The following is a 57,671-nucleotide window of genomic DNA, read 5'->3' as shown; positions in this document are numbered from 1 at the left end:
GCCGCCCTACAGGGCGTTAATCCACCGTGCGATGTCGGCCAGCACACAGGGCGCTATGGTCTGATCTATATTGACGGCGTTGGATGGCAATCCTGACGGGTTGAACTGGAACGAGTGGCTCAGCCCGGGGTACACCTTGATAGTGGCATGTTGGTTGTGCGACAGGCCAGCCTTAAGAGCCGGGGTGTTGATGGCTGGCGGCACGTTGAGGTCTGCCTCGCCACCGAGGGCGAGCACTGGGCAGCGTGTGGCACGCACGTAGGGACGCATGTCGGTGTCTATAAATTGGCGCATCCACGGCGTGTTGGCCTGTCTCAGCAGCATGGACCGCACCTCACGCGTGTCGGCCACCACGTTGGCGGTCGCGCCCTGCGCCTTGCCGAGGCCATTAAGCTGCATCACCATCATGGTGTCTATCCTGCACGCCGGTCCGGCAAGGCTCACTATAAAATCGGGCAAGTGTTCGCTCGCCAGCATGAATGCCACCATGCCACCCTCACTGTGACCTACCACGCCAACCTTGGAAAACATGCGCGTGGCTTTGAGCCAAGCCAGTCCGCAGCGCGCGTCGGCGACGAAATCATGGGTTGTGGCGGTGGCAAAATTGCCCGTTGAGGCTGCCACGCCACGATCGTCATAGCGCAGCGTGGCTATGCCGTGACGCGCGAGATAGTCGGCCATGACAAAGAAGGGCTTGTGATAGAACAGCTCCTCGTCTCGGTTTTGCGGCCCACTGCCCGTCACCATAAGCGCCACGGGCACACGCCTACCCTGCTTGTAGCCCACGGGCAGCGTGAGGGTGCCGGCCAACAGCACACAGTCATTGTCGTTGCGGAAGGTCACTTGGCGTGTCTCGTAGGGATAGGGTGGCTGTGGTTGTTGTGGCCTGTTGTAAGTCACGGTGCCCGGTCGCAGGGTGAGCGGCGTGGCGAACATTCCTTGCTGGAAACGTCCCACAAGTGCGCCGGGTGTGGGCACGGCGGTGATGCGTAATGCCAAGCGGTCGAAAGCCACGTCGATGGAGTCTGCCCGGAGCGTGTTCACCTTGAGCGGCAACCGCTCCACGCCCTGCTCGGGCACGTCCATAGTGACAGTGTTTTGCGCCGTGCTCACACGCAGCACAATGGTGAGCCGCTGCGTACCGGCCTCAAGCGTGCCTTTCCAAGTGCCGTCGATGTCTTGGGCAGCGATGGGTTGGCACAGCATAAAGAATAAAAATAGAATAAGTTTCATAAAGACTACTGTTTTCAATGCACTATTCACCCTTAATTCCGCAACACTATTATAAATTAAACTTTTTAAGTACCTGAGCAACAAAAAGTTGCTCAGGATTTTTCCATGTCGAAGAATTCACTTATCTTAGTGTTGCAAAAAAAACAAGAGAATCCGACGATAGACATGGCGAAGATACAAATTAAATCTGAGAGACTCACTCCTTTTGGAGGAATTTGTTGATTTTATGATTCTTTTATTTGGCCGACTCGGAAGAATTGAGTAATTTTGAAGTGAGATTTGAGTAAAGTTGCAATAAGAATTGAGCAAAATCTACAATCGTTTTGAGTATGACTTATATACGAAAGCAATATCACACGCTCCGGGAGCGCATCCTTGAACCAAGGCACTTTATGCAGATATTGGCAGGGCCTAGACAGGTAGGAAAAACCACGCTTGTCGGCCAGGTTCTGGATGACATCTCCATTCCGTATACCTTAGAAGTTGCTGACGCTGTAGACCCTAAGGATAGTGACTGGATTCACCGCGTATGGGAGTCAGCCCGTGCTACGATGCAAATACGTAAAGAGCAGGAGCGCCTGCTGGTGATTGACGAGGTGCAGAAGATTGACAATTGGAGTGAAGTGGTGAAACGCGAATGGGATGAAGACTGTCGTCGACGCGTGAACCTGAAGGTAGTGCTGCTTGGTAGTAGTCGCCTTCTGCTGAAACGTGGAATGACAGAATCGTTGGCTGGCCGCTTTGAATTGATTCGACTTGGACACTGGAGCCTACAGGAGATGAGAGATGCCTTCGGCGTTACGCTTGACCAGTATATTTACTTTGGTGGCTATCCCGGACCTGCAGGCATGATTGATAACGAGAAGCGATGGCGTAAGTATATCAAGGACTCTCTGGTGGCTCCTGCCATTGAGAAGGATGTTATTATGACTTCAAACATCTACAAGCCAGCGTTGATGAAGCAACTTTTTGAGTTGGGATGTGGCTACTCTGCCGAAATTCTGTCGCTGACCAAGTTAATGGGGCAGTTGCAGGATGCCGGGAATGTGACCACGCTTGCAGCCTATCTGGATATTCTTGATGAGTGCGCCCTGTTGACAGGTCTGCAGAAATATGCTCGTGACGATGCACGTAAGCGTGGCTCTGTACCCAAATACCAAGTATATAATAATGCGCTGTTGACCGCCTATAAAGGCCATTCGTTCCTTGCCGACCGGACGGACACAAAGCTTTGGGGACGATGGGTGGAGAGTGCTATAGGAGCACACATCCTGAGTATGGCAGAGGAACTGGACTACAAGGTGTATTATTGGCGTGAGCCATCAAGAAGTAAATACGAGAGTGACAAAGAGGTTGACTTCATTATAGATAACGATGGTGAGTTGACAGCTATAGAGGTTAAAAGCGGTCATCGCGGAATGAATTCCGGATTGCCAGCTTTCGTAGAAGCATTCCATCCCCAACGGGCATTTGTAGTAGGTACGGGCGGTGTTTCTTTGGAAGATTTCCTAAGTTGTGATATTGAAAGTCTGCTTAATCAGGAATAATTGTAGCGGAAAAGTTCTATTTGTTTCTGTTGTAGCGAAAGTAACCATTTGAATAACAGTATTTTTGCTGGCAGAAAGTAATTTCGCTACATCGCTACATGATAATCTGGCATTCATATACTACCTTAATTCCGCAACACTATTATAACTTAAACTTTTTAAGTACCTGAGCAACAAAAAGTTGCTCAGGATTTTGCCATGTCAGGATTTTCACTTATGGCTGGTTCTATAAATTAGCTTTGTTAGATTTTGAGCTTATTTTTGAGGTCAAAATGCAAGAGAGTGAAGGAGTGTAGCGAGCTACACGACTGAGTGAACTTACATTTTGAACCAAAAAGAAGCCAAAAGATAACAAAACGTATTTCACAAACATTTAATGACTATATGCGGTGGTAATTTATAGAACCAGCCTTATCTTAGTGTTGCAAAAAAACAAGAGAATCCGACGATAGACATAGCGAAGATACAAATTAAATCTGAGAAACTCACTCCTTTTGGGGGATTATTATCAATCATGGAGCAATTTGACTCCACATTATCATCTGTAATGCCTCAAGTCACATTGTGGGGTAAGGGGATATTGTAGGCAGAAGTGGGTGCTTCAAGTTCAAATTATCTGCAAAATCAGTAATGAGAGGATGTGTACACGCAAGAAGGACGTTGAAAGGCTTAGTTGCGGATTTGAGGAAAGACTACTGTTTTCAATGCACTATTCACAATGTTCAACGCACAATGTTTTCAATGCACAATTGATGTGGCAGGGTATTTTTTATGAGGTTTAATTAGGTTTAATACGTTGAGAGAGCAACTGTTATTGTCGGTCGGAATGGAATGGAGGTCATTCAAAATAAAATGTGATAACGACCATCTTGCACTGCGCCTTGTTCACGGCCTTGGCGTATGGCAGCATGTTTTTGTCTTTGATGCGACTGGGGTAGTTGGGGTCTAAAGCGTTGGTCAGGCCGTACATGAATTTGATTTCAGGCCTGAGCTTGAAAAATGGCAAATAAAAATCGCACCCTACGCCCGCCTCAAGAAACAAGTCGTAACGTTTCAAGGCGATGTAATCGTTCTTGCTGTTGGTGAGATTGATGATGGGGTTAAGCCCGGCCATGATGTAAGGCCGGTGGTTGTTGCAGCGCTTTGCGCCAAAGATGATATCGGTGGCGCACCCCGCGTACACGGTCTTGAGATTTTGCCTGTGCTCGGTGAGTGTGTCGATGGCTCGTGGGTGCATGTTCTGGAACACGATGTGGCGATTACCAAAATAGAGGGTGGGCGCCACGCGCAACTGGAAATCGTCGCTAAGCCTGAACTCGCCGAGCACGCCCACGTGAAAGCCAAGGTCCCAGCGATCTTGGTCTGCGGTGATGGTGTGCTCGCTTGGCGAGCCATCATCATTAATGATGATTTGCGGACCGACATTGGTCAACTCGATATCTTGGGCATGCGGACCTACCAAAATGCCAAAATGGAAGGGCCTAAGGTCGGTGTAGGGACGGTTTTGGACTGTTCTGCGCTGCGCCGAAGCCACGTGGACAGTGGCCAAGACGACGAGAGAGATGATAAGCACTCTTTTCATGTTGATATAACGTGGCGGTGGGTTGAATATTGCTTTATAACGAAATCTGTGTTGATAAATATACATGAAACGACTTTCATGTCAATGGAAAAATAAATATTTCAAAAAAAAACATCATCATTTGTAGGTATTCTGAATATTTTATTTATCTTTGCACCATATTTCAAAGGGTGAACAATGTCACCCACATGCTTACATATTGTACAAAAACATTTTGAACCAATAAAACGAATTATTATGGCTTACGTAATTAGTGAAGACTGCATCGCATGCGGAACTTGCATCGATGAGTGCCCGGTAGAGGCTATTTCAGAAGGCGACATCTACAAAATTGACGCTGACGCATGCACAGAGTGTGGGTCTTGTGCCGCTGTTTGCCCACAAGAAGCTATCCACCTCGGTGAATAAACGCATTGTCTTTCCAAGAACATGGATTAAAGACAAACAATCATTCATTCTATTTTCATAATTTGAAGATTTTTGTCCCAAAGGTCGTTCCACGGCTTTTGGGATTTTTTTGCTCGGGCATTGGGAGAGCTTGCACACTGATGGCCAAGTTTTTTTTGTTTAGGTGCAAGGGCTCAATAAGAGAAATATAAAATGATGTAGGCTTGCGCCTGCTGGTTGACCGGGCGCTGGGCAAGATTGCCTTTCGACAGAAACGAACGTCGATGGGCATGGTTAACGTATTGTCTAATTGATTGCATAAAGATTAAATTGTAGGTGGTATCGGTATTTGTTTTAGCGACAATTTGTCCTATCAATAGGCAAATGGGCTTGTCCGGCGTGCGAACCTCTGTGCTGTTAATGCTATTTTCGGTGTTTTTAATTGTATGAGAGGACTTTCGTGTTTCTGGCAAAACATGGGTTTGAGCACTCAAGTCATGGTAAAAACTGATAGCGGGTATCGCGATTTGTCAACGCTAAGCATTGTTGTCGTTTGCGATTCGCCATAACTTTGCACCATCGAAATTTAATAGGACAAATGGAAATAATAGTTAATCTTTTCAGGGGATTTCCCGAGTTTTGGGGTGGCGGGGTCGCTCACTCCGTCATGATCTTGGCGCTTGTGATAACGGCAGGACTGTATTTGGGCAGAATAAAGGTAAAAGGGCTGTCGTTAGGATTGGCATGGATACTTTTTGTAGGACTTATTTTAGGGCACTTCAATTTCAATCTGGACGTGCACTTACTGCATTTTCTAAAGGAGTTTGGGTTGATACTTTTTGTCTATTCCATTGGTTTAGAGGTTGGACCGGGTTTCTTCTCATCGTTTACCAAGGGCAGCAAGACCCTCAACGTGCTTGTAACCATCGTGATAGCCATCAGTTTGGTGTCGGCGGTAGGTGTGTTTTATCTTTCGGACACGCCCCTCACGACGGTCGTGGGCATATTGTCGGGTGCCGTGACCAACACCCCCGGCTTGGGAACGGCGCAGCAGGCATACAGCGACCTGCGTGGTATTGACGCACCAACGATAGCTACCGGCTATGCCGTGGCATACCCCATGGGTGTACTGGGGGTGATATTGTCGTTTCTCATTCTCAAATGGGTGTTGCGAATTAACGTGAATGACGAGGAGAAAGCGGCCGAGGGTGGCATTGGCCATTTGGAAAACATCACGCTGAACACCTTTTCCATCAGGATGAGCAACGACACCATTAACGGCACGACGGTAAAGCACATACGCGAATTGCTCAAACGCGACTTTATGATCTCGCGCATATATCGCGCCAAAGACGGCCGCCACGACGAGGTGGTGGATAGCCGCACCGTGGTGCACGTGGGCGACACTCTGCTCATCGTGGCGCGACCAGCAGACCAAGAACCCATCTGCGCCCTGCTGGGAGAGTGCGTGGAGATGCACTGGGAGAAGTTTGGCAATGAGCTTGTGTCACGCCAGATACTCATCACCAAGACTGCCGTCAACGGCAAATCGATAGAGCAAATGAGGATAAGGAGCACCTTTGGCGTAAACATCACCCGGGTAAGCCGCTCTGGCGTGGACTTGGTGGCAACGCCTAAGCTCAGGCTACAGATGGGCGACCGTGTGACCGTGGTGGGCAAAGAGCTGGCCATCAGTCACGTAGGGAAGGTCTTTGGCAACAGCGAACGCCGGCTGAACGACCCCAACCTTATACCCATCTTTCTCGGTATCATGTTAGGATGTATTTTGGCCAACGTGCCATTCGTGTTGCCAGGCATCTCGGCCACCCTGCGATTGGGGCTTACGGGCGGCCCGCTCATCGTGGCGCTGCTCGTCGGGTATTTCGGGCCAAAGCACAATCTCGTCACTTACAACACGTTGAGCGCTAACCTCATGCTGCGACAATTTGGCCTGTGCATATTCTTGGCATGCGTGGGTTTAGGCACCGGAAGCCAGTTTGTGCAAACCGTGGCCACGCAGGCAGGCTTGACTTGGATAGGCTACGGTCTGATTATCACCATGATACCAATGCTCATAGGAGGACTGATAGGTCGCTATGTGTTTCACATCAACTATTTCACTTTGTTGGGCGTGCTCGCAGGTGCCAATACCAATCCGCCGGCATTGGCCTACGTAAACGACATGACGCAAAGCAACTCACCAGCCGTGGGCTACTCGGCGGTGTACCCTTTTGCCATGTTCATGCGCATCGTGACAATACAAATCATGATTTTCGTGTTAGGATAAAAGACTCTTTCAGGATAATATGAATAATGATTCGATGAATGTTTCCGATGTGGCTACACTGCATCGGAAACTTGATTTACTCTTGCAGACAGGCTGTTTCTTGATGGATTGCTCGGCAGACACCGTGATGATAGTGAGAAACATGAAGCGTGTGGCTGACCATTGGGAGCTGGACGAACGGTTGCTGAACGTTTACATCAACTATAACGTATTGATGCTCAACTACAGCAACAACGAGAAATCGTACACCAAGTTTCAAAAATGCGTCAAGCACGGCATTGACATGGATGCCGTGACACGCGTGAGCCATCTCACGTGGCGGGCCATCAAATACAACTATGACGTGGAGAAATATGCCGAAGAGCTGGACCGTATCAAGCGTATGCCACGCCATTACACGCCATGGCAGGTGGCCATCGCAGCTGGGTTTGCTTGCGGCGGCTTCTGCATCCAGTTCGGCTGCGACTGGCCGGCCTTCTTCTATGCGTCGCTGGCGGCCATCCTCGGTTTCAGGCTGCGTATGTTTCTCGGAGCCAAAGGGGCCAACAGCTATATCAGTATATGTACTGCCGCCTTCGTGTCAACGATATTGGCGTGGCTCAGCTCGTTTATATCTCTTTCGCCCACGTTGGCCCACGCCTTGCCATCGTGCGTCGTTTCGGACACGCCGTGGCACCCGCTGTTGGCCTGCGCGCTGTTCATCGTGCCAGGCGTGCCACTGATAAATTTTGTGAGCGACATGCTCAACGGGCACATACAGACGGGACTTATACGTGCGCTCAACACCCTGCTCATGGTTATCGCGATGGTGTTCGGCATCACGTTTGCCATAGATTTCTGTGGGATAGACAATTTCGTGCACGACCTCTCAATGGTGCCACACCATAACTATATAGAGTTTGCCGTCGCCGCGGCCATCTCGGCCATAGGCTTCTCCACCATCTTCAACACGCCACGCCAATTGCTGCCTGTAATCGCGGTGGGAGGCATCATCGCCGTGTGTTGCCGCAACTTTGTTAATTTGGGACCGAGCACCGGCAACACCGGGCTGGATCAAGGTATCGTCATTGGTTCGCTGGTGGGCTCTACGCTCATCAGTCTGGTTTGCGCCATGGCCACGCACTGGTTTCATACGCCCCACCAGTGTCTGTCCATACCCAGCGTCATACCGATGGTGCCGGGCGTGTTGATGTATCGCGCACTGTTCGCCTTTGTTGATATGCAGGGCGTTGTGGGAGAAGTGACGGTGGGAATGCACAATTTTATCATGGCATCGCTCATCATATTGGTTATCGCGGTGGGCGTGGCCGTGCCAAATATATTCGTTAGGCGCATGTGGCAAAATAAACGTAAAATGAGATATTACAACCTCTTGATGCAGCGAAGGCGAGAACAAGCGATTAAAATTCGTACACGCCAATAATAGTAAAGCTGGCCACAAGGCATACGTCTTTTGATGATTATGCTTATCTTTGCATTTGAAACAAGCAGAACACAATGGAAATAAGACAACTAAAATATTTTTTGAAAGTGGCCGAGACGCTCAATTTCTCGGAGGCAAGCCGGCGGCTCTACATATCGCAGAGCACGCTGTCGCAACAAATTAGCAACTTGGAGAACGAGGTGGGACTGCCCCTCTTTGAGCGTAACAGCCACGAGGTGCATCTCACCGAACCGGGACGCGAGCTGCTGCCCTACGCCCAGCGAGCCGTGGTGGCCGCCGACTCGTGCTTCGACCACATGGCTGATTTGAAACAAATGCTCACCGGTGAGCTGAACATCGGCGTGACATACTCTTTCAGTACCATCATGATGGACACCATGGTAGACTTCATGAAGATACACCCGGGTGTCAAGCTCAACATCTTCTACCAATCCATGGAAGAGTTGATGGATATGCTTAAGCGTAGGGAGGTGGATTTTGTGCTGGCCTTTTTGCCACTCAAATTTAACAAGGATATTGACAGCAGGGTCATCTTCAGCAACCGATTGGCCGCCGTCATGAACAGCAACCATGTATTGGCCAAGCAGCAAAGCGTCAAGATCGAAGAGTTGCAAAACCACGGATTGGTGCTCCCCGCACGTGGCTTGCTGGCTCGAAGGGCTTTTGATAAATTGTTGGCCGATAAAGATTTAGATTTGAAGATAAAGGTAGAGGTAAACAATGTGGACTTGATTTTCCAACTGTTGTACCGCACCAACTATGTGTCCATATTGGCCGAGTCTACCGTTTTGCACCACGAGAACGAGCTGAAAGCCATCCCCATAGACATGCCCGACAACCAAATAGAGGGCTGCATACACATGCTCAAAGATGCTTATCTCAAAAATGCGGCTCAAGAGTTTATCAAGATGCTGTGCAGCTCTGCCAGCATCTTCACAAATTTCGCGCTCAAAGATATTTTGCTGTAGGTTGCAAAGGACAAGGTTGCACTGCGCAAATGGCAAGAAAAATCCCCTATCACCATGCTGGTGATAGGGGATTTGGTATTTTTTTAACTGTAAATCGTGGTTGTCAGCGACGTGCCTGTACCAACGATTTACTTCATAGCTGCCACTTGCTTAGCCACTTCATTCTCAGGATCTATGCTGAGCAGCTTGTTGGCGTAACTCTTGGCCGTGGCCTTGTCTTGCTTGACATTGTAGTTGTAGACCAAAAGGTAGAGATAAGCCTGCTTCAACATTGATATCTCGCTACTGTTTTTCTCTGCCTTGCCCTCTAATGAGGTGGATAGAACCTCGTAATATGGCTTAGCCAATCCTTGTTTACTATCAGGATCTAAGTTGGCATTGATCTGGCCACGCATATAATTGGCGTAGTTCTTATAGTTGGGGAATTTCTCTATTATCTGCGCATACACAGCATCTGCCTTTTTAAATGCCTCGTTGGCACCGGCTTGGTCGCCTGCGTGTGTCTTCTTCGAGGCAATCTCAGTGTAAAGCGTGCCAAGATTGTCAAGGGTCTCCATAGTCGTCTCCACGCCGGCGATGGATTTCTCGTAATAGAGCACGGCGTTGTCGTAATCGCCTTTTTTGAGGTACACATCAGAGAGGTCCTTGTCAATAATGGCAATCTGTTTGTCGTTACCCTTGTTCAGCTCGATGGCCTGATCAAAAGCCTTGATGGCTTCATCCCAACGCTCTGCCATTTGCAATGCGGTGCCATAGTATATGTAATCCTCGCCGATGTAGTGCGCACTGTCGCTCTTGTTGAAGAGACAATCAGCGTAGTCGAGAGCCTGCTCTGTCTGCTTGAGGTCGGTATAGTTGTAGAAAGCGATACGATTCCATCCTGAGCGGCGTGGATCTCGGCTCAATCCAGTCTTGCAAATGTCTATGCTCTTGTCACGTTTGCCAAGAAGCCATGTTGTCATGGCATAGTAAGTGATGTCCTCGTCTTCCATCTTGCTCTTGTCTATCACCTTGTCATAGTAGGTCTCAGCTTTCTCATACTGCTGGGCTATGTAGAATATGCGACCGCACAGAGCATCAACGGGATAATCTGGACGCTGAGTACGCAGCTCCTCGAGATTGGCCACGGCTTCCTCGGGGCTTCTACCGCGCAAGATCATGGCATACTTGTAATAAGCCTCTGGATCTTTTGGGGCAAAATATTTGGCTTGTTGATAGTTTTCAGCTGCTGCGCCAGCATCATCTTTGGTTACGGCAATGTCGCCCTTGAGCAAGAAAGCTTTGGCATACTTGTGATCGCGGGCAAGCGCATAATCCGCAAAGCGATCTGCGTTGACAGTGTCCTTCTCGTTGAGAAAAATCTTGCCAATGGCCACAAGAACCTCAGGATTTTTTTTGTTCTCTTTGTACAACTTCTTTACATTATCTTTGTAATCAGGACCTTTTGCCTTGATTACTTGCGTGGCTTGTTGCACGATAGCTTTGTTGTCTTGTGCCATTGTTGGCACCACTGATGCGAACGCAAGCGCGCCTATCAATAAATATTTTGCTGCTTTCATAATTCTTTTAATCTAAATGTTAATGTTGCAAAGTTCTTTTATTGTATAAAACTGTTGTTATCTTGATTTTGTTGCCGCTATTCTGAAATATTAACATTTCTTACATTTATGTTACCCATGACGGGCAGCAGTCCGGTTTTCATAACTATGCGTTGTCCTTTTGGGCCTTCAATAAAATGTGCGAAACCCCAAGGCAAGCCTTGACGCGGGTCGTTGAGCAGTGCATAGATGGTTCTGATGAGTGGATATTCGCCGTTGTAAATGTAATATTGGTATGGCTTTCGGCCACTGGTGGGTGTGGCAGGATGCACATGGCTCACGCTCATCACACGAATGTTTTTGTTGAACGTAAGGTTGGTGGAGTCTCTTTTGTCGTTGAGCCAATTATTTCCAATGATACCAATGGCATTGGGGGTGTTCTCAACATATTTAATAACCTCTTCGGTTTTATTCACCGCAGCCACGTTAGGATTGGAGATGGGTTTGCCTCCAAGGATGGAATCTTCTACATAATGGACAGTGCTTGACTTGGCATTGTCAAACACCACGGTGATCGTACCACGTTTGGAACCCTTGTAAAGCTGTCCCCATGTGGTGATATGCCCGTTCATGATTTGCTCGATATCCTTCACAGAAATAAGGGTATCGGTGTTGTTTTTGTTAATAATAAAAGCCAAAGCGTCGTATGCCAATTTCAGAGACACTGGCTTAAAATTCTTGGCTTGCAGGTTTTTCAGCTCAGACGGTTTAAAGTCGCGAGCCGTAAAGGCCAACCATGTCTTGCCCTCAAGCAACTGATTGATAGCATCAGACTCGTTGGTGTATATCGGTTTGACCTTGGCCTGTGGATAATCGTGTTCGAAGACGAAACGCTCTTCTTCTATAATGGGACTAAAACTTTCATCAGAGACGAAACTTATCGTCCCTGATGAATATGTATCTGTTCGGCCGTCTTTTCCCTTCTTGTTGTTGCAAGAAGAGAGAAGACTGGCAGATAGTGTTAATCCTACGATGAGGTAAGATGTTATTTTTCTCATAAATTGTTATTACTGAAGCCTGAACTGCACAGGAACGTTGTACTTCACGCGCACGGCCGAGCCGTTCTGCTTGCCGGGAATCCACTTAGGCATGGACCTCACGACACGCTGTGCCTCGCGGTCTAACGACGGGTCGACAGATCTAACAATTTTCACATCTGTGATAGATCCATCACGCTCCACGACGAATGACACCGTAACGCGTCCTTGCACACCATTCTCTTGTGCCACAACGGGGTATTTGATGTTTTCGGAGAGATACTTCATCAAGGCGGCATCGCCACCGGGGAATTTAGGCATCTGCTCCACTACGTCGAACACCTTATTCTCAACTTCTGGTTTGTTAGGTTTAACTGGCTCGTCAGCCACGCGCTCTGTCACTTTGAGCACCTCGCCTTTCTCGCTGTTTCCCTTCACATCGAGCGCACCGATAGCGGTGTTGGTCTTCATCAAGTCTTCCTGAGTTTTCATTTCTTCCTCGGGTTTCACGTCCTTGTCTTTCTTAATGACGGGTGCGGTAAACTTGATAGAAGACTTCACTTCTTTGACCACTTCCTGCTTTTTTTCAGGAATTTGGATATCTTTGCGCTTCACCTCTGCCTTTTTCTTAGGCTGGTTCAATGCCGACAACTCTGTCACTTGCTCGTTTTTCTGGTGCGCAGACTGATACCTATCGTATGCAGACTTTGCGATATAAAATGCAATGAACAGTGCAGCCAGCAACGTTATAACCACGATGGAGTAGATATTTCTCTTTGGGGTGGTCCTGCGGAGCTTATATGCGCCGAATTCCTTGTTCCTGCCCTCAAAGATAAGATCAGTCCACGCGTTGGTTGTTACATCAATTTTTGCCATTTCTTAACTTTTAATAGTTTCGATAGTGCTTACATCTTGACATTGTTCTTCTTGAGAAGCTCTATGTCATCCTTGTTCAGCTTGTCGATCACGTACTTACCTATGCTGCAAATCTGCATTTCGTCGAGAGCGTCCACGAGGTTTTTGTAGCTGGAATTGTCTGTGGCTTTGATGATGACTGTCATGGTTTGGATCTTTCCGTCCTCCAAATCTCCAGCCTTGATCTTGCTCAACTCCTTAGCATATATAGAGTCAGACATTTTGCCGTTAGGGTCGTCTCTTTTCTTGTCGAGTTTTGCCTTGGCTTCCATTACCTGCTTCACAGGTGTGGTTCCATCTTCTGTCTCATGGTTGAAGAGCACTTTGCGAATACCATCTCTTCCCCACGTGGTTTTTTTCATACAATCTGGCTTCTCGGGTTTGACCATACCAGCAACGTAGTATAATTGGTTGTCGGCAGCGCAATAGAGCGTGATGGTGTAAGATTCCTTTGTCACGGTCTTGTCTTGGTCGTTCAAGTTTTTATCGTTACTCGGCATACTCAATTCCATCGTCTGTGGTTTGGCCAAAGACGTACAGAGCATGAAGAACGTGATGAGAAGCATCATCATATCAACCATCGGAGTGAAGTCCACGCGGACATCCATCTTCTTCTGTTTGCTTTTTCCTTGCTTTGCCATTATGCGTCCTCCTGTTTCTTATATTGAGTAATGAGATAGTAACGGTTCTCGTTCATGTCTTGAAGTTCGCTCATGATCTTTTTCACCGTCTTGTATGGAGTTTTCTCGTCGGCTTTAATGGCGATTTTGGCATCGGGGTTGGCTTCTTTGGCTGCCTTCACCCAGATTTGGAACTCGCTCATAGCCGCGTCTCCTTCTTTACCTTTTACGGAGTCGGTTGGGATGCCATAGTTTTTGATAGCCTCCGGCATCTTATTCTTGTCCATATTGAGGTATGTTTGAAGGTCATTCATCGGCACGCCCCACATGGGATCGTCCGTAAACTTCTTCTGTTGTTCAGCTGTTAGCTGAATACCAAACTGACCGGTAACGTCTTGTAGAGCAGCCTCTTTGTCGGTGGTCTTGTCCAAACTCATAAATATCTTGCCGTCATTGCTGACGAGGACATTGAGGACATTGCTTTCCGGAACCTTGATTTCGGACACCGAGCCCGGCGTGTTTACTCTCACTGGTTCTTGCTTCACAAATGTAGATGTGAGCATAAAGAATGTCAGCAAGAGTACCATCACGTCAGACATAGGGGTCATGTCTATCCAGATGTCACTTTTCTTAATTTTTACTTTACCCATAGCGATAAATATTTTAAAGGGTTAGCAAAAATTAAGCTTCATCCGCGTGGTTAACTTCGTATGTCTGAGCAATTGAATAACCTACCTCGTCGAGTGCGTATGTCAATTTATCAATCTTGTTGGTGAAGTAGTTATAGGAGATAACGGCGCACCAAGAAGTTGCGATACCGAAAGCGGTATTGATCAAAGCCTCAGAAATACCTGTTGAAAGGGCGAGCGAGTCACCACCACCACCAGCGGCCAAAGCTTGGAAAGAACGGATCATACCAGTTACGGTACCGAGCAGACCAGTAAGTGTACCCAATGTTACGATGGTTGCAATGATGGGAAGGTTCATTTGCAGGGTAGGCATCTCAAGCTGAGTAGCCTCCTCATGAGCCTGCTGTATCTTGGCAACTTTCTGCGCTTTTTTCAAAGAAACGTTTGCGCCGCTATTCATATCCCTGTAAGCGTTGAGAGAAGCGAGCACCACATTAGCTACAGAACCTTTCATTTGGTTACAGAGTTGCTCTGCCTTGTTGAAGTCGTTAGCTTTCAAAGCAGCTTTGATATTGGCGACAAACTTGGTGAGGTTACCCTTGCCAAAAGCCGTCTTCAAAGCCAAAGCGCGCTCCACAGAGAGACAGAGTACGGTGAGCAACAATGTGTGGATCACTGGTACAACGACGCCACCTTTATAGATGGTACCGAGGATGTTAGCGGGAGCGTTAGCGTTATCACCACCTTGGAAGTTGTCGCCAGCGCCTAATACGAAATTAAAGATACATACAGCTGCAATGAAGCATACAACGATGATCCAGAATGCACCTCTAATTCCTGTGAAGCCTTCAGACTTCTTGACAGCCTTGGGGGCTGCGGCTTTTTGTGTAGTTGCCATAATCTTAAATTAATTTTTAGTTGTTAATAAATTATTTATGAATGTTTATTCTTCAAGTTGTTAGTTTATAGCTTTTTTCATCACGATTAATCTATATTTGTGTAGTGTTTTGTCGTGTTGATATTCGCAAAGATAACAACTTTTATGTAATTGCAAATATTTTCGCTTAGTTTTAACATTATTTTATTTCAGTTTGCCGATTGCCTCCTTTATGCGCCTCATAGCCTCGCGAATATTTTCGTCACTTGTGGCATAACTAAAGCGTAAACCACTCGGCTCGCCAAACGCGTCGCCGGCCACGGTAGCCACGTGGGCCTCTTCAAGCAGGTACATAGCGAAGTCAGTGGAGCCGTTGATTGTGCGCTGGCCATTGCTTTTGCCGAAGAAGTAGTCGCATTTGGGGAAAAGGTAGAAGGCTCCTTGGGGCACGTTCACCTCAAGCCCGGGGATGTCTTGGGCCAATTTGACAATGAGGTCGCGGCGTCGCCGAAAAGTTTGGCGCATGTCTTCCACGCATGTCTGGTCGCTATTATAGGCCTCGAGCGCGGCCATCTGGCTCACATCGCAGATGCCGCTGGTATATTGTCCTTGCAGCTTATTAATACCTTTGACGATCCATTCAGGCGCAGCCACCCATCCGAGGCGCCATCCTGTCATGGCGTATGCCTTGCTCACGCCGTTACAGATGATGGTGCGAGCTTTCATGTCAGGGTGAGATGCAATGCTGGCATTTACTCCTATATAATTAATGTGCTCGTATATCTCGTCTGACAATACGAAGACATCGTCATGCTCAAGCACCACCTTAGCCAGCTCGTCAAGTTCGTCGCGGGTGTAAACAGTGCCTGTTGGGTTATTGGGTGAGCAGAGTATGATCATCTTAGTTTTGGGCGTGATGGCTTGGCGCAGCTGCTCAGGCGTAATCTTAAAGTCTTGTTCGAATGGCGTGCGTATCATCACCGGCTCTCCTCCCGCTATTTTAACCATCTGTGGATAGCTCACCCAATAAGGCGCGGGGATGATAACCTCATCACCGGGGTTTACCAATGCGAGCACGGTGTTGCACACAGCCTGCTTGCCCCCAGTACTCACGATTATCTCGTTGGCGCCGTATAGCAAGTGGTTCTCACGTTTGAGTTTATCCGAGATAGCCTCTCTCAGCGATAGGTAACCCGGCACGGGCGAGTATTTGGAATAGTTGTCCTCAATGGCCTTTATGCCAGCCGCCTTGATATGGGCAGGCGTATTAAAGTCAGGCTCACCAACGCTCATGTTAATCACGTCTATGCCTTGCGCCCTCATTTCTGCGCTTTTCTGAGACATAGCCAATGTGGCTGATGGTGCCAAACTGTTGAGACGATCTGATAATTGTGCCATAGTATTTTTTAGGGATACTGCTTATTGTGTTGCAAATGTAATCATTTTATACATTAAAACGCAAGAATACTGGCGTTATTTTATAAAAAGGAACACATTTGTATAAGTATGTAACAAAAATAAAAATGTGACTTGCAGGTGTCGCACGTCACTCGCCATCAATTTTAGAGAAAAGTGCTCCCCGCGTACAGGCAGACATAGTGCGTCGGCTCACCACCTTGTAGATAGCCAAGACAAACGCTTAATTTTATTACCGTCAGCGTTTCACACCACAGACGAAACCTAATGAAACCCAATGGCGACAACCAGTAATAATATTGATTAATGGTAGGGGTGTGATTTAAGTGTATGCCATTTAGCAATTATCACAAACATTTAGTATAAAAAAAATTCCCGCACCCAAAATACCCATTTTTGGGTATGCCATTTATTTTTACATAATAATATAACATGATACCTTTGCATATCAAAAAAATTATCATTAAGTTTCACACATATAATTCATAAAATGTCAACAAACTTTCAACATTCACTGAGAAACAGACTGAGAAGTCATCTTTTCTTGGGCCAATGCTTGCTGTTGCTACTCGCCCTTTGCGGTGCGAGGCTATCAGACACAGCTGGCCACGCCGCCAACCTCGCCACCGAGGTAGCCAGAGACACCGTCAAGCTGACGGTGACCGACGCCATGACGGGCGAGCCCATTCCTGGAGCCGTGGTGCGTACCTACAATATGGGCACCAGCGTGACCGACATTAATGGCCAATGCGCCATCGCGTTCAAGAATGGGCTCACCAAGACCAAGGTTTCCGTTACCTACGTGGGCTACAAGCCTTATACCACAACCCTATCGGCAGGTTCCAAGGCGGTGACTGTCAAGCTCAGCGAAGACGCTCGCACTTTGAGCGGCGTAACCGTGACCTCCAAGCGAAAACACACCAACGTGATGCAACAGTCGGCCACCATAGACGAAAGCATGCTCGAGAAAGGTGGTGCCACCTCACTGGCCAAACTTCTCGAGACTATTCCCGGCGTTAGCTCTATCAGTGCCGGCAGTACGGTGGCTAAACCTGTTATACAAGGTATGCACAGCAGCCGTATTCTTTTGATGAACAACGGTGTAAAACTGGAAAGCCAGAGTTGGGGCAACGACCATGCGCCGGAAATTGACTACACAGGTGCCAGCATGGTGGAGGTAGTGAAAGGCGCAGAGTGCATTCGCTATGGATTTGGCGCCATGGGAGGTGTTGTATTGCTTAACGACGCGCCTTTACCCTATGGGCATAAGAAGCCTATCGTCAAGGGGGTTGCCAACATCGGCTATGACACCAATGCACGAGGGATAAGCGGTTCAGGAAGCATTGAGGCTGGCTGGAAGAATTTCGGCATGCGTCTGCACGGCAATTATACCCGTGGCGGAGACTACCATACGCCAGAATACATCATGAACAACACAGGCTACAACAATATCAGCATGTCGGCCATGGGTGGTTTTGAGAACAAGCGCATCACCGCAACAGTGCTTACAAGTTTGTTCTACCAACGCTCTGGCATATATTTTGGCAGCCAAATATCCGACTTGGCGCAACTACAAGAACGATTCCGTATTGGCCGGCCAACAGAGTCGTCATTGCAACCATTCACTTACGACATTGGCATACCATTCCAGCAATCACAGCATTTTACGTTGAAGGGCGAGGTGAAATATCGTATCAATTCAAAGCAATCACTGGATTTGACTTTGTCGTTCCAAGAAAATTTGCGACAGGAGTATGAGAATCGTATGAAAAAGGAGTGGAGCGTCATCCCGATGCAAGACCTCATATTGAAAACATACAAGGGAGACCTGTCATATCGTGCCTCATGGAAGCCTTTCAAGATGTCTACCTATGCAGGCGTAGCAAACACATACCAAATAAACTACAACTTCCCAGGCACCAAGAACCCTGCCTTCGTACCGAACTTTGCGGCTCTCACCATGGGTGGTTTCCTGTTGCAAAAGGCTACTTTCTTCGACAAATTGCAATGCGAATTGGGCTTGCGCTACGACTTTAGGGTAATGAGCGTGAGCGGTTACACCACGCTGAACAAGTACGACTATTACGACGACTTCAAGGTTTACAGTAATTTCACCTCGAGCTTTGCCACTCACTATCAGTTTAACGACAACTGGGACATGCGCGCGAATATCGGGTGGTCGTGGCGTCCACCAGACATCAACGAGCTTTACGCCATCGGACTTCAAGAAGGTTCTTACTGGGTGGTGGGCAACCGAAACCTGAAGAGTGAGCGCGGATGGAAGTCCATCATGGGCGCAAGGTATCGCAACACATGGGTATCCGTGGAGCCAAGCATATTCTACCAGCGCATCAACAGTTATATATACGACCATATCGGCTATGGTGCCGATCGCTTTCACAACAGTCCAAGTGGAAAATACGCCAAATTCATGTACGACCAAGACGACGTCAGGCTGTGTGGTGGCGACATAGAAGCCACGGTAACCCCCATCAAAGGGCTCAGTGTCGTGGCAAAGGGTGAATGGATATTCGCGCGCAACGTCACGCGGGACGACTGGTTGCCTTTCATGCCATCGGACAAATATGGACTGTCGGCGAACTACGAACGCATTTTCGGCGCGGAGAAAAAGATAAAGGCGTCGTTCTCTCTCTCCGGCAACTATGTCACAAAACAGGAACGTTTCGACCCCAACAAGGATTTAGTGGCTGTATCGCCCGACCCCTACTTCTTGCTTGGCGCCACGGCGGATGTCGCCTACAAGTTACCCGGCAACCGCGAAATAAAAGTGATGTTGGTAGGCGACAACATCCTCAACACATTATATAAGGAATACACAGACCGATTTAGATATTATGCGCACGAACGTGGCATGAACTACTCTTTACGCACAATCATTAAATTTTAAGAAAATGAAATTACAGAATAAGACATATAAAATGATACGTTCAACAATTTTGGCGTTAGGATGTAGCTGCATGCTTGCCGCTTGTTCAACCAATGATGTTGATGATTTCTTGAAAACAATAGTAAAAGCTCCTCCCGCTTCTATCGAGTACAACGGCAAGGGCCACTCACAGATATATGCAGTGAGCGCCGTGCTCAGAATGGGCTTCAAGGGTGGCAACATAAAGGTTGGAAACTTTGGCGCCGACAACAGTATAGACAACACATACGACCAAGACTCGTACAACATGATAAGCGTGAACACGGACAAGCCGACAGACTATCCTCTCATGCAGCAAATTGAGATAAGCAAGGGCGACAATGGTCAAATGCAAATTACCAGCCAGCGCGACCACTTTGACGTAGTTGCGTCAGATGACGTTTATTATGGACTTGAGCTTACATATTATGGAGCCAACCACCAACAAATAAACGGTGAGTTCATACAGTTCTATTACAAGAAAAACGGAAACCCAGACCTCGACAACTCCACACTGGTACAGCACCAACACTTCTTTACCATTGGCAACGAGGTGTTGCAACACAGATACACCATAGACGGTAAGACCATAGCCAAGAACAGCAAGCAGGGTTTTTATCCACACACGCTGGACAAAAAACCAACATACTACCCGGAGCTTACCTTTGAGATGGAGGGCGACAAGTTAAAGACCTGCGACATCACCACTACCAATGCGCTGCTTGCCCCAGAAAGTGGGAACAAATCAGAAACCATGCCTTACGACAGCACATTGGTAGACAAGGCCATAAATGTATTCCCTACGCTGAAAAAAAATCAAGCCACATGGACAGAAAATGGCTTTAAATTCTTTCAAACGCTCACCATGCCGCATGCGGCCGAGCTTGCCAACAAGTTGTTTACATACCAATACCGAGATACCGACCCATTTGAGAAACAATTGGGATATGAATATCAAGAAGGTAGCGGCGACGGCGGCGTGGTTGACGATGGCACAAACGCACTGAGACAAAGGCAAGGCGATTTCGTAGAATTGCTGCATCAATGCCGAAAGATTGGTGCCGGCCCAAACAATTTAGACAGAATGGGATTTAAGGGTGTGCTGCAGTTTAGCCAAGCCAATACCGAGTTTGCCATGCAAATAAGCCTGTGCAACATCGTATCGCAAATGGATAAATCAAAGAATGCCATTTGGCCCAAATATGGAAATGATAATCCAGATGCCAACTCAGAAACTTGTTCAGAAATTCCTACGCTCGGACTTGGAAAAGGTAGAGGACTTTACAATTTTAATGAGATAAAATCAGAATGGAGTAATCACGACATTGACATTCCACTTACATTCCGCGTAATCGCGGACATGAAAGATGGAGACGAGAAGTTCGCGGAAGATTTCAAAAAGTTCTATCCTCACATGGACACCAATGAAATCAAGAATTATTTCTTTAATCCTCAATATTTGCTGTCAAGAAATCGTAAGAATATATTCGTCATGTAGGCTTCAGCTAAATGGAAGGCATTTGTGCGCCATCATTCCTCACAAGGCTAATGCGTTTTCCTGACTAAGGGAAATGTGCATACATGGCTAAGAGAAGCGAGAGCGTTTAGCAAAGTGCCTGTTATACTGGATTATCTAATCAAGACATTTACATAAAAAATAAAATGAAAAAATATAGTTTCTGTTTCGTTCTTATATTGATGTTATGTACATCATGCGATGACTTCATCTTTGGCAACATGAACATCAATTACAACGAAAATCCACTTGAGCACAAAGAGGTGCCACACAGCGGCGCGGATGCCATGGTTGACAGCTTGCAGAAAAAAGCTCCTTTTGGCAATGCCATGAACAACCCCGACCAAGATGGTGCATTCAACAACTGGGCACGCTGCATAGTCATGTTCAAGGAAGGACACTCACACGGCGATGAAAAATTTCATGGCAATTATGTTTATCCAGCAGCGCCATGGAGACAAGAAGAATTTGTCATAGTAGAAAACAACTCACAAAAGTTTCCTACCGTAAAGGTGGAGTGGGAAAAAAGCATTCAAACCGTTTTCGAGAAAAAGTTAGGCAAGCCCACTCCCCAGCAACCTTACATTCGCCTTATTGGTGGAGATAAGAACCTTTGGGGTATATGCTTATACTTCTTGGATAAAGATGGGAAGTTGCTTAACGATGAGATATACAAGCACTCCGATGAGTATCAGATATTCTTTACCATTAGCGACGTGGACGACAAGGGTAACCCATACAAGATTGAAGACTGTAGAGGTACATGGGAAGTTGACAAAAATGGGAAAGATGGCAAAGTTGATGAGCATCCTGTCGTATCACCTTATTTCGAAGAAGTGGATAAGGACGAAAGTTTAGGTCACGATATCTTCATGCGCAGACAAAACGCAACCAAGAATTTGTTTGAATACGCCTACCGTGACACATGGCATCAGAATGCTATGGCAGACGGTATGCGCGAGTTTTACAACATTAGGTTGCTGCCACCCCTTGATGCCACCGATGCTAATTCATGCGTTTCCTATGACAAGGACTGTGTAGGACTAAAAGGACATATCAACTTTTACTATGAGGCCAACGAGCCTTCGTCTAACTTTAGACCTGAAATAGATGGACGATATGGGTCTGGAGAGAAAAAAGACACATGGCCTTTCATGGTAAAAGGTTTTTCTGGTGAGTCTGTAGTATATAGTCGTCCTTCATATATATTGCCCTACTTCTATCTTTCCGTAAGAGTAATGAAATGTCAAAAGGGAAAGAAGGCATATATTCCCAAGGCTACCATTGCCAACAAAGAGCTTGACTATGCTGGATATTGGGACTGGATGAAGAGCGAAAAAGCCTGCGCACCTTTCTATAATCCTTTCTGGCAATCGAAGAACACGACCCTCGAGGTTCCTGAATGGAAAGAGCTTATACGCTTCAACATACCTATTAAGGTATATTGCAACAGGTTCGATTCTGACCCGACAAATGTTTCCCCAGCAGAACCATATTATTTCTACTTGGGCAGAGAGATCGGATTATCAGGAAAACAGGCATACGAAGCAAGCCAAAACGTAAGGACGCATGGCTTTGGCGCATTTGGCAACTGGTTCCTCTAATTCTTAAAGATTACATGCGACAAAAACATCACAACAAATAAACAAAACAAGGATATGAAAAAAATAAATTACACCTTGATATTAGCCTTCATGGCATTATCAACCCTTTTCACAGCATGCCAGAGAAATGGAGACATGCCAGACAGAACTGACGCAAATTCAACAGTAGACCACCTCATTTTCAAAGAAGTTTTTTACATTGGTTACTGCACTTATAGGGATTTGTCTTCCATGGGATTCAAAAGCCAATATAGCAGATACGAGGATGCCAACTATTTGGTGATATACAATCCTACCAACAAACCGATATCGCTTGCCAATATGGCACTCGCATATCATGCCGTTGACCCAAGTATCCAATTTTCGTTCCAAAAAGATGGAACTGGAGATTTTACCAAAAGGTATTATGGCATTGGAGGAATGTCGTACTTCCCCAACGACCCTGTAACAAAAAAACCACATATTATACAGCCAGGCGACAGTGTCATCGTCGTGAAGTATGCGTGTGATCACAAGAAGAAATTCCTTGCCGAGAATGAGACCACAGAAGAAGAGGCAAAGAAAAATTACTATGGCTGGGAGGCTCTGCCCGACTATAGTAAACTTCCAAAGGACAAGACCTTTGAATTGTGCAACCAGCATTCACTGAAAAATGGAATGTGCGATCCTAACGACAAATTTGACAACAAGGATATTCCAAACATGCGTGACCTTGTTTTGTGGGATGAACTTCCATTTAAGGGGCCAAGCCAGAGTATGCGCATGGCTTTGGTGAAGCTCCCTGATGGTGATGCATCCAAACCTCATACCAAAGACGAAAACGGATTTTATCCTGACGAATCGCCACGTTCACGTAACAATTGGTATCGACTATATGATTTGTATGGAACCGAGCAGGACCAAATTAATGACGAGACAGATCCGCTGAAGAAAAGGGAACTGGAAAAGAATAGAAAATACCCAACGGCATACTACCACATGATATATAACACAACTGGTATGGGAGGCATCAATGCTATTGAGCTGAATTACAATTGGGTTGTCGACTTCCTTACCATTTGCCCTTCGACAGAGAAGAAAATGGACTTGCTGACAGGTCCAAGCTCTGTAACTGTATATGATGCGACAGGACACCCCGTAATGGAAGGAACAGAAGAAAAGAAAGAAAAAGTATGGTGGTACGACAGAGGAACGGCAAGTGTCTGCAAGCGTATATTTGGAATTAATGACTTTTCTAATCCCTCATTCGATCCCTCGCAATTACAAGGCGCGCTGATTCGTCGTAACAATGGAAAGGGATTTGTAGCCGAAATGAGTTCTGCGCTGAACTTCACGAAAGGTGTACCTTCACTGTGCAGACGCGACAGCAAGGGCAAGCCGTTAGACATGACCGCATACTGGAAACAAAACTCCATTAACGCGCGTACCCCAAAAAAATGATGGCACGTTGAGGCACAAAACCTCTTGAGGACATTAACACTACAAGATGCAAGCTAACGATTCTGAACATCGAACGCTTGCCACGCAGCACACATAGCTTGCATCTTGTTCTTGAATATCCGCATAACAACGACGCTACCTCGGGAGTATCTGAAGCTTCTTTCATGTAGTAGCAAGAGTAGAAACATACAAAGATGACAAAACTACAATAATCTATAAAATAAGACCAATAAATGAAAAAGATGATGCTATGCGCATTGGCAACAATTGCGCTTTTCGCAAACTGCACGCGTGACGGGCAACCAGAAGAAAAGAAAAATACCGCTGAGACAGAAAGTGCAGACTTGATCATAAAAGACATTTACTATGCTGGAGACTTCGTGGAGACACCTTACGGCAACAAATCTGAAGAAACGGATGATAAGTTTATTTCCGTCTACAACCCAACCGACCATGACATAAGTCTTGAGAATATGGCCCTGGCACTATGTCAGTACAACGCTGTAGACAAAGTCAACTTTGAAAAGCCTAATTGCGATTATAGGCAGAAAGCATTTGGCGTTTCCAACTTGATTGGTTTCCCCAAAGATAAAAGTGGCATGCCATACACCGTAAAGGCAGGCAAAACTATTGTTATTGCCATGAGAGCCATTAACCATGCGGAAGGATACAAGAAGTATTTGACAGAGAATGGAGAAGATCCTACCAAATACAAAGGTGTCGAAAAACTGATCGACCTTTCCAAAGCCGACTTTGAATGGGGACAGAATGGAAACGACAACGTTCCACACATGACGTTCCTCTATTGCAAGGAAAACGACAAAGAACAGGAAAAACGAATGAAAGAAGACAAATCGAAAGTCGGAGTATGGGATGAAGACGACGATGAGTATGTACCTTTCGGATTTGAGCGTAACTTCACCATTGCGCTGATACGTTTGGCAGAACCCATTGAGAAGATAAAAGAGAATATGAACAATGCCAAAGTAAACGAAGCATTGCTAAGAGAAATCGAAGAGCCGACGGCAAAGTATGGACGCTATGTCATGTGGAACGCAAGTGGGCATCACTCACATTCACAAATTCTCATATTCTTGCCCAATCAATGGGTCGTGGATGCCGTAAACGTAAGGTTCAAAGGAAATACCACCGAAAAAAGTTTCCCGATATCGGGTACACTGGACAAAGGCTGGAATGGCGTGTACGAAAAAGCCGACGACAAGATAGAGGTCGGAGCAGGCAAGATGCTTACCAGACGCTTTGATGGAAAAAGATTATCCGATACAAACAACTCATCGGTCGACTTTGAGGTCAAGAAGGTGGTTGTACCTACGAAATAAGAAGGAACGGACTGCATAAGTCTTGCCCTCACTCACCCAACATCATGAAATAGGTTTTACCTAAATATGTTTAATTTAATATTTTTATAGTATGAGAAAGATTTACATGTTAACAATGAGCCTGTTCATTTGCATGGGTGCACTGGCAGGCAACAACGGCACTATTGGTGACAATTTGAAATGGGCGTTTGCCGATGGCACGCTTACCATTAGCGGAACTGGAGAGATGGAACACGCAGATGGTAACTCAGGGTATGCGTGGGGAACAGACAACAACACATTAGACCGTTCCTTAATCAAAAAAGTAGTCGTAGAAGAGGGGGTAACAAGCCTTGGCGAATACATCTTTTGGGATTGTCAAAGTCTTACGGAAGTAAATTTACCAAACTCACTGACGACACTTAGGAAAGAATGTTTCAAACGTTGTACTGCCCTCAAATCCATAATATTACCTGACAACATCTCCATGATTGACGAGAGTGCTTTTGAGGAATGTAATGCTTTGGAAACCGTTACTTTCCCAAAGAGTCTGAAGGAAGTGAGTACAAAAGCATTCTACAATTGCAATCTTAAGAAGGTAGACCTTTCACAAACACAAGTAGAAACAATTGGCATGGGAGCTTTTGCTCACAATGCTCAATGTGAAGAGGTGTACTTGCCAAAGACACTCAAAACCTTCGAAGGTGAAGACGAGGGTGCATTTTCTGCCTGTGGTGTGAAGAAAGCCGTATGTAATGCAGTAGAGCCTCCCAAGACAATAAGTGGCGTATACGATTTTATAACAGGTGAGAAGAAAACAGATCCTGTTGAATGGGTAGACATTTTCACTGGCTTTGATGAGAATTTCGTATTGGAAGTGCCAGCAGGAAGCGAGGATAAATACAGAAGCGCAAACGGATGGAAAAATGCAGCCAACAACATCGCTACTGGTATCCGTGGTGTTAAGGCATCTCTGGCAAAAGTTGGTGTATACGATATCACCGGCAAGAGATACATGAACCATGCAGATGCACAAACAGTCAACACATTGCAACGTGGCGTTTACATTATCAACGGCAAGAAAGTTTTAGTTAAATAACACACTCATTTATCCCCACCCATAGAATGTATTAAAGATGTACCTTAGAAAAACATGCATAGAGACAACAAATTCCGCGCATCATAAAATAAAGGTTATTCTATACATACTGGAGGTGGGGATTTTTATTTTATCAAATTTACCTTAGGCTATACCTCGTGTTACAAAAAACACAAGATAAAAAAAGACTATTGCTGTCCGTTAAAACTTTTTAAGCCTAAAAAATTAGGGCTGGATTCCTCCTGACTTCGTCACTTTTTCAAGACATATTTGTAAGTGCTTTATAATCAATGCTTGACTTTGTTGCTTAGGGTGACGTGCAAAAAGGCGAGTAAAGTAGCAAGCTCGACCCCCCTTATACGAGAAATAACCTGATTTTTTACATTCTTGCCAAGAAGTATTGGATGATTTATATTTCTGGGTGACACGATGACGAAGTCAGGAAAAAGCAGTGGAAGTACAGAGAAAGGAAAGATGAATTACACACTTTTAAGGACACTACCAGAATCACTTTTTATACTAATAAATTAAATATGAGGAAAATTTTTACATCTTTAGTGTTGCTATGCGCAACAACCTTGGCTTTTTCCGCCCCTGTGGGCAGACAACAAGCCCGACAAGCTGCATTGGCTTTTATCAAGAGCCATGCAAGCACTAACTCCCATCTCGCTACACGAGCTTCACAAGCCGCACCCTCGCTCAGCGAGGTGGCAAGCACCAATGCCTACTACATTTTCAACGTAGGCAAGGGACAGGGCTTCGTCATCGCCTCTGCTGACGACCGCACGGCTGACGTGTTAGGTTATGCAGAAGAGGGAACATACGACGAGCAGCAATGTCCGGCATCGCTCAAGATGCTCTTGGCACAATATCGACAGGAGGTGCGCATGCTGAACGACATGCCTGCCGCCACGAAGCCAGCCACCACCCGCGCCGGCAGAAAGCTGCAGCCCATCGAACCGTTGCTGAAATCCACATGGAGCCAGTACGGTCCCTACAACCAACAAACGCCCATGCACAACAACAAACACTGTGTTACGGGATGTGTCGCCACGGCGGCAGCCCAAATTATGGGCTACTACCAGTATCCAAAGAAAGCTCCCGCCATGCCTGCCTACACGGCTCCGTCGGCTCATCTGCAAGTATCCGAGCTTACCGAGAGTACCTTCGAGTGGAACGACATACTGCCTTCGTACCGCATTCCCACCACCCAGCAGCAGCAAGACGCTGTGGCTAAGCTGATGAGGTACGTGGGACAGGCGGTGTACATGGATTATACCGCTGATGATTCGGGTGCCGATTCCTACAACGTCATATTGTTCCTTACCCGATTGTTTGGCTACTCTAAGGACATGCACCGGGTTTTCAGAGACCGCTATACCAGCGAGGAATGGTGCAACCTGATATACAATGAGTTGAAAGCCAAAAGACCCGTTTATTACTTTGCCGAAGATGTGGTGTACAACTATGGTCACGCCTTTGTCTGCGATGGCTACAAGGAAGGCGACTACTTTCACATCAACTGGGGTTGGGGAGGTCAATTCAACGGCTACTATCGCCTGTCGGTTCTTTCGCCACGCGAATATGGATTTAAGCAATTGCCAAGTATCTACACGCGCGAGCAAGGAGCTATCATCGGATTCAGGCCAAGCGAAGGTGCTGATGTATTTCCAAAAGTTGTGGACGTCAAGGAGATGACGCCCCTACAAGGTCAAAGCCGATCGAACAGTGGCGATGACTTCACGGATTTTGACGTCACCATGAAATGCGTGAATAATTACGGCGAAGCCTTTGATGCCGATTGCGGCATAGGCTTTTGGCAGGGAGGTAGATTGGTAACCGCCGTGAAGCTGTTCAGCTCTACGTTCAAGACCGACGGCAAGATACAAAGAAACGAAGCGAACTTCAAAATACCGCACACCCTCGCCAACGGAAAGTACACCGTGCTACCCGTTTACCGCATACAAGGAGAAAGCGAATGGAAAGCCTGTGGCGGCATTGGAGATATGGCGCAGGAGATAGAGATTACCAACACGGAACTGAAGACCTCCACTGCCAAGCCTGTTCTGGAGGTGAAGAAAGTGGACGTGAAAGGTAGCAAGGAGGCAGGACGTCCCCTGTTCGTAACCCTCACCATAGAGAACAAGGGCGACGAGCTGTACGACACCTTCGACATGCTCTTCAAGTATGACTATGTTGCTTCTACCACCACCTTCTTGCCAGCACGACAGACGACAGACGTGGTGTTTGAGCTTTATCCAAAGGAGGTTGGAGAGTTCGACTACTCCTTCGAATGTAAATCGGGCGCTACTATCAGCTCTAAAGGAAACATTACCATTACTGAACCTAAGTCGCAAAACCTTCCTTCGGTTGTGGTGAAAATCGAACAAAGTGAAGAAAACGCTTTCCAAGCCCCTACCATGAGGGGGAAACTCATTGTGACCAACAGCGAGAGTGCTGACTATTGCGGCGGTTTTGACATTGAGCTGCGTTGCAAGAAAGGCAATACAGACGAGGCTTATTTTGAAAACAAAATATCACTGACAGACATCATTCCCGCCAACAGCACGAAGGAAATACCGTTCTCGATAGACAACGTTGCCGCAGGGGCGCAATATGCCATTTACGTGGATGGCTATAAGGTAGAGAAAAAAGAAGACTTCATCCAAGGTGGGATGAAATACGTACCTAAATGGGAGCGCATTCTCAAGACACCGTTCTACATGGCAAAAGACGCACCAACAGCAATCGCTGTTCCGCACATCAGCCATGAGCCAATGCTCATATACAACCTGCAAGGTGTGGTGGTAGGCAAAGGCGAGCAACAGCTCGAGTCACTGCCAAAGGGCATCTACATCATCGGTGGCAAGAAAGTAGTTAAGCGATAACCACCATCCTCATCAGCCCATTCATCTTTTCGACAAGGCACAGAAACTTTCTCGTGACCTTTTCGGAGTTGAATGGGCTGTTGCATGTCCTTGCATGGACAGCAGTTCTAAAAAGTAGGCATTCTCCGAGAACTGCACCAAGACGCTCTCATCTGAAACATTACGAAGGTGTTTCAAGATGAGGAGACCCATCATCAGACGGATGGGTTGGCCATACGGCCATTGTCCTTGCTGTAAAGAGGGGCAAAAGTAGCGAGGCGGTTATGCCCCACAAAAGCAGCTAACGCCGTATGCTTGCTTTTTTTACAAAATCTGGCATTGGTTCACGTATTGACAAATCGTGTTTTTGTCATAGAATTTTTTGTCCAAAAGCGTCGCGTTGGCGGGCAGCTCGGGAGCGTCAACACCGTTTGGCACAGTGAATGAAGCCGTCTCCACACGTATCTCATCCCACAATCCGCGCTCAATAAAACTGTTGAGCGTCACGGTTCCCCCTTCGACAATGAGGCTCTGCCGGTGGTTAGCGTAGAGATAGTCAAGCATTGCGCCAATGTTGTCAAAACATTTAAACCACGAAGGCACGCCCTCTGCGTTGTGCGTCAAGACCAATCGCTCGGGCGACGGTCCGCTCCAAAGACGCACGTTCAGGCGCGGATGGTCCGCGTTGACGGTCTCGCGCCCCACGAGTATGGCGCCGTTCTCGGCGCGCAGCTTGTGCACCAACATCTTGGTGAAAGACGAGGAGAGCGCCAACGGCTCAACGTCCACCGCTCCCGCGCTCCGCGCGTAAGCGATTTTGTGGTTTGCGGTCTGCGCCCATTTCAAGATGATATAAGGGCGTTTTTCGTTGCTCACGACGATAAACTTGCGGTTCAGGGCCAAACACTCACGCTCAAGCACACCCACGGTCACCGGGATGCCGGCCTGCCTGATGCGCTCGATGCCTCGCCCACGCACCTCGGCGTATGGGTCCACGCACCCACAAACCACACGGCGCACGCCCTTCTTGACAATGAGGTCCGCGCATGGGGGCGTCTTTCCCCAGTGCGAGCAAGGCTCCAGCGACACGTAGATGGTAGCCTCGGCAAGCAGTCGCTCATCGGCCGCGCGGACAGACCCAAACGCGTTCACCTCGGCGTGCGCCTCACCACACCGCACGTGATAGCCTTCGCCGATGATACGCCCGTCGGCGCTCACGATGACTGCTCCCACCATCGGGTTGGGCTTGGCGTACCACTGTCCGCCGCGTGCCAACTGCAAGCAGCGGCGCATGTACATCTCATCCAAGGCACGCCGCCTGTCATCGAGCAAAGAAGCGTCTGTTTGCTTATCCATTTATCTATTTTTTTAGGTCGCGCCAACATGCCTCGCCCACATCAGGGCGTGAGCGGACGTTATTGTTTGCGGTCCATTCGCACCCGCATCTTGCCAATGTAGATGCCGTGCTTGCCATTCTGGTCCACCGGTATGGGTTTGCCATCAAGGTTTTTGACATAGCGCAACGCCTTGAAGTAAGTGTGGCTGTGCCCACCCAACACAAGGTCAATGCCGCGCGTGCGAGCTATCACCTCTTGGTCGCCGACACCGTCTGTTATCCATCCCAAATGGGTAACGCAGATAATAAGGTCGCATTTTTTCTTCCTCAGCGTGTCTACCATCTTTTGCGCCGTGGTCACCGGGTCGAGATACACGGTGCGCTCGTAGTTCTTGCGGTCCACCATGCCGTCCAGCTTGGTGCCCAATCCAAACACGCCTATACGCAACCCCTTGCGCTTGATAATGACATAGGGCTTGACCAAGCGGTCCAAGCCATACTGCGAAAATTTGTAGTTGGCGCACACCACGGGGTAGTTGAGCTTGCTAACCACGCGCGCTAAGTTTTTCAACCCGTAGTCGAACTCGTGGTTACCGAGCGTGCCGGCGTCGTAACGCATCATGTTCATCAACCCGACCTCCACGTCGCCCTTGAACAATGTGTAGAAAGAAGAGCCCTGCGAGAAATCGCCACTGTCAAAGAGCAACAAGTCCTTGTCCGCCTTACGCTCCCTCTCGAGCATGGCCACGCGGCGCGCGAAACCGCCCCTGCCGGCCAACATCGTGTCGGCCAGCTGCGCGCTCAACGGCAACACACAGCTGTGCGTGTCGTTGGTATGTAGCACCGTGAGGTGCTTTTGGGCCGTGGCCGACATTGCCGCGAGGGTCAAGGCCACCGCCAAAACTATCGTTTTTGTCTTCATGGGTTCACTATTTTTATACGTCCTTCCACTTGGCTGTCCACCGTCTTGCCCGCAGCCGTCTGTGCCTTAAAGTAGCGAGCTATCAACGCACGCACGTTGTTCTTCGCCCCTTGGGGCGAGTTCACGCCGGTCTTGGCCTTGAAGGCCTCAAGCCCATCGTTTCCCTGCGCCAGATAGTCGAGTGTGGCCACCCTGTAAGTGCGGCTCTCATCCACCGGCTTCCCGTGCACCAAAGCTTTCGTCAACCGTCCGTCGGTGGTTATCTCAAGCTCCGCGCCACGACTCAATCCCTCGCCACCGCGCTTGGCCATCTGCTTGAACAGCTCTGTCACCTTGGCCCCCGAGAGCGTGAGAAAACATACCTTATTCTCAAACGGCGCCACGTTGAGTATGTCGCCAAGGGTAACTTCTCCTTCCGCGAAAGCCGCCCTGATGCCGCCCATGTTATAGATGGCGAAGTCTGGGTGCTCGTTATAGTCGCCCCCACTCCACAGCAGGATGTCCGCCAAAAGGTTGGAAAGCGCGCTCTCAGGACGCTGGGCGGCCATGTAGCGAGCCACTCGGCCCACCACCGGGCTCATCAGGCTGTCCACCTTAGCCTTGTAAGGGCGCAAGAAAGCTTGCGCGCGCTTGTCAGGGTTGGCGTCATACTTGCCGTCCACCAACACCCGCGTGCGCTCAACGCTGGTCATCACATAGGGGGTGTGGCACGACGACACCGCCAACGCCAACGCCCAAAGTGCCGAAAACACTATTCTTTTTCTCATATTTTTGTCCGTAGTATTTTGTTACAAATTTACGTTTTTGGTCTCATTTCCCCACCTCCGAACAACATTTTTACACTTGTTTTTTTCATCGGTGGGGCGTCAAGCCAGGCTAAAACTCACTGCTGAAATGGAAGCGAAGGCCCTTGAAGTCTTGCCGCGCCATGCTCAGCATGTACGAGGAGTCGGCCAAGAAAACGTCGCGTCCTTCCATGTCCTTGGCCATGTATTGGTATTTGCGCTTCTTGAAATTCTCCATCTCCGCTTGGTCGTCGGCCTCTATCCAGCACGCCTTGTACAGATGCACCGGCTCCCAGCGGCACTTGGCGTTGTACTCGTGCTCCAGCCGGTACTGTATCACCTCGAACTGCAATTGGCCCACGGTGCCCACGATGCGGCGACCGTTAAACTCGTTAACGAACAGTTGGGCCACACCCTCGTTCATGAGCTGTTCCAAGCCCTTGAAAAACTGTTTCGATTTCATCGGGTCGTCATTCTCAATATATTTGAATAGCTCCGGCGAGAACGACGGAAGCCCACGGAAATGCAGGTCCTCTCCCTCGGTGAGGGTATCGCCTATCTTGAAGATGCCGTTGTCTGGCAGGCCGATGATGTCCCCGGGATAAGCCTCGTCGACGGTGCTTTTGCGCTGCGCCATAAACTGTGTGGGCGACGAGAAGCGCACCGTCTTGTCCAAACGTATGTGGCGGTAGGGCTGGTTGCGCTCAAACTTGCCCGAGCACACCTTGCAAAAGGCTATGCAACTACGGTGGTTAGGGTCTATGTTGGCGGTGATCTTAAACACAAAACCCGTAAATTTGGGCTCCTCCGGTCTCACCATGCGCTCCTCTGCCTTGGTGGGCCGTGGGCTTGGCGCAATCTCCACGAAGCAGTCAAGCAGCTCCTGCACGCCAAAATTGTTGAGCGCCGAACCAAAGAACACCGGCGCGGTGGTGCCTGCGAGATAGTCGTTCACGTCCAGCTCAGGGTACACACCGCTCACCAGCTCAAGGTCATCGCGTAAGCGGGCGGCCTCCTGCTCGCCCACACGCTCGTCCAAGGCCGCGGAGCCAATGTCGACGGCCACTTTCTCGGTGACACGTTGCTTGTTGGGGGTAAAGAGGTTGAGCTGTCGCTCGTAGATGTTGTACACGCCCTTGAACTTGAGTCCTTGCCCGATAGGCCATGACAGGGGTCGCACGTGTATCTGCAATTCATGCTCCAACTCGTCCAGCACGTCAAATGGGTCGCGCCCCTCGCGGTCCATCTTGTTGACAAAAACGATAACGGGCGTGCGGCGCATGCGACACACCTCCATGAGCTTTCGCGTCTGCGCCTCCACACCTTTGGCCGAGTCGACCACGATGATGGCCGAGTCGACGGCGGTGAGTGTGCGGTAAGTGTCCTCCGCGAAGTCTTGGTGTCCGGGGGTGTCGAGTATGTTCACCTTGTATGGCTTGCCATCGCGCCCATCTGGCAGGTAGTCGAACTCCATGACCGAGGTAGACACCGAGATGCCGCGTTGCTTCTCTATGTCCATCCAGTCTGATGTGGCGGTTTTGCGTATCTTGTTGCTTTTCACGGCTCCGGCCACTTGTATCTGCCCACCAAAGAGCAGAAATTTCTCGGTGAGGGTGGTCTTGCCGGCGTCGGGGTGTGAGATGATGGCGAATGTTCGCCTGCGTTGTATTTCGTTCATTGTGTGTTATTATGTCGATAATGGTGGTTGCTGACTTCCACGCGGCGACCTCGGGCCCATGCCCACAGGCGCCTACGCGCGCGAGTGTCAGACGCTGTCGTCGCCAAAGTCGAGGCCCTCGTCGCGGTCTTTCACGTAATAGTCGCTAAGCATACCCACAAAGGTGGTTATCTCTTTCACGGCGTGGTCTGTGTCTGGCGATATTTCCTTGTTTTGCAATCGCAGCATCATGATGCCGTAGAGGGCGTTCAGGCAGGTCTCCACCTCGCCAGCCTCCTTGCCGCCTTTTTGCCGCAACTCCACGATAAAGGGCAGCACCTTGTAATATTCGGCATTGTAAAAAGGGAATTTGGACGAGGCTAACAACCGGTTGTGAAAGTCGGTCAGGTCTTGCACCAATATTTTGTTTATTTGCAGATGGCCCCGCTCGCGGCAGCCCTCCTCGTTCATCATGCGTATGAGATTGCCGAACCAGTCGGCCTCCTCGTCTTTCTGCTCGTCGGTATAGTCGAACTGCGCGATATACTCTCTGCGTATTCGGGAGAGCGAGCAGCCGTAAGCGCGTATCAAGTCTTCCATTTGCCACATATACAAGAGATACTCGGCGATGGATGTTTTACGTAGTTGTTGGGAAAGAAACATTTTTTATATTCAAAATTCAAAATTCAAAATTTGCGATTGGCCATACGGATAATGGGGCTACTGCGTGTTGAGCGACGCAAAATTATTCGCATGCTCATCAAACCGTCAACATTCAAGATAGGTGGCATGGAGCATTTTTTGTCATGAGTTTAATCGGGGCAATCTATGGTATGAATGTTTGGCAAATCGCGATTTATAATTTTCAATTATTTTTTTTAGTAGGCGCGGCGTTGTATGTGGTTTCGAAGGGTTAAAGAGAAACCGGCCGATCGTCATGCGAGACAAATCAAGCCTGCCACGCCTCCTTTACCCATTTGTCGGTCACTGAAACGTGTAGAGATTGAAAACCGTCCCGATCAATACGACCAACGAGAAGACAATGACGGCCGACCCTATGAGTTTGTTGATGATGACAATGATGGCGATATCAAACTTCTCGCGCAGTTTGTCTATGAGCCACGTCAGGCCGTACCACCATAACAACGCGCCGCCCACGATACTGAGATATCCGAACGTCATCTCCAACGGCCTATGGGGTACCACAAAGGCAAACTGGGCAAACGACGCCATAAACAGGAAGATAATGAGCGGATTGGAGAACGTTACCAGAAACGCCGTAACGGTGTTGTGCACGAGCGTCCCTGTGCCGTTCTTGTTGCTCTGCCGTATGTTGGCGGTGGGATTGCTGCGCCAGCAATACACGCCAAACATCAGGAGCACCACGCTGCCAATGATTTGCAACCAAAACTTGTTGGTGGGATTGGTGATGAGATCCATGACGAAACTCATGCCAAAACCAGTTATCAAGGCGTAAATGATATCACTGATAGAGGCGCCCACGCCAGTGACAAAGCCGTACCAACGGCCTTTTTTCAACGTGCGCTGTATGCACAATATACCCACCGGCCCCATTGGTGCGGAGGCTATGATCCCAATGAGAAGTCCCTTCAGGATTAGCGCCAAAATATCTATGTGTATAGGAAACGGCATGATAATTTTTGCAAAGTTAGCAATTTTCTATGGCTTTAACGCCATAAACAGGTATAAAAATATGATACGATGTTTAAAAAAAGTCGTGAAAAACGAGGCTCCCCAACATGTCGTTCCACAACAAAAAAAGGTCAATTCTAACCCACTCTCTATGTTTTGAGGCGCGGTGTTTGCTCGGCGCGAGAGACGATTAAGGCCTATTGGCAACGCGTATACGGCTTAAAGGGCAAGCCATTAACACCTAAAGGGCACGCGATTGGTGCTTAATCGCTCGGCCAATAGATACCAATGGGGCGCCACTCAAAATTCATTGGCATCAAAAACATGCTGAGAAATTCATAAAAATCTATCTGTCAATCACTTGCGAAAACATCCCATTTTTCGCGTATTTGCGAGCGAGGTGTCTTACATTTGCAAATAAGCGAAAGATGAGCAAGGTTTTGTCATTTTTTTTCAAACATAGGATGGCTCGGGCAAAGGCACGCCCAAACATGCTCACCTGCCAACGCAGCCCATGCACCCATGTGCGCCACAGGCTCACCTTGGAGCTCGCGCGCGCTGTCTGGATGTCATTTAACCTCTATGGCATCTATGGAGCGGATAGCTCCCGTAAGCGGGTCGAGCAGTAGACGCGATGATTGTTTCTTGCCGAAAAGCGCGCCACTGAGCTTCTCCACCACACCAAACTGTGGGGCCATCAACTCGAAACGGTCCACGGTCTCGCCCGCGGTGCCCACCGTAAGGGTTATTTTAGAAGGCACTGACACACGCAACCCTATGTCGTTTTTGTCTTTTTTCTTTTCGTCATCGGCAGGTGTGGCCACGCTCGCGGTATGGTTGTCTCGCACGTCCACGTAGTAAGGCTCGCCCGCCAAGTCGTCATTATCCACCAAACCGAGCCAGCGCGACAGACGGAAGAGCACCTCGCGCCCCTCCGTGCGAGGCAGATAGTCCACGCTCACCCATGCGGTGTCGCGCGTGGTAGTGCCCTCGAAAAGCTGTGTCAAAGCACGCTCCTGCGTGTCGAGATTGGCGAGCATGGTCTTGAGCTGCGCGCCATCCTTGGGCATGAAGTCTGCCTCGCCACGGTTCAGGGCGTTCCTGCTGTCTCGGATGTCGTATATCTCGCGCGCCGTCAGCTCCGCCATCTTGGCCATACTACCCGCGTTGAGAATATCCTCCGACATGTAGTCGGTGGGGTTCAGGGGCGCCGGGCGAGGTGCCGGGGTAAACGTTTGGGGCGAGACGTCGTCGGGGCGAACGTCGGCATTGATGGCCAACAGCACGCCTACGCGGTCTCGGCTCACTTTGCGAACGCTGTGCTTGCGATCTATCGTGAGCGTGAAACGCTTGGCGGTGTCGGGCACAGCCACCTGCGTCATGTCAAGCCCGATGAGCCTGTAGGTGGTGGCTGACTGCTGCGGTGCGTCTACCTTGAAATACTGGCGGGCGTACACGGCGAGCTTGCCGGGCTGATATACGGTCTTTTCCACTTTTACCGTGAAGCGAGCCAAGGCTTGGGGCAGATAATAAGTGGTGCCCTCCACGGTCTGTGCGGAGCAGGGCAGGCATTGCAACACGGCCGCGCAAGCGATGGCGCAGCATGCAACGAGCGGTTTGGGGAAATGAAAATGTCTCATAATCTTTTTTCTTTTGGGGGATAGCTGGCAGTCGCAGGCAGATTGCCCATGACGTGTCACTCTTCCAATTGCATGAAAGCCTTGGGCAGGTATGTTATGATATCGGTGGCCACGAGGCTCTCCTTGCCCACGTCTTTGGCCGCCAAGTCGCCAGCAAGGCCATGCAGATACATGCCCACGGCGCAGGCGTTGACACGGTTATAACCTCGCGCGAGCAGGGCGGTGATAATGCCCGTGAGCACGTCGCCACTACCAGCGGTGGCCATGCCGCTGTTACCAGTGCCATTGAACAGTACGTGGCCGTTGGGCAAGCACAGAGCCGAGTAATGGCCTTTCAGCAAGATACAGGCCTCCAATCGTTCGGCCAATCGCTGCGCTTGCACGAGCCGCTCACCGTCGCTGTTGCTCACGGTGCCTGTCAATCGGTCCAACTCTTTGGGGTGTGGGGTCATGATAATACCCTTGGGCAACTGTTGCAGCCACGCCTGATGGTTGGCCAAGATGTTCAAAGCGTCCGCGTCGAGCACCACGGGGCACTGCGCACGGTTTACCTGACCGATGAGGGCGATGCCCGTGTTCTCGTTGGTGCCTATGCCCGGCCCTATGGCCATCGCGTCGAAATCGTCGGTGTTGACACCCTCGGAGAAATAGGTCTCGTCGCGATCAAGCTGCACCACGGCCTCGGGCACGGCCACCTGCATGATGGCGCAGTTGCGCTTGGGCGTGTGCGCCGTGACCTTTCCCACGCCCGATCGCATGCAGGCGCGAGTGGCGAGGATAGCGGCGCCGGCCATGCCATGGCTCCCGGCTATGATGAGCGCGTGCCCCATGTCGCCCTTGTGGGCGAAGTCGGAGCGGGGCAGGAGCATGGAGCGTATCTCGCTCTCCTCAAGCACACGGTGCGACACCTCGGTATCGCGAATATAGTCGGGACTAAGCCTGATGTCGAGCACGCGCAGCCGGCCAATGTATTGCTGGCAGTCGGCAAAAAACATAGACAGCTTCATCTGTTGCAACGAGAGCGTGAGATCAGCCCTGACAATGTTGGCGCGGATGTTGTAGCTATTGTCCTCGCACATCAACCCTGACGGCATGTCCACGCTCACCACCTTGCAGGCGCTCTGGTTGATATATTTCACTAAAGAGGCAAAGCCTCCCATGAGCGGCTTGTTGATGCCGGAGCCGAAGAGAGCGTCTATCACAAGCGTCTCGGCCGACAGCTCGGGTGGGTCGAAATTGAGCGAGATCTCATTAAAAGCCGACAGCCGCTTGCAGTCTATCAGCCGTTGGCGGTTGGCGGCACAATCTTCGGAGAGCTTGTTGTGAACGTTGAACAGGTAGGCACTCACGGTGTAGCCATTCTCGGCCAACAGGCGAGCCACGGCCAAACCGTCACCCCCATTGTTGCCCGGACCAGCGAAGACCACCACCGGCGAGTGGTCGGTCCACTCGTCCATGATGGCGCGCGTGATGGCCTTGGCGGCCCGCTCCATAAGGTCTATAGACTTGATGGGCTCGTGCTCTATGGTATATTTGTCAAGCTCACGTATCTGAGCGGCGGAAAATATCTTCATAACAGTGCAAAGATAAAAAAAAGATTGCGATTGGATAGCCAATGGCACCGTATTTTTAGAAATAAAATAAAAATCCTCGCTCCAGCCCACCCTTTGTCGCTTCTTTTTAGTAATTTTGCACCAATCAAATCATGACACCATGAGTATAGTACAAATCAGGGATAAATCTTTTCGCACTTTTATCCCCGAAGATGATATTTTGAGACGCGTAAAAGACGTGGCCGAAAAGATAAACCATGATTTGGCCGACAAGAACCCGCTGTTCTTGGCCGTGCTCAACGGCTCGTTTGTCTTCGCCGCCGATCTCATGCGCTTCATCAATATCCCCTGCGAGATATCGTTTGTGAAGCTTGCCTCTTATCAGGGCACGGCCTCAACGGGCGAGGTAAAAGAAATTTTTGGCGTGAACGAGGACCTGCAAGGGCGCACGGTGGTTATCGTCGAGGACATCGTGGACACTGGACGCACCATGAAACGCATGCTCGAATCGCTGGGCACACGTGGGCCAGAGTCGTTGCATATCTGCACGCTACTGCTCAAACCCAAAAATTTGGAGGTGCCACTCAACATAGAATATGTGGCCATGGAAATTCCCAACGATTTCATTGTGGGCTACGGTCTCGACTACGACCAGCAAGGACGCAACCTGCGCGACATCTATGTCGTGGACGAATAACGTCTTCGGGGCAAGGGGCGAGGGCTCGCCCCACGTGCCCAATAGGCGCGCGAAATGGCAAGCATAAGGTGCGCCAAGCGCGCGCAAGCATGCTAACGCACATGCGACAACACGATTTTAACTATCATTTTATAGGATAATGAAGAATATTGTAATTTTTGGCGCGCCCGGCTCAGGCAAGGGCACGCAGAGCGACAAAATCATTGCCAAGTATGGCTTGGGCCACATCTCCACCGGCGACGTGCTGCGCGGTGAAATCAAGAAAGGTAGCGAGCTGGGCAAAACGGCCAAGGCCTATATCGACAAGGGACAGCTCATCCCAGACGAGTTGATGGTAGACATTCTCGCCAGCGTGTACGATGGTTTTGGCAAAGACCACAAGGGCGTTATTTTCGACGGCTTCCCCCGTACCATTCCACAAGCCGAAGCCCTGAAGAAGATGCTCGCAGAGCGCGGACACAAGGTGGCGGCGATGATAGAATTGGACGTGCCCGAAGACGAGTTGATGAAGCGATTGTTGCTCCGCGGACAGCAGAGCGGGCGCAGCGACGACAACGAGGAGACCATCAAGAAGCGTCTCAACGTGTATCACAACCAGACATCGCCACTCATCGAATGGTATAAAGGCGAGGGCATTCACCATCACATCAACGGATTGGGCGAGCTGGACACCATCTTTGGCGATATAGCCGAGGTGATAGACAGCCTATAATGGCCATGCGGACGCTCGGGGCGCGGCGACGCCATCGCCCCAAGCGACCATGCCCTTTGGGCACGAATGGAGGGCGCGCCCACACATACGAATATCATATCACGCTTTAAGAAACAACGGTTATGGACAGCAACTTCGTGGATTATGTCAAGATAGTGTGCCGCTCTGGCAAGGGGGGCAAGGGCTCCATGCACCTGCGCCACGTGAAATACCAGCCCAACGGCGGGCCCGACGGTGGCGATGGAGGCCGGGGGGGCAGCATCATCCTGCGAGGCAACCATAACTATTGGACGCTGTTGCACCTGAAATACCAGCGCCATATCTTTGCCGAGCATGGCGGTAACGGAGGCAGGGACAAATGTCACGGCACCGACGGCAAGGACGTGTACATAGACGTGCCATGCGGCACGGTGGTGTACAACGCCGAGAACGGCAAGTATGTGTGCGACATATCGCGCGACAAGCAAGAGATCGTGCTGCTCAAAGGTGGCCGCGGTGGATTGGGAAACTACCAATTTCGCACCGCCACCAACCAAGCGCCACGCTACGCGCAGCCCGGAGAGCCGATGCAAGAGATGACCGTCATACTTGAGTTGAAGCTCCTCGCGGACGTGGGGTTGGTGGGCTTTCCCAACGCAGGCAAGTCTACACTGCTCTCCGCCCTGTCCAACGCACGCCCCAAAATAGCCAACTATCCGTTCACCACGCTTGAGCCTTCCATCGGCATCGTGAGCTACCGAGACCACCAATCGTTTGTCATGGCTGACATTCCGGGCATCATCGAGGGAGCCAGCGAAGGACGAGGACTGGGGCTACGCTTCCTGCGCCATATCGAGCGCAACTCGCTGTTGCTATTCATGGTACCCGGCGACAGTGAGGACTCGCGACACGACATCAAGCGCGACTACGACATATTGCTCAACGAGATAGAGAGGTTCAACCCCGAATTGTTAGACAAACACCGCGTGCTGGCGGTGACAAAAAGCGACCTTTTGGACGACGAACTGATAGGCATGCTGCGCGAGACACTACCCGACAACGTGCCCGTGGTGTTCATATCATCGGTGACAGGCTATGGGCTGGACGAACTGAAAGACGTGTTATGGAAGGCTCTCAACAGCGAGAGCAACAAGTTGCAAGACGCCATCGGCGAAGATGCCATCGTGCATCGTGACAAGGATTGGCAATTGTTCCAATCCGAGCAGCACGCCGAGGGCGTGGACGAAATCGTCACAGTGGACGAGGAGGATATCATAGACTTGGACGACGACGAGATGGACGACATCGACGAGCTTGACGATTACGAAATAGTGGAGCCCGAATGAACACGCCCTCGCCTCAACTTCTCTATTATGACATTGCCCCGGGGGTGACGGCTTTCTCCACGACCCGCCACGGTGGCGTGAGCCATGGCGCCTATGGCGAACTGAACATCAACGCTTATTGTGGCGACGACGAGGGGCACGTGGCTCGCAACCGCGAGTTGCTGGTCAAGAAGTTGGACCTGCCACCAACCCAACTGATAGTGCCCCACCAAACGCACGGAGTGGAGACACTGGTGGTGGACAACGATTTTTTGGCCTTGCCGGCCGAGCGGCGAGCCTTGGCACTTGAGGGCGTAGACGCCGTGATGACCCACTGCCAAAGCGTATGCGTGGGCGTGTCCACGGCCGATTGCATCCCTGTATTGATCTATGACGAGACCCATCACGTGGTGGCGGCGGCGCACGCTGGATGGCGAGGTACCGTCGACCGTATCGTGACAGCCACGCTGGAGCGTATGGCCACGCGCTATGGCACTCGTCCGCAAGACGTGAGGGCCGTGGTGGGGCCGGGCATATCGGTGAGAAACTTTGAGGTTGGACAGGAGGTTTACGACGCCTTCAGGTTGGTGGGCCACGACATGGGGCGCATAGCCAAGCGATATGGCAAATGGCATATCGACTTGCCCTTGTGCAACAAGCTGCAAATGGAAAGCTGGGGCGTGCCCACGGACAATGTTACTATGAGCGGCATCTGCACCTACGAGGCCGAGGCCGACTGGTTCTCGGCGCGCCGATTGGGCATCGCCTCAGGCAGGATATACAATGGATTGATACTAAGATAGAAAGGCATCAATCCAAAAATCAAAATTCAAAATATAAAGCCAGCCACGCTATTTGTTTCTCCTTTGTGACTTGCGGTTGGCACGTTGCTCTCTGTACTTGGCCTTTTGCTTGGCCGAGCCGGAACCATGCGCGCCAGTGACGTATTTCTTTTTCTTGGCCTTGGTCTTCACCTTGTCCGTGTCAGGGCGGTTCTTGGGGGCTGGCTTGAAGTTGATGCCCTCCTCAAGTATCTTGTCAAAATCGTCCATAGTGGTTGTTCTTGGTGTAATATCAAAAGTCAGGCGGCCCATCCTTGTCTGAGAAGTCCGGGCCGCCCACCGGTCTTTTTAATGATGGAACAGGCGCACGCCAGTAAAGGCCATGGCTATGCCATATTTATCACAAGTCTCGATGACATTGTCATCGCGAATGCTGCCACCCGCCTGCGCTATGTACTCCACGCCGCTCTTGTGGGCTCGCTCAATGTTGTCGCCAAATGGGAAGAACGCGTCTGAGCCAAGTGCCACCTTGGTGTTTTGGGCTATCCAAGCCTTGCGCTCCTCGCGCGTGAACGGCTCTGGGCGCTCGGTGAAGAACTGTTGCCACGCCCCGTCACGCAGCACGTCGTCGTACTCATCGGAAAGATACACGTTGATGACATTGTCGCGGTCGGCGCGGCGCATGTGCTCCTTGAACGGCAGGGACAGCACCTTGTCGCTCTGGCGCATCCACCACTCGTCGGCCTTGTTCCCGGCCAGTCGCGTGCAGTGCACACGGCTCTGCTGCCCGGCGCCGATGCCGATGGCCTGCCCATCCTTGACATAGCACACGCTGTTGCTCTGCGTGTACTTGAGCGTGATGAGTGCTATCCTCAAATCGCGCGTGGCCTCGGGCGTGAACGTCTTGTTCTTCGTGGGCACATGGTCGAAAAGCGCCTCGTCGCAGAGGTTCACCTCGTTACGTGCCTGCTCGAACGTCACACCAAACACCTGCTTGCGCTCCACAGGTTGGGGCGTATAGTTAGGGTCAATCTTGATGACACAGTAGCTGCCTCCTCGCTTTGCCTTGAGCACCTCCAACGCCTCGGGGGTGAAGCCGGGCGCGATGACGCCGTCGCTCACCTCGCGCTTGATGAGCAGCGCGGTCTCCTTGTCGCAAGTGTCACTCAGCGCACAGAAGTCGCCATACGAGCACATGCGATCCGCACCACGTGCGCGGGCATAGGCGGTGGCCAATGGGGTAAGCTCAAAATCAATGTCGTCGACAAAATAAATCCTTCTCAACGTGTCGCTTAGGGGCAACCCAACGGCTGCGCCAGCGGGCGACACATGCTTGAAACTGGTCGCTGCGGGCAGGCCTGTGGCGGCTTTCAGCTCTCTGACCAATTGCCAACCGTTGAGCGCATCGAGCAAATTGATATACCCGGCGCGACCATTTATCACCTCGATGGGCAACTCTCCCTGCTCCATGTAGACGCGAGCTGGTTTCTGGTTAGGGTTGCATCCGTACTTTAGCGCATATTCTCTCATTCTTGATAATATTTTAAAATTCTATCGCAAAGGTAGCTAAAAGATTGCAGAACAAGCCCCATCCACCCTCATTTTTTATCATTTGGCTGCACCTCGACATGCCCATGTGCACAACATCCTCTCTGCCCCAAGCCACGATTGCCGCTACCCTGCCATAAATAGTCTTGTCGTTTAGTTGCGCACGCACACGACACTTGAGCGCAATTATTATTGGAAAAAATTTATTCTTCACATATTTTTAACACGAAAAAGCGTTAACGCATCTGAAAAAGCACTAACTTTGCGGCGAGAAAACATAGCGAATACGTTAGTGTAAAAATGAAACGAGATTTGAGACCTCTTATGGTGGAGGTCGGAAAGAAAATGAAACGTGAACCGCACCGCCTGGCCATCGATTTTGACCATGTGGCCGCGGTTCTTTCCAAGCACCATATCAACTTGAACGCAGCGTCACTGAGAAAGTTGCGAGATGTCTTGATGGGCAAGCGCAAGCTCTCCAACGACACTTTGGACAGATTGGCATTGCTTGCCGGTTTTCAAGATTGGCGAGATCTTCGCGACGCCATTCACGGCGACACCGACGCCTCCATCAACTACGAGGACGACAGGGAGAAGCGGTGAGCGCGTCAAGAAAAAGGCTCACATGAAGGCCTGGCACCCTCAAAAAAAGCTCAATCCCTGTGTGGAGATTGAGCTTTTTATGGCTTGAAAAGACGCTGTGAGCGCCGTAACATCATTTAGTTTTTAGCGGGAGCAGAACTAATTCTCTCCTTGATGCGCGCTGCCTTGCCTGTGCGTTTACGCAGATAGTACAGCTTGGCGCGACGCACCTTGCCACGCTTGTTCACCTCGATGCTATCTATGGCCGGCGACTCGATGGGGAAAATACGCTCCACACCTACCGTGCCCGACATCTTGCGAACGGTGAAACGCTTCTTCTCGCCGTGACCGCTAATCCTGATTACAACGCCACGATAGAGCTGGATGCGCTGCTTGGTACCCTCGATGATTTTGTAACCCACGGTCACCGTGTCGCCCGCTTTGAACTCGGGATACTGTTTGCCGGTCGCAAATGCTTCCTCAGCAACTTTAATTAAATCCATTGTTTTGAACATTTAAAATTGTTTGTCGTTCCAACCCAACATGGCATGAGAACCCTTCCCTCAACCAGCGGTTAGGCCGAAAAGCGGTGCAAAGGTACAGCTTTTTATTGAATTATAGTTTGATATACGCATAAATTCTGCTATTTTTAACAATCAGTCAATTTTTCCGTGTGTCATGACACGCCATTTTATCATGATGCCCCGTGAACTGACAATAAAAGCCAAGAGAAGAGATACGATTATAAAAAAAAAGCATAACTTTGCATTTGCTTATGGAATCCGCAGCGCCACGTATATTAGTTAAAATAGTATAAAAAAAAGAGAACTCTTTTTACTTGCCATTATTTTCCTGTATATTTGTACTTGTTTATGATTATCATAAAATAATGTATCACACATACCCAACACAGGCATCAATATCAGCACGCATGCTACAACAAATGGACATGCGTTGCGGTGTGATAGCCTTAACAAACGTTACCACCCCCTGTTTATTAAGAATTATTTACAAGGTTATACTCCATATCCGATTTTTACAATGAGACGGATATATCTCAGCACATGATTTACACCATAAACCATGTGTCGAGAAAGTGTGCATCTGCAATCAAACTATATAAATTACAACAATACAAAAATTATTTAAAATTATGAGTAAAAATTACAACAACAAGACAAAGCACCGCAGCGCATGGTTTGCGCTTGTGCTGCTGATGATAACGGCTCTGCCCATCACCGCACAGAACGTAGGCGACAGGTTCCAAGTCGGAACCCTCTGGTATGAGGTGGTAGATGCCACGAAGCATACCGTGAAAGTGACATACGCAAACGAAAATTTGGATAAGGCGAAAGCAAGACAGCTGAAATTTGACAGAAATTTAGATTATGTAAATAATGGTACTAAAGGTGGTGATGATAAAGCTGATGGTACTTACAAAGGCTACAGCGGAAAACTGAATAATACAATAACCATTCCTGAAACAGTTAAGGATGCCAATGGCACGAACTGGAAGGTGGTAGCCATTGGTACCTGTGCATTCATCAATGAAAGAGGCTTTTATGTTGAAGACAAAGTTAACAATAAAGAAAAACGAATTCGATTAGATTTTGTTCTTCCTTCAACCATTGAGCACATTGAGGAGGCTGCCTTTTATCAAGCCTACGCATGTACTATCAACTTCCCTGAGGGACTGAAAACCATCGGAAGGCAAGCTTTTTATAGGACCGTTGTGGGTTATTATTATACTTATCGTAACACTAAATTTAGAAGACAAGCTAAAACACATCCTACCGTAACAATTACAATACCCGGTCAAACAGCTATAGGGCCTCAAGCTTTTGAGCAATGTTCAACTGCGGGTGCGACTTTGTCATGTCCGAACATCAGGTACTTGGGTTATCAGGCTTTCAAAGGCTCTGGATTTCTGATGGAAGTTCCCAAATCGGCAAATCTCGGGGTAAAACCCGCAGGTACAGATACTGAAATTACAGATTTGTATAAAACCTTACCTGGTGTTGATCAGCGGTCGGGAGTAGAAGCCTTTGCAGGGTCTATATCTAAGTCTGTAACCTTGCAAGATGGCATAACAACGATCCCGACGGGTATGTTTGACAAAGCATTTAGGGGAAATCTTGACAAGAATAACATAAAGAAGTTCGAAATTCCCCTTTCGGTGACGACCATAGAAGAAAGAGCTTTCGCAAATGCTGGTATTCTTAGTTTTAGCGAATTGTCTGTAGTAAAGAAGATTGGTGCAAGGGCTTTTGAAAATGGTAAGCTGGCAGGTGATTTTGTTGTTCTTGACAATGTTGAGGAAATAGGCAATGAAGCCTTTAAGGGAAATGAACTGCTGACAGGATTTACATTGAAAGGCAGTGACAACTGCACGGTAGGTGCGGGCTTTCTCGAAGGATGTACTAATGTGGAATATCTTGACTTACGCGACGTGAATAGCACGGTAGTTAAGAACAATCTGAAGAATTTGTCACGCGAAGCGAACTCAACCACGATTACAGCAGGTCTGCCAACCCACACGCTCGTTTACCTACCCAATGTGTCGGACATCAGTATTGCGGCTGGTCAGGATGTGAACTTTGTCAAGAGTGGTGGCACATGTACCAAATTGGTTTTGGTAGACGGTGCGGATTACGAGTTCCCTTATGCCATCACAGCCTATGAAGTGGTTTATCAGCGCGACTTGCCTTCCCTCTCTCACTTTATCGAAGGCAAGAACTGTTTCACTATCTTCCTGCCATACGCTGTGAAACTGCCGAAGGGTATACGCGCATACAATTTGGATTATTTGAATAAAAAAGGCAATACTGAAACTTATATGTTCAAGTCAATCCCCGACAAAGACAAAGACATACTTAAGGCGAACACACCCTACCTGCTGCGCATCACCGATGGTAAGACTCATAGTTCGGAGAAGTTCGAGGCTGTCGGCAATCCCGTGGTAATTGCTGCGTCTGGTGAAAAGCTTCCGAAATCTAAACTTCTTAAGCCGCAATGCTTCGTCAAAGCCGAATCAGACCAAAGCTACGCTTTCTATGGCAGCACTGAAAGAACCTCAATCTATTGGTATAAAGATGGTAACATTGGTGGTGAGACGAATAAAGACTTTTGCCCTTGGGTGCTGAACGTAAATTACCCAGGAAAAGATGTATGGAGGCAGTATGCTACTAAAAAAGAAGAATTTGTGCCACCATTCCGGGGTTTTATTTTGCGCATTCCGGGGACTCCAGGTGCCAAGCAGTTCACGGTGCTCTCGGAAGGAGAGACGACGGGCATCAGTGATGTGACAGGAAACACCGATGTACAGCAAGGTGCACAGCGCATATACACTATGGACGGCCGCTATGTAGGCACCGACTTCGACAGTCTGCCATCGGGCATGTATATCATGAAGGGTAAGAAAACATTAAAGACGAAATAAAGATGAACACTAAAGATAAAAAGATAAGCAACGCTGCTGACGACAGACGCACCTACCTGTCGCCACGCACCGAAATCACTAAAATGGATACGAACGCTAGCATGATGGAAACCTGGTCAATACCACGTGACGGTTATGATGCTGGTGTTGCCAATGGAAAGAAGTGGCAGGGTGACGACTTGGACTCGTGGGACGAAGAGGATGCCAACGATGAAAACAACTGGGGAAGCGTGTGGTAACCCTCGGCATGCGTGCCGAGAATAGTCCTGCAACTACTCATGACATAAAATAAAGTGGGAGGGAACCAATGGTTTCCCTCCCACTTTGTTTTGCCCCCATGAACGTTTGTTGACATCAAATATTTCCCTACCTTATTAAAAATATTAAGGACACTATAGAATTTCAATCTCAAAAAAAACGAGATTAAGTATGTAATCGCTAAAAAATGTTTACCTTTGCACCCGCAAGTCGCTACATCACCGGCCTTAACATCATATTGAAAGTGTATCAGACTTCATAAAACATAAACCTAATATTCAATGAAAAAGGGAATAATGACAATGCTATTGGCATCATTGGCTGTGATGTCAGCAACCGCACAAAACAAGCCAACCAAATGGATCAACAACGTAAAACTCTCCGGGTATGCCATGACGCAATACCAATATACTGGGCAGGAGGGTGCCAAAGCCAATTCTTTCAACATACGTTTGGGTCGACTAAGCCTCGATGGACGCGCCGCCAAAGACTGGTATTGGAAAATTCAACTACAGTTTAACGGCAACACCACTAAATTGGCCACAGCGCCCAAAGTGGTGGACGCATTCGCCGAATGGCAGCGTTACGATTTTTTCAAAGTGAAAGTGGGACAGTTTAAACGCCCATTCACCTTTGAAAACCCCATGAACCCCATTGGCCAAGGCTTTATGAGCTACGCTCAAATCATCATGAAACTGGCGGGATTTACCGATCGCTCGGGTATGCACTCGAGCAATGGTCGAGACATTGGCGTGCAGTTGCAAGGCGACTTCTTGAAAAACGCAAAAGGCCGCAACCTCTTGCACTATCAGGTGGGCGTGTACAACGGACAGGGTATCAACGTCAAAGACGTGGACGAGCAGAAAGATATTATCGGTGGCGTGTGGGTAATGCCTGTGCCTGGCATGCGCATAGGCGTGTTCGGGTCAGAAGGCTCGTACAGCAGAAAGGGCATATGGAAAAACGACCAAGGCAACAATGTCAGTGGCGTGCGCAAGTTGCCACAGCACCGCTATGCCATATCGGGCGAGTATAAATTTGACGATTGGACGTTACGCTCAGAGTATGTACATTCCACTGGCAAAGCCTTCAGGACAACCTACAACTCTCCCGCCGACCTCAGCAAGTGCGACGTGAACGAGACACTCGGCAACAAGGCCGATGGTGTATACGCGCTTGTCATAGCGCCAGTAATCAAGAGCAAGCTCTATGCCAAGGCGCGCTACGACATGTACCGCTCCAAAGGCACATGGGGCTCGAGCAAATCGCTCTACGAAGTGGGCGCCAACTATAAATTTAACAAAAACGTTCAGCTCAACGCCGAGTACGCGAGGGTGAACGACCGCTCACTTGCCAACCACAATTACGACATGATAGACGTACAGTTGGACTTCATGTTCTAACAACATGTTCCAACAACAAAACCGCCGGCACGTGTGTGCCGGCGGTTTTGTTGTTGTAGCAATTGCATTTCAAAAAGTATCTATTAACTCTATTTGGACGTCGTCGCTTTCTTGGAGTTGGCGGTCTTGCCTCGCCTACCGGTCGTGGCGGTCTTCTTTTTGTCCACACCCGCTGTTTTACTTAGCTTGGCGGCAGCCTCCATTTTTTCTATCTTGGCTTGCAAACGAGCTATCTCCTTGTCCTTCATAGCAATCTCCTCGCCCTCGTTTTTGATGGTGGTGAGCAGCGAATTGAGCTGTTCGTTGTCGATGTCGGTGGAGTAACGGTCGTTTATGCGAGTTATAAAATCGCCCAAGATATTCATATAATTGGTGAACGCATCAAACGCGCTGCTATAGATACCACGGTCTAACCCCACGTTGGACGGTTTGGTAGTCATAAACCTGAAGTTATTGCTGGCCTGCAGATAGTCCCAGTCTTGGTTTATGCGCGGATCGTCGGCAATGCGCACACGCTCCGCCACGCTGTAGAGTTTCTCAAACGCCTCTCGCTGCATGGGATTTCCTAACCAGCAGCTCACGTCACGCTCCTCGTCCACCCAAGACAGCGCGTCGGGCACGTCAAGGGCGGCCACACTCTTGACATTGCGGCAAATTTCTGATGGAGTGGAGAATGTTATCCCTTTGGCTTGGGCAAATTTAGGCAACGCATGGATGAAATCGAGAATGTTTGACGATAACGGTTGTGCAATGCCAAGCGCCGACAGCTCCATGAATATGTTTATCACTTGTGAACCCTCGGGCAGTTTGGCGATAGAGTCTATGTATTGGTCGGCAAACATGGGGTAGCCTTCCCATTCGGCATTGTTAAACCTTAGGCTGATATCATCGCTGCGCTTGATGTCGCGTAGCAGCAACTTGAGCTTCGGGGCCAAGGCGCAATGATACACATAGTGAGCCGACTTCCATCCCAACACATGCTTGGCACCCTCGGTGAGCATGCCTTTAAAGCCCATATTGGCAGCCATAAGGCCAATATCGTCGCTATAGATAAGCGAAGAGTTGCGCAGCACTGTCGGAGTCTTGCCAAAATATTCCTTGATTTTGTCACATTGCTTCCTGACGTCTTTAGTGAAACACTCACTGTCGATGAGTGACGAAAGACCATGCGAATATGGTTCGGCCAGAAATTCCACGCAGCCAGTTTGGTTCATGGCTTGCAACTTTTCGATAATTTGTGGGGCGTGCATCTCCAATTGCTCAATGCCCACTCCCGATAGCGAGAACGCCACCTTGAAGTAGCCATTGCTCTCCTTGATCATTTGCTCAAGCGTGTTGAGAGCCGGCATATAAGATCGCTCCACAATGTCATTAATGCTTCGCTCGTTCTCGTAATCGTCGTAATAATAATGGTCTGTGCCGATATCGAAGAATCGATACCGCTTGAGATGTATGATCTGATGTATCTCGAAGTATAAGCAAATTGTCTTCATTGGTCTATGCAATTTGATGGTTAAATATTCGTATTATTGCTTCTGCTATTGCGTTTTTCCCCTCATTCTTATATTTTGAGAAATAAACCTCGCGAATTATGGATTATCTATTACCAAGCGTGCGCATGTACAGCTGCCTGATCCACGCTCCCACTTTCTCCCATGTGATGCCGGCCACCTCTCGCTTGCCCTCTTGTTGCAAATAGTTGAATAGGCTCTCATTGTGGCAAATGCTGTAAATGGCATCGGCCATGGCGTGGATGTCCCAATAGTCGAGCTTGATACAGTTGGTCAATATCTCGGCGCAACCGCTCTGTTTGGATATGATGGCAGGCGTGCCACACTGCATAGCCTCCAACGGCGAGATGCCAAAGGGCTCGCTCACCGAGGGCATGACATACACGTCTGATGCCTTGAGGCACTCGTACACCTGTTTGCCGCGCATGAAACCGGGAAAGTGAAAGCGGTCGGCGATGCCGCACTCGGCCGCCAAATAGATCATTTGCTCCATCATGTCGCCCGACCCAGCCATGCAAAAACGAATGTGACGCGTGCGATGCAGCACCATGTTTGCCGCCTCGACAAAATACTCAGGACCCTTCTGCATGGTGATACGGCCCAAAAATGTCACCACCTTCTCCTTGTTATTGTAGTCTGACCGAGGTATAGACTCATACTCCTCGCTTAATGGGTACACCGCATTGTGCACGGTGAAGACCTTTCGCGGGTCTTGGTGATACTGGTTGATGACCGTGTTTCGAGTGAGATTGCTCACGCACATGATACAGTCAGCGTGGTCCATGCCATCTTTCTCTATGGAATAGACCGTTGGGTTTACCTGTCCACGACTACGGTCATAGTCGGTAGCATGCACATGTATACACAATGGCTTACCGCTCACCTGCTTGGCGTGGATGCCTGCCGGGAACGTGAGCCAGTCGTGCGCATGGATAATATCAAACTCCTCCGTCCGGGCCACCACGCCCGCAATGATCGAGTAGTTGTTGATTTCCTCATGCAAGTTGGCTGGGTAGCCACCAGCGAAATCCATGCATCCAAGCTCGTCAACGTGCATATAGTTGAAATCCGCATATATATGGTCACGGTAACGATAGTAATCTTGTGGGTCCATCACATGCTCCACCCTACTCTTCACATAGTCGTAGTCCACGTTACGATAAGCTATGGGCACGTGGTTCATGGGCACGATGCGCGCGTGCGACCTGTCTTCGTCGCCCCAAGGTTTGGGCAAGCACAGCGTGATATCCACGTCACCTTGGGCGTGCAAGCCTTCCGTGATGCCATAGTTGGCGGTGGCCAAGCCACCATACACATGGGGAGGAAACTCCCATCCAAACATCAATACTTTCATTTGCCTTTCCTCCCGTTAATATTTATATTTTTCCATCTGCTCCAACGAACGCAGTATCTCGGCCACATTCATGGCAAACGACATGGCCCCGCGCCCGTAAAAAGGAGGGTTACCATCAAAAAGCTCAGGCAGCGTGGCTATACAATGATTGAACATCTCATCCTCGTAGCCCACCATTTGGCGCTCTATAAAACTTAGGCGAGAGCCTTTGTACAGTTTCAAGCAAGCCTCTATGAAAAATCCTTCGAGCCAAGGCCAAGCCGTGCCTTGATGGTATGCCCGGTCGCGCTGTATCTGCGGACCCACGTACATGGGATTGTAGCCCCCACTCTTGGGCGACAGTGTGCGCAGGCCTTTGGGTGTGAGCAACTCCCGGGTGCATATATCAACGACACTCTTGCGCTGGCTTTGCGACAGGGGCGAATAATCGAGCGCGGCCGCGAAAATCATGTTGGGCCTCACGCTCCAATCTGTCTTGCCCTCGGTCACGTAGTCGAAGAGATAGCCATGCTCGTTGACGAATGTCTCCACAAAGGCTTTTTGGCAGCGATCAGCCATTTGCTCATAGTGGGCGGCCTCACGCTTGGCGGTCTCGTCGGCCTTCGTGGCATCGTCTCCAACCAAGATGCTGGCGGCAAACATCAGCGCATTATACCATAATGCGTTAAACTCCACTATATAGCCGGTGCGCGGCACCACTGGCCGGCCATCTATCACGGAGTTCATCCACGTCACTGGGCTGTCGGCGCCATCGGTCTTAAGCAGGCCGTTATCATCCAAAAGCAGATTGGGATGTCCTTGGCCTTCTATATATTTAATAATGTCTATGATGAGCTTTCCATATTTCTCACGGCACGCCTCCACGCCTTTGACTCGGGCATACTGTTGCATACACCACACGGCCCACAGTGGCACGTCGGGCTGTTCTATCTCATAGAGCTTTACGGTGAGTGGCTGGCCACGCATAAACTCACGCAAGCCCTTCTCTGCCGTGGCCATCACAGCCTCGAAATAGTCGGCCTCTTCAATGGAAAGCGTCAGTCCGGGCAGGGCGATAAAGGTGTCGCGAGCCCGCGCTTTGAACCATGGGTAACCAGCCAAGATGTAGTTGTCGCCACTCTTGTCTTTGTTATGGAACTGGTGTGCGGCGTTGACCAAGCAGTGGAAGAAATTATCGCGGGGCGAACGGTCATCCACTTCTTTGTCGAATAGCGATCGCAACACGCGTGTGTTACTCTTCGAGGTGGACGCGGCAAACACCACGCTGTCGCCCTTGCGCACGTTCAACTCGAAATATCCAGGCACGTACAGGTCTTCGTTAGACGCATATCCGCGCTCCTGCTCCTTAGGATATTCAATGCCCCGATACCAATCTGGCTCATACACGAAGCTCACTTTGCGAGAGAACTGCATGAAAAGCTCCGGATAACCAGCGTAGAGACATGTCTTGATGCCATTGTCTACCTCTTGATAGTCACGATTGAGCACGGTGTTCTCGTGCGTAAACTGCCGCATGCTGCGAAAAGCCAAGAAGGGCTTGAAGCGCAAGGTAGTGGCCGAGTGCGCGTCTACGAGCGTGTATCTCACCAAGAGCCGGTCCTCGTGGTGCTGAAACACCACCTCCTTTTTCAATATAACGCCACCCACACGATACACGGTGGTGGGCACCTTGTCACAGTCAAACTCGATGATATACTTGTGCCCATTAGGGCTGTAGTTGTTGCCTTGGTACTTGTGTAAGCCAAGATTGAACGCCGCACCGTGTTGCATCACGGTGCAATCGAGCGACGACAGCAATACATGGTTCTCATCATCAAGCTCGGGCACGGGCACAACTAACAACCCATGATATTTTCTCGTGTTGCAATCCACAATGGTAGAGCAGGCATACGCTCCCGAACGGTTGGTGCGCAACACCTCCCTTGACAGCGATTCTTGCAGGTTTACCATCTGGGCTCGCTCAAATTTTAGATAACTCATAGCAGTTAATTAAGGCTGTTAATGATCATAGTAGGTAGTCATCAGGTGGAACAAGCGGGCCAAAACCCCTTGATTCGCATCTATGCCAAAGTTATAAAAAAGAATATACAGTGCAAAACTTTCTTACAAATATTTTTTGAATTACATCGTTTTTTACCGCTTTGACGCACTTATGCGCCCCGCACGACCCTTACACCACTTGCCGGCACCCATCCACGAGTGCAAAAACACACCTAAAGCCACCATATCTCAAACGATTTTTCGTACCTTTGCACCCCGTTAACACCAAGAAATGGTTTACAAAGAATATTACAAGTCTATCATCCAGTTGGGGTTTCCTATTGTCATCGGTCAAGTAGGCACCATCGTATTGTCATTTGCCGACACCATCATGATAGGTCACCACTCCACTCCCGAGCTTGCCGCAGCCGCCTTCGTGGGGCAGATGTTCATGCTCGGCATACTCGTGGCCATGGGCTTCGCCTATGGTCTCACCCCATTGGTGGGTAGCAGCTACGGCCGCGAGGACATGGGGCGCATAGGCGCGCTCGCTCGAAACGCCTTGGCGGCCAATACCCTCGTAGCCGCATTGTTGGTAGCCATATACACCGTGCTCTACTTTTTTCTCGACAAATTGGGGCAACCCGAGGAGCTGTTGCCCTATATGCGACCTTATTATATCGTAAACCTCATATCGCTGCCGTTCGTCTGTTGGTTCAACGTTTTCAAGCAGACGGCCGACGGCATGACCCACACCACCATGCCCATGTGGATACTTCTCGGTGGCAACTTGGTCAACATCGTGGGCAACTACGCGCTCATCTATGGCAAGATGGGTTTACCGGAGCTTGGCATCCTTGGCGCGGGCCTTGCCACTATGGGCTCACGCATGATCATGGCCATTGTCATCGCCACGATGTTTTTAAGCGCGCGCCGCTACCGTGCCATTGCCGAGGCTTTCTGGTCGAGCCGCCTCACTGGCTCTGACCAACGAGAACTGCACCGCATGGGATGGCCGTTGGGCATGCAGATGGGCATGGAGTCGGGCGCATGGTCGCTGTGCAGCCTTATCGTGGGATGGATAGGCGCATGGTCGTTGGCAGGGCATCAGGTCATGCTGTCTATCAGCCAGCTGTTCTTCCAGTTCTATTACGCCATCTCCGCGGCTGTCGCCATTCGCGTGAGCCTGTTTCATGGGCAGGGCGAATACAGCAAGGTCAAACCCACAGCATGGGCCGGCTTTCACCTTTGCTGCGTGGTGGCACTACTCGTCTCGGTACCCGTATGGCTGCTGCGCCATGAGATAGGTTGGCTCTTCACCGACTCACCAGAAGTGGTGTCTATCGTGGCGGGCGCCATCATGCCCCTCATTATCTATCAGATACCCGACGGATTGCAGTGTGTATTCTCCAACTCGCTGCGCGGTCTGGCTAACGTCAAGCCTCTTATGGGTGTGGCTTTCGTGGCCTATTTTGTCACGTCCATCCCCCTGAGCTATTGGTTTGGCATCGGCTTAGGCGGTGGTTTGGTAGGCGTATGGTTCGCGTTCCCCATCGGTCTTCTCATCGCCGGCAGTCTTTATTATTATTTTTTCAGGCGCACCCTCGCACGATTGTGGCAAGGGCGCTAACCTCATCGTTTGCCATCGCCACACCACACGCTTTATGTTTACCACCCAATCGCAACGCGATGAGGCGTTAAAGCTGACGTCATGAGGCAGCAATGGCAATACGTCAAGATAACATTTTGACCAAGAAAGCCTCTCCTCAAACACAATATGCTATATTACAACCTCGTAAGAAAAGCTCCCATTTTTATATATTTACGCCACATAGTCACCCTCGTTTTGAAATACATAAATCGCAATCGCCTTTTTTACCCTGCCTTATTGACCAATATTTTCTCATACACAAAAAAACATAAGCTATTATTTGGCCATATCACAAAAAAGGCATACCTTTGCACACGCTAAACGAATTGTTGCCGTTGATGCGACGCAAAAGTTAGCCACGGGGTGTAGCGCAGTCCGGTAGCGCTCCTGGTTTGGGACCAGGCGGTCGCAGGTTCGAATCCTGTCGCCCCGACTCCATTATTACGGCGCATGTCAAATTATGACATGCGCCTTTTGTTTTTCCGTCATAACGACGAGGCATGCCACCAAGTTTCTTTTAAACTCGATACATGCTCACCATCGCGTCGCAGGCGCTCACTGAAGACACTACGGCTCAGCTGATATTTAATGGGGGAGCTAAAGGCTCAGTAAGCTTTTACTTTGGGGGAGATACCGTAGGTCACTACGATTGTGGTAACCATGTATAACCGCAAACAGGATTAAAAACAAGAAGGCATGACGCAGGCGTAAAAGCTCACACGCGCAAATTTCTACCGCACTCAGACGCTTCTTGAGTCCAGTGCAGCCATCTTCATTCATTCTTCGCTCCCCACTCTTCTCTCCTTACTCCTTATTCTTCATCTTGTAAAATATAATTACTGTTTTTTGATCATTATTTTCGAGTCATCCAGAGCGAAAATGGCTATCTTTTTTTGTCAAAACCAAGTTGGGCGTTACCAAAAATCATAAGCCTGTCGCGATTGGTGCTTTCTCATAGCATGATTAAGCCTTATTGGCAGTGCGAAAGAGCCTCAATCACGCTGCGATTACAACCTTATCATCATGCCATTTGATACTCAACCGCAGACCACAAAATAGGAGAATAAAGGCTGTTTTTTAAAAGATGCTGAATGTCAATCATTTACAAACTATCGCATATTTCGCGTATTTCGGACGAAGGCAAACTTATTTTTAAATAAGCGAATTTGAGAGGGTTATTTGTTAAAATAATTGACTATTTCTAATTTTTCAAAAACCGCGTTCGGGACAAGCAGGTTTTTAAGGAGATAAACCGAAAACGAGTAAATATTCTGTCGCTATCTTGAAACGTACACACGCACCCATTCGCCGCCACCTACACAGTACATGGCGAGCGTCTCCTCAAAAAACATACGGGCATTTATTGTGGGTTAATCTCAATAGCAAAATGAAACGCCATACTTTTTCTACTGAGCCGAGGCTGTACCTTAACAGATGGATTGAATTTTCTCTATATTTGTCTCGCACCATTTTTCCGAAAATAAAACGTTAAGAGAGTGCCTCTTTTTCTTGTATCATCAAATAACATTATATTAGACCCATCTTTTGTATAATAGTTCATTAGTGTCCCGTTAAAATAGGGACCAGTTAAATATTAATCAAATAACCCCGGAAAGAGGGGACAATCGAGTTCTTTGACATTATTGAAATCAG

General features: G+C 49.1%; 46 protein-coding genes, 1 tRNA gene and 1 pseudogene. 22 read left to right on the top strand and 26 right to left on the bottom strand.

Annotation, left to right across the window (positions count from 1 at the left end; translation table 11 throughout):
• Positions 1-6 precede the first annotated feature (6 nt).
• Positions 7-1,233, bottom strand: coding sequence for an alpha/beta hydrolase family protein (locus tag C7379_RS09710; protein ID WP_116617147.1), 1,227 nt, complete (start codon positions 1,231-1,233; stop codon positions 7-9).
• A 329-nt stretch (positions 1,234-1,562) separates the two neighbouring features.
• Here C7379_RS09710 and C7379_RS09705 point away from each other — a divergent pair, with 329 nt between their 5' ends.
• Positions 1,563-2,780: an ATP-binding protein gene (locus C7379_RS09705; protein ID WP_116617146.1), complete on the top strand. Its 1,218-nt coding sequence runs from the start codon at positions 1,563-1,565 to the stop codon at positions 2,778-2,780.
• A gap of 838 nt (positions 2,781-3,618) precedes the next feature.
• Here C7379_RS09705 and porT read toward each other — a convergent pair.
• Positions 3,619-4,362, bottom strand: a complete 744-nt coding sequence (porT, locus tag C7379_RS09695) for a type IX secretion/gliding motility protein PorT/SprT (RefSeq protein WP_116617153.1) — start codon at positions 4,360-4,362, stop codon at positions 3,619-3,621.
• Between the two features lie 237 nt (positions 4,363-4,599).
• Here porT and C7379_RS09690 point away from each other — a divergent pair, with 237 nt between their 5' ends.
• Positions 4,600-4,770, top strand: a complete 171-nt coding sequence (locus C7379_RS09690) for a DUF362 domain-containing protein (protein WP_116617152.1) — start codon at positions 4,600-4,602, stop codon at positions 4,768-4,770.
• 173 nt (positions 4,771-4,943) lie between these two features.
• On the opposite strand, the gene C7379_RS13095 is transcribed toward C7379_RS09690, so the two are convergent.
• Positions 4,944-5,069 (bottom strand): hypothetical protein, encoded by a 126-nt coding sequence (locus C7379_RS13095; protein ID WP_262500766.1) that lies wholly within the window; start codon positions 5,067-5,069, stop codon positions 4,944-4,946.
• 278 nt (positions 5,070-5,347) lie between these two features.
• Between C7379_RS13095 and C7379_RS09680 the strand changes: the two genes are divergently transcribed.
• The 3 genes from C7379_RS09680 (at position 5,348) to C7379_RS09670 (ending at position 9,448) form a co-directional block, all read left to right on the top strand.
• The gene (locus C7379_RS09680; RefSeq protein ID WP_116617144.1) at positions 5,348-7,036 is read left to right on the top strand and encodes a putative transporter; all 1,689 of its coding nucleotides are present in this window, start codon (positions 5,348-5,350) and stop codon (positions 7,034-7,036) included.
• A gap of 34 nt (positions 7,037-7,070) precedes the next feature.
• Entirely contained in the window at positions 7,071-8,459 is a 1,389-nt protein-coding gene (locus C7379_RS09675) for a threonine/serine exporter family protein (RefSeq protein WP_243406770.1), read from the top strand.
• A 74-nt stretch (positions 8,460-8,533) separates the two neighbouring features.
• Entirely contained in the window at positions 8,534-9,448 is a 915-nt protein-coding gene (locus tag C7379_RS09670) for a LysR family transcriptional regulator (protein ID WP_116617142.1), read from the top strand.
• 128 nt (positions 9,449-9,576) lie between these two features.
• Here C7379_RS09670 and C7379_RS09665 read toward each other — a convergent pair whose 3' ends face one another.
• From C7379_RS09665 to C7379_RS09635, 7 genes are all read right to left on the bottom strand, one after another.
• Positions 9,577-11,007, bottom strand: coding sequence for a tetratricopeptide repeat protein (locus tag C7379_RS09665; RefSeq protein ID WP_116617141.1), 1,431 nt, complete (start codon positions 11,005-11,007; stop codon positions 9,577-9,579).
• A gap of 77 nt (positions 11,008-11,084) precedes the next feature.
• Positions 11,085-12,044 carry a PstS family phosphate ABC transporter substrate-binding protein gene (locus C7379_RS09660; protein ID WP_116617140.1) on the bottom strand — a complete coding sequence of 320 codons (960 nt, stop codon included), beginning with the start codon at positions 12,042-12,044 and terminating at the stop codon, positions 11,085-11,087.
• Positions 12,045-12,053: 9 nt separating this feature from the next.
• Entirely contained in the window at positions 12,054-12,899 is an 846-nt protein-coding gene (locus tag C7379_RS09655) for an energy transducer TonB (RefSeq protein WP_116617139.1), read from the bottom strand.
• A 29-nt stretch (positions 12,900-12,928) separates the two neighbouring features.
• Positions 12,929-13,579 (bottom strand): ExbD/TolR family protein, encoded by a 651-nt coding sequence (locus tag C7379_RS09650; RefSeq protein WP_116617138.1) that lies wholly within the window; start codon positions 13,577-13,579, stop codon positions 12,929-12,931.
• Positions 13,579-14,208: an ExbD/TolR family protein gene (locus C7379_RS09645; protein ID WP_116617137.1), complete on the bottom strand. Its 630-nt coding sequence runs from the start codon at positions 14,206-14,208 to the stop codon at positions 13,579-13,581. The genes C7379_RS09650 and C7379_RS09645 overlap by 1 nt, the downstream gene beginning before the upstream one ends.
• A 31-nt stretch (positions 14,209-14,239) precedes the next feature.
• Positions 14,240-15,085, bottom strand: coding sequence for a MotA/TolQ/ExbB proton channel family protein (locus C7379_RS09640; RefSeq protein ID WP_116617136.1), 846 nt, complete (start codon positions 15,083-15,085; stop codon positions 14,240-14,242).
• Positions 15,086-15,268: 183 nt separating this feature from the next.
• A complete protein-coding gene (locus tag C7379_RS09635) occupies positions 15,269-16,462 on the bottom strand; it encodes a pyridoxal phosphate-dependent aminotransferase (protein WP_116617135.1) in 1,194 nt (397 codons plus the stop codon).
• Between the two features lie 688 nt (positions 16,463-17,150).
• On the opposite strand from C7379_RS09635, the gene C7379_RS09630 reads away from it, so the two are divergent.
• The 7 genes from C7379_RS09630 to C7379_RS09600 all read left to right on the top strand — a co-directional run bounded on the left by C7379_RS09630 (position 17,151) and on the right by C7379_RS09600 (position 29,272).
• The gene (locus C7379_RS09630) at positions 17,151-19,388 is read left to right on the top strand and encodes a TonB-dependent receptor (protein WP_243406772.1); all 2,238 of its coding nucleotides are present in this window, start codon (positions 17,151-17,153) and stop codon (positions 19,386-19,388) included.
• A 70-nt stretch (positions 19,389-19,458) separates the two neighbouring features.
• Complete coding sequence (locus C7379_RS09625) at positions 19,459-20,904, top strand: hypothetical protein (protein ID WP_116617133.1); 1,446 nt, start codon at positions 19,459-19,461, stop codon at positions 20,902-20,904.
• 164 nt (positions 20,905-21,068) lie between these two features.
• Positions 21,069-22,526 carry a hypothetical protein gene (locus C7379_RS09620; RefSeq protein ID WP_116617132.1) on the top strand — a complete coding sequence of 486 codons (1,458 nt, stop codon included), beginning with the start codon at positions 21,069-21,071 and terminating at the stop codon, positions 22,524-22,526.
• Between the two features lie 54 nt (positions 22,527-22,580).
• Positions 22,581-23,966 carry a hypothetical protein gene (locus tag C7379_RS09615; RefSeq protein ID WP_116617131.1) on the top strand — a complete coding sequence of 462 codons (1,386 nt, stop codon included), beginning with the start codon at positions 22,581-22,583 and terminating at the stop codon, positions 23,964-23,966.
• Between the two features lie 233 nt (positions 23,967-24,199).
• On the top strand, positions 24,200-25,306 hold the full coding sequence (locus C7379_RS09610; protein ID WP_116617130.1) for a DUF4876 domain-containing protein: 1,107 nt from the start codon (positions 24,200-24,202) through the stop codon (positions 25,304-25,306).
• Positions 25,307-25,397: 91 nt separating this feature from the next.
• Entirely contained in the window at positions 25,398-26,384 is a 987-nt protein-coding gene (locus C7379_RS09605; RefSeq protein ID WP_116617129.1) for a leucine-rich repeat domain-containing protein, read from the top strand.
• 533 nt (positions 26,385-26,917) lie between these two features.
• The gene (locus tag C7379_RS09600) at positions 26,918-29,272 is read left to right on the top strand and encodes a C10 family peptidase (protein ID WP_243406768.1); all 2,355 of its coding nucleotides are present in this window, start codon (positions 26,918-26,920) and stop codon (positions 29,270-29,272) included.
• Between the two features lie 111 nt (positions 29,273-29,383).
• On the opposite strand, the pseudogene C7379_RS13140 reads toward C7379_RS09600, so the two are convergent.
• From C7379_RS13140 to C7379_RS09555, 9 genes and pseudogenes are all read right to left on the bottom strand, one after another.
• Positions 29,384-29,520 (bottom strand): annotated as a pseudogene (locus tag C7379_RS13140) (transposase); the annotation flags it as partial.
• A gap of 55 nt (positions 29,521-29,575) precedes the next feature.
• Complete coding sequence (gene ribD / locus C7379_RS09590) at positions 29,576-30,607, bottom strand: bifunctional diaminohydroxyphosphoribosylaminopyrimidine deaminase/5-amino-6-(5-phosphoribosylamino)uracil reductase RibD (RefSeq protein ID WP_116617127.1); 1,032 nt, start codon at positions 30,605-30,607, stop codon at positions 29,576-29,578.
• 59 nt (positions 30,608-30,666) lie between these two features.
• Entirely contained in the window at positions 30,667-31,509 is an 843-nt protein-coding gene (locus C7379_RS09585; RefSeq protein WP_116617126.1) for a bifunctional metallophosphatase/5'-nucleotidase, read from the bottom strand.
• Positions 31,506-32,276, bottom strand: coding sequence for a 5'-nucleotidase C-terminal domain-containing protein (locus tag C7379_RS09580; RefSeq protein WP_116617125.1), 771 nt, complete (start codon positions 32,274-32,276; stop codon positions 31,506-31,508). The genes C7379_RS09585 and C7379_RS09580 overlap by 4 nt, the downstream gene beginning before the upstream one ends.
• Before the next feature lie 109 nt (positions 32,277-32,385).
• Positions 32,386-33,972, bottom strand: coding sequence for a peptide chain release factor 3 (locus C7379_RS09575; protein ID WP_116617124.1), 1,587 nt, complete (start codon positions 33,970-33,972; stop codon positions 32,386-32,388).
• Positions 33,973-34,059: 87 nt separating this feature from the next.
• Complete coding sequence (locus tag C7379_RS09570; RefSeq protein WP_116617123.1) at positions 34,060-34,614, bottom strand: DUF4924 family protein; 555 nt, start codon at positions 34,612-34,614, stop codon at positions 34,060-34,062.
• A gap of 321 nt (positions 34,615-34,935) precedes the next feature.
• Positions 34,936-35,604 carry a LysE family translocator gene (locus C7379_RS09565; protein ID WP_207773421.1) on the bottom strand — a complete coding sequence of 223 codons (669 nt, stop codon included), beginning with the start codon at positions 35,602-35,604 and terminating at the stop codon, positions 34,936-34,938.
• Positions 35,605-36,173: 569 nt separating this feature from the next.
• Positions 36,174-37,244, bottom strand: coding sequence for a DUF4831 family protein (locus C7379_RS09560; protein ID WP_116617151.1), 1,071 nt, complete (start codon positions 37,242-37,244; stop codon positions 36,174-36,176).
• A gap of 56 nt (positions 37,245-37,300) precedes the next feature.
• Complete coding sequence (locus tag C7379_RS09555; RefSeq protein ID WP_116617121.1) at positions 37,301-38,818, bottom strand: NAD(P)H-hydrate dehydratase; 1,518 nt, start codon at positions 38,816-38,818, stop codon at positions 37,301-37,303.
• 139 nt (positions 38,819-38,957) lie between these two features.
• Here C7379_RS09555 and hpt point away from each other — a divergent pair, with 139 nt between their 5' ends.
• The 4 genes from hpt to pgeF all read left to right on the top strand — a co-directional run bounded on the left by hpt (position 38,958) and on the right by pgeF (position 42,313).
• Positions 38,958-39,494, top strand: coding sequence for a hypoxanthine phosphoribosyltransferase (gene hpt / locus C7379_RS09550; RefSeq protein ID WP_116617120.1), 537 nt, complete (start codon positions 38,958-38,960; stop codon positions 39,492-39,494).
• Positions 39,495-39,633: 139 nt separating this feature from the next.
• On the top strand, positions 39,634-40,206 hold the full coding sequence (locus C7379_RS09545) for an adenylate kinase (protein ID WP_116617119.1): 573 nt from the start codon (positions 39,634-39,636) through the stop codon (positions 40,204-40,206).
• A 122-nt stretch (positions 40,207-40,328) separates the two neighbouring features.
• Positions 40,329-41,531: a GTPase ObgE gene (gene obgE, locus C7379_RS09540; protein ID WP_116617118.1), complete on the top strand. Its 1,203-nt coding sequence runs from the start codon at positions 40,329-40,331 to the stop codon at positions 41,529-41,531.
• Positions 41,528-42,313: a peptidoglycan editing factor PgeF gene (gene pgeF, locus C7379_RS09535; protein ID WP_116617117.1), complete on the top strand. Its 786-nt coding sequence runs from the start codon at positions 41,528-41,530 to the stop codon at positions 42,311-42,313. Before obgE ends, pgeF begins: the two co-directional genes overlap by 4 nt.
• A 48-nt stretch (positions 42,314-42,361) precedes the next feature.
• Here pgeF and C7379_RS09530 read toward each other — a convergent pair whose 3' ends face one another.
• From C7379_RS09530 to C7379_RS09520, 3 genes are all read right to left on the bottom strand, one after another.
• The gene (locus C7379_RS09530) at positions 42,362-42,562 is read right to left on the bottom strand and encodes a hypothetical protein (protein ID WP_116617116.1); all 201 of its coding nucleotides are present in this window, start codon (positions 42,560-42,562) and stop codon (positions 42,362-42,364) included.
• A gap of 78 nt (positions 42,563-42,640) precedes the next feature.
• Positions 42,641-43,822: a phosphoribosylaminoimidazolecarboxamide formyltransferase gene (locus C7379_RS09525; protein WP_116617115.1), complete on the bottom strand. Its 1,182-nt coding sequence runs from the start codon at positions 43,820-43,822 to the stop codon at positions 42,641-42,643.
• 13 nt (positions 43,823-43,835) lie between these two features.
• Positions 43,836-44,054, bottom strand: coding sequence for a hypothetical protein (locus tag C7379_RS09520; protein WP_116617114.1), 219 nt, complete (start codon positions 44,052-44,054; stop codon positions 43,836-43,838).
• 86 nt (positions 44,055-44,140) lie between these two features.
• Between C7379_RS09520 and C7379_RS09515 the strand changes: the two genes are divergently transcribed.
• Positions 44,141-44,443 (top strand): hypothetical protein, encoded by a 303-nt coding sequence (locus C7379_RS09515; RefSeq protein ID WP_116617113.1) that lies wholly within the window; start codon positions 44,141-44,143, stop codon positions 44,441-44,443.
• A gap of 116 nt (positions 44,444-44,559) precedes the next feature.
• Here the strand turns inward: C7379_RS09515 and rplS are convergent, their stop codons facing one another.
• A complete protein-coding gene (gene rplS / locus C7379_RS09510; RefSeq protein WP_116617150.1) occupies positions 44,560-44,925 on the bottom strand; it encodes a 50S ribosomal protein L19 in 366 nt (121 codons plus the stop codon).
• A gap of 650 nt (positions 44,926-45,575) precedes the next feature.
• Here rplS and C7379_RS09505 point away from each other — a divergent pair.
• The 3 genes from C7379_RS09505 (at position 45,576) to C7379_RS09495 (ending at position 49,522) form a co-directional block, all read left to right on the top strand.
• Complete coding sequence (locus C7379_RS09505; RefSeq protein ID WP_116617112.1) at positions 45,576-47,861, top strand: leucine-rich repeat domain-containing protein; 2,286 nt, start codon at positions 45,576-45,578, stop codon at positions 47,859-47,861.
• Positions 47,862-47,863: 2 nt separating this feature from the next.
• A complete protein-coding gene (locus tag C7379_RS09500) occupies positions 47,864-48,100 on the top strand; it encodes a hypothetical protein (protein ID WP_116617111.1) in 237 nt (78 codons plus the stop codon).
• A gap of 300 nt (positions 48,101-48,400) precedes the next feature.
• On the top strand, positions 48,401-49,522 hold the full coding sequence (locus C7379_RS09495; protein WP_116617110.1) for a porin: 1,122 nt from the start codon (positions 48,401-48,403) through the stop codon (positions 49,520-49,522).
• An 89-nt stretch (positions 49,523-49,611) separates the two neighbouring features.
• Here C7379_RS09495 and C7379_RS09490 read toward each other — a convergent pair whose 3' ends face one another.
• The 3 genes from C7379_RS09490 to C7379_RS09480 all read right to left on the bottom strand — a co-directional run bounded on the left by C7379_RS09490 (position 49,612) and on the right by C7379_RS09480 (position 54,367).
• On the bottom strand, positions 49,612-51,015 hold the full coding sequence (locus C7379_RS09490) for a glycoside hydrolase family 57 protein (protein ID WP_116617109.1): 1,404 nt from the start codon (positions 51,013-51,015) through the stop codon (positions 49,612-49,614).
• A 103-nt stretch (positions 51,016-51,118) separates the two neighbouring features.
• Positions 51,119-52,387 carry a glycosyltransferase family 4 protein gene (locus C7379_RS09485; protein WP_116617108.1) on the bottom strand — a complete coding sequence of 423 codons (1,269 nt, stop codon included), beginning with the start codon at positions 52,385-52,387 and terminating at the stop codon, positions 51,119-51,121.
• Positions 52,388-52,402: 15 nt separating this feature from the next.
• Positions 52,403-54,367 (bottom strand): glycogen debranching enzyme N-terminal domain-containing protein, encoded by a 1,965-nt coding sequence (locus tag C7379_RS09480; RefSeq protein WP_116617107.1) that lies wholly within the window; start codon positions 54,365-54,367, stop codon positions 52,403-52,405.
• 292 nt (positions 54,368-54,659) lie between these two features.
• Here C7379_RS09480 and C7379_RS09475 point away from each other — a divergent pair, with 292 nt between their 5' ends.
• Both C7379_RS09475 and C7379_RS09470 read left to right on the top strand, forming a co-directional pair.
• A complete protein-coding gene (locus C7379_RS09475) occupies positions 54,660-55,997 on the top strand; it encodes an MATE family efflux transporter (protein ID WP_116617106.1) in 1,338 nt (445 codons plus the stop codon).
• Between the two features lie 380 nt (positions 55,998-56,377).
• Positions 56,378-56,451: transfer RNA gene (locus tag C7379_RS09470), tRNA-Pro, on the top strand.
• Positions 56,452-57,671: the final 1,220 nt, after the last annotated feature.

The sequence above is a fragment of the Hallella colorans genome (assembly GCF_003096815.1).
Lineage (GTDB): Bacteria > Bacteroidota > Bacteroidia > Bacteroidales > Bacteroidaceae > Prevotella > Prevotella colorans.
This window is presented reverse-complemented; position numbering and strand designations above follow the sequence as displayed.

Coding starts and splice junctions, on each gene's coding strand:
- C7379_RS09710 (WP_116617147.1), bottom strand. CDS start 1,233: ATGAAACTTATTCTATTTTTATTCTTTATGCTGTGCCAACCCATCGCT.
- C7379_RS09545 (WP_116617119.1), top strand. CDS start 39,634: ATGAAGAATATTGTAATTTTTGGCGCGCCCGGCTCAGGCAAGGGCACG.
- C7379_RS09645 (WP_116617137.1), bottom strand. CDS start 14,208: ATGGGTAAAGTAAAAATTAAGAAAAGTGACATCTGGATAGACATGACC.
- C7379_RS09505 (WP_116617112.1), top strand. CDS start 45,576: ATGAGTAAAAATTACAACAACAAGACAAAGCACCGCAGCGCATGGTTT.
- porT (WP_116617153.1), bottom strand. CDS start 4,362: ATGAAAAGAGTGCTTATCATCTCTCTCGTCGTCTTGGCCACTGTCCAC.
- C7379_RS09605 (WP_116617129.1), top strand. CDS start 25,398: ATGAGAAAGATTTACATGTTAACAATGAGCCTGTTCATTTGCATGGGT.
- C7379_RS09580 (WP_116617125.1), bottom strand. CDS start 32,276: ATGAGAAAAAGAATAGTGTTTTCGGCACTTTGGGCGTTGGCGTTGGCG.
- C7379_RS09525 (WP_116617115.1), bottom strand. CDS start 43,822: ATGAGAGAATATGCGCTAAAGTACGGATGCAACCCTAACCAGAAACCA.
- C7379_RS13095 (WP_262500766.1), bottom strand. CDS start 5,069: ATGCAATCAATTAGACAATACGTTAACCATGCCCATCGACGTTCGTTT.
- C7379_RS09625 (WP_116617133.1), top strand. CDS start 19,459: ATGCTTGCCGCTTGTTCAACCAATGATGTTGATGATTTCTTGAAAACA.
- C7379_RS09570 (WP_116617123.1), bottom strand. CDS start 34,614: ATGTTTCTTTCCCAACAACTACGTAAAACATCCATCGCCGAGTATCTC.
- C7379_RS09615 (WP_116617131.1), top strand. CDS start 22,581: ATGAAAAAAATAAATTACACCTTGATATTAGCCTTCATGGCATTATCA.
- C7379_RS09490 (WP_116617109.1), bottom strand. CDS start 51,015: ATGAAGACAATTTGCTTATACTTCGAGATACATCAGATCATACATCTC.
- C7379_RS09660 (WP_116617140.1), bottom strand. CDS start 12,044: ATGAGAAAAATAACATCTTACCTCATCGTAGGATTAACACTATCTGCC.
- obgE (WP_116617118.1), top strand. CDS start 40,329: ATGGACAGCAACTTCGTGGATTATGTCAAGATAGTGTGCCGCTCTGGC.
- C7379_RS09500 (WP_116617111.1), top strand. CDS start 47,864: ATGAACACTAAAGATAAAAAGATAAGCAACGCTGCTGACGACAGACGC.
- C7379_RS09650 (WP_116617138.1), bottom strand. CDS start 13,579: ATGGCAAAGCAAGGAAAAAGCAAACAGAAGAAGATGGATGTCCGCGTG.
- C7379_RS09600 (WP_243406768.1), top strand. CDS start 26,918: ATGAGGAAAATTTTTACATCTTTAGTGTTGCTATGCGCAACAACCTTG.
- C7379_RS09705 (WP_116617146.1), top strand. CDS start 1,563: ATGACTTATATACGAAAGCAATATCACACGCTCCGGGAGCGCATCCTT.
- C7379_RS09665 (WP_116617141.1), bottom strand. CDS start 11,007: ATGAAAGCAGCAAAATATTTATTGATAGGCGCGCTTGCGTTCGCATCA.
- C7379_RS09675 (WP_243406770.1), top strand. CDS start 7,071: ATGAATGTTTCCGATGTGGCTACACTGCATCGGAAACTTGATTTACTC.
- hpt (WP_116617120.1), top strand. CDS start 38,958: ATGAGTATAGTACAAATCAGGGATAAATCTTTTCGCACTTTTATCCCC.
- pgeF (WP_116617117.1), top strand. CDS start 41,528: ATGAACACGCCCTCGCCTCAACTTCTCTATTATGACATTGCCCCGGGG.
- C7379_RS09620 (WP_116617132.1), top strand. CDS start 21,069: ATGAAAAAATATAGTTTCTGTTTCGTTCTTATATTGATGTTATGTACA.
- C7379_RS09565 (WP_207773421.1), bottom strand. CDS start 35,604: ATGCCGTTTCCTATACACATAGATATTTTGGCGCTAATCCTGAAGGGA.
- C7379_RS09515 (WP_116617113.1), top strand. CDS start 44,141: ATGAAACGAGATTTGAGACCTCTTATGGTGGAGGTCGGAAAGAAAATG.
- C7379_RS09680 (WP_116617144.1), top strand. CDS start 5,348: ATGGAAATAATAGTTAATCTTTTCAGGGGATTTCCCGAGTTTTGGGGT.
- C7379_RS09560 (WP_116617151.1), bottom strand. CDS start 37,244: ATGAGACATTTTCATTTCCCCAAACCGCTCGTTGCATGCTGCGCCATC.
- C7379_RS09480 (WP_116617107.1), bottom strand. CDS start 54,367: ATGAGTTATCTAAAATTTGAGCGAGCCCAGATGGTAAACCTGCAAGAA.
- C7379_RS09640 (WP_116617136.1), bottom strand. CDS start 15,085: ATGGCAACTACACAAAAAGCCGCAGCCCCCAAGGCTGTCAAGAAGTCT.
- C7379_RS09485 (WP_116617108.1), bottom strand. CDS start 52,387: ATGAAAGTATTGATGTTTGGATGGGAGTTTCCTCCCCATGTGTATGGT.
- C7379_RS09530 (WP_116617116.1), bottom strand. CDS start 42,562: ATGGACGATTTTGACAAGATACTTGAGGAGGGCATCAACTTCAAGCCA.
- C7379_RS09555 (WP_116617121.1), bottom strand. CDS start 38,818: ATGAAGATATTTTCCGCCGCTCAGATACGTGAGCTTGACAAATATACC.
- C7379_RS09690 (WP_116617152.1), top strand. CDS start 4,600: ATGGCTTACGTAATTAGTGAAGACTGCATCGCATGCGGAACTTGCATC.
- C7379_RS09475 (WP_116617106.1), top strand. CDS start 54,660: ATGGTTTACAAAGAATATTACAAGTCTATCATCCAGTTGGGGTTTCCT.
- C7379_RS09575 (WP_116617124.1), bottom strand. CDS start 33,972: ATGAACGAAATACAACGCAGGCGAACATTCGCCATCATCTCACACCCC.
- C7379_RS09630 (WP_243406772.1), top strand. CDS start 17,151: ATGACGGGCGAGCCCATTCCTGGAGCCGTGGTGCGTACCTACAATATG.
- C7379_RS09585 (WP_116617126.1), bottom strand. CDS start 31,509: ATGAAGACAAAAACGATAGTTTTGGCGGTGGCCTTGACCCTCGCGGCA.
- C7379_RS09635 (WP_116617135.1), bottom strand. CDS start 16,462: ATGGCACAATTATCAGATCGTCTCAACAGTTTGGCACCATCAGCCACA.
- C7379_RS09610 (WP_116617130.1), top strand. CDS start 24,200: ATGAAAAAGATGATGCTATGCGCATTGGCAACAATTGCGCTTTTCGCA.
- rplS (WP_116617150.1), bottom strand. CDS start 44,925: ATGGATTTAATTAAAGTTGCTGAGGAAGCATTTGCGACCGGCAAACAG.
- C7379_RS09495 (WP_116617110.1), top strand. CDS start 48,401: ATGAAAAAGGGAATAATGACAATGCTATTGGCATCATTGGCTGTGATG.
- C7379_RS09655 (WP_116617139.1), bottom strand. CDS start 12,899: ATGGCAAAAATTGATGTAACAACCAACGCGTGGACTGATCTTATCTTT.
- C7379_RS09670 (WP_116617142.1), top strand. CDS start 8,534: ATGGAAATAAGACAACTAAAATATTTTTTGAAAGTGGCCGAGACGCTC.
- ribD (WP_116617127.1), bottom strand. CDS start 30,607: ATGGATAAGCAAACAGACGCTTCTTTGCTCGATGACAGGCGGCGTGCC.